General features: G+C 70.8%; 52 protein-coding genes (1 of these 52 cut by a window edge). 26 read left to right on the top strand and 26 right to left on the bottom strand.

Annotation, left to right across the window (positions count from 1 at the left end; all coding sequences use genetic code 11):
- Positions 1–109 precede the first annotated feature (109 nt).
- From ACGFMK_RS19065 to ACGFMK_RS19045, 5 genes are all read right to left on the bottom strand, one after another.
- Positions 110–913, bottom strand: coding sequence for a VOC family protein (locus tag ACGFMK_RS19065; protein WP_392764530.1), 804 nt, complete (start codon positions 911–913; stop codon positions 110–112).
- A gap of 80 nt (positions 914–993) precedes the next feature.
- Positions 994–1,641, bottom strand: a complete 648-nt coding sequence (locus tag ACGFMK_RS19060; protein WP_392764527.1) for a class F sortase — start codon at positions 1,639–1,641, stop codon at positions 994–996.
- Between the two features lie 122 nt (positions 1,642–1,763).
- Positions 1,764–2,327, bottom strand: a complete 564-nt coding sequence (locus ACGFMK_RS19055; RefSeq protein ID WP_392764524.1) for a hypothetical protein — start codon at positions 2,325–2,327, stop codon at positions 1,764–1,766.
- Between the two features lie 219 nt (positions 2,328–2,546).
- Positions 2,547–2,996 (bottom strand): hypothetical protein, encoded by a 450-nt coding sequence (locus ACGFMK_RS19050; protein WP_392764521.1) that lies wholly within the window; start codon positions 2,994–2,996, stop codon positions 2,547–2,549.
- A 72-nt stretch (positions 2,997–3,068) separates the two neighbouring features.
- Positions 3,069–4,472, bottom strand: a complete 1,404-nt coding sequence (locus ACGFMK_RS19045; RefSeq protein WP_328445148.1) for an NAD(P)H-quinone dehydrogenase — start codon at positions 4,470–4,472, stop codon at positions 3,069–3,071.
- A gap of 128 nt (positions 4,473–4,600) precedes the next feature.
- Between ACGFMK_RS19045 and ACGFMK_RS19040 the strand changes: the two genes are divergently transcribed.
- Positions 4,601–5,053 (top strand): gamma-glutamylcyclotransferase, encoded by a 453-nt coding sequence (locus tag ACGFMK_RS19040; protein ID WP_247060826.1) that lies wholly within the window; start codon positions 4,601–4,603, stop codon positions 5,051–5,053.
- Positions 5,054–5,167: 114 nt separating this feature from the next.
- Here the strand turns inward: ACGFMK_RS19040 and ACGFMK_RS19035 are convergent, their stop codons facing one another.
- The 6 genes from ACGFMK_RS19035 to ACGFMK_RS19010 all read right to left on the bottom strand — a co-directional run bounded on the left by ACGFMK_RS19035 (position 5,168) and on the right by ACGFMK_RS19010 (position 13,099).
- The gene (locus ACGFMK_RS19035; RefSeq protein ID WP_392764559.1) at positions 5,168–6,001 is read right to left on the bottom strand and encodes a hypothetical protein; all 834 of its coding nucleotides are present in this window, start codon (positions 5,999–6,001) and stop codon (positions 5,168–5,170) included.
- A 220-nt stretch (positions 6,002–6,221) separates the two neighbouring features.
- Positions 6,222–7,523, bottom strand: coding sequence for an amidohydrolase (locus ACGFMK_RS19030; protein ID WP_392764517.1), 1,302 nt, complete (start codon positions 7,521–7,523; stop codon positions 6,222–6,224).
- A 226-nt stretch (positions 7,524–7,749) separates the two neighbouring features.
- Positions 7,750–8,052 (bottom strand): hypothetical protein, encoded by a 303-nt coding sequence (locus ACGFMK_RS19025; RefSeq protein ID WP_392764514.1) that lies wholly within the window; start codon positions 8,050–8,052, stop codon positions 7,750–7,752.
- A gap of 59 nt (positions 8,053–8,111) precedes the next feature.
- Positions 8,112–9,095, bottom strand: coding sequence for a methylmalonyl Co-A mutase-associated GTPase MeaB (gene meaB / locus ACGFMK_RS19020; protein ID WP_392764512.1), 984 nt, complete (start codon positions 9,093–9,095; stop codon positions 8,112–8,114).
- A 3-nt stretch (positions 9,096–9,098) separates the two neighbouring features.
- Positions 9,099–11,267, bottom strand: a complete 2,169-nt coding sequence (scpA, locus tag ACGFMK_RS19015) for a methylmalonyl-CoA mutase (protein WP_392764511.1) — start codon at positions 11,265–11,267, stop codon at positions 9,099–9,101.
- Positions 11,264–13,099, bottom strand: a complete 1,836-nt coding sequence (locus ACGFMK_RS19010) for a methylmalonyl-CoA mutase family protein (RefSeq protein WP_392764508.1) — start codon at positions 13,097–13,099, stop codon at positions 11,264–11,266. Before ACGFMK_RS19010 ends, scpA begins: the two co-directional genes overlap by 4 nt.
- Before the next feature lie 97 nt (positions 13,100–13,196).
- Here ACGFMK_RS19010 and ACGFMK_RS19005 point away from each other — a divergent pair, with 97 nt between their 5' ends.
- On the top strand, positions 13,197–14,924 hold the full coding sequence (locus tag ACGFMK_RS19005; RefSeq protein WP_392764505.1) for a serine/threonine-protein kinase: 1,728 nt from the start codon (positions 13,197–13,199) through the stop codon (positions 14,922–14,924).
- A 187-nt stretch (positions 14,925–15,111) separates the two neighbouring features.
- Here ACGFMK_RS19005 and ACGFMK_RS19000 read toward each other — a convergent pair whose 3' ends face one another.
- Complete coding sequence (locus ACGFMK_RS19000; RefSeq protein WP_392764502.1) at positions 15,112–15,741, bottom strand: MerR family transcriptional regulator; 630 nt, start codon at positions 15,739–15,741, stop codon at positions 15,112–15,114.
- A 131-nt stretch (positions 15,742–15,872) separates the two neighbouring features.
- Between ACGFMK_RS19000 and ACGFMK_RS18995 the strand changes: the two genes are divergently transcribed.
- Genes ACGFMK_RS18995 through ACGFMK_RS18985 form a run of 3 tightly spaced genes read left to right on the top strand, consistent with a single transcriptional unit; the run spans position 15,873 to position 18,024 of the window.
- A complete protein-coding gene (locus ACGFMK_RS18995; RefSeq protein WP_392764499.1) occupies positions 15,873–16,829 on the top strand; it encodes a hypothetical protein in 957 nt (318 codons plus the stop codon).
- Complete coding sequence (locus ACGFMK_RS18990; protein WP_392764497.1) at positions 16,829–17,248, top strand: ABA4-like family protein; 420 nt, start codon at positions 16,829–16,831, stop codon at positions 17,246–17,248. The genes ACGFMK_RS18995 and ACGFMK_RS18990 overlap by 1 nt, the downstream gene beginning before the upstream one ends.
- Entirely contained in the window at positions 17,245–18,024 is a 780-nt protein-coding gene (locus tag ACGFMK_RS18985) for a purine-nucleoside phosphorylase (RefSeq protein WP_392764494.1), read from the top strand. Before ACGFMK_RS18990 ends, ACGFMK_RS18985 begins: the two co-directional genes overlap by 4 nt.
- A gap of 63 nt (positions 18,025–18,087) precedes the next feature.
- On the opposite strand, the gene ACGFMK_RS18980 is transcribed toward ACGFMK_RS18985, so the two are convergent.
- Positions 18,088–19,248 carry a glycosyltransferase gene (locus tag ACGFMK_RS18980; RefSeq protein ID WP_392764491.1) on the bottom strand — a complete coding sequence of 387 codons (1,161 nt, stop codon included), beginning with the start codon at positions 19,246–19,248 and terminating at the stop codon, positions 18,088–18,090.
- A 30-nt stretch (positions 19,249–19,278) separates the two neighbouring features.
- Between ACGFMK_RS18980 and ACGFMK_RS18975 the strand changes: the two genes are divergently transcribed.
- From ACGFMK_RS18975 to ACGFMK_RS18935, 9 genes are all read left to right on the top strand, one after another.
- Positions 19,279–20,913 carry a phospho-sugar mutase gene (locus ACGFMK_RS18975; protein ID WP_392764488.1) on the top strand — a complete coding sequence of 545 codons (1,635 nt, stop codon included), beginning with the start codon at positions 19,279–19,281 and terminating at the stop codon, positions 20,911–20,913.
- Complete coding sequence (locus tag ACGFMK_RS18970; protein WP_392764486.1) at positions 20,913–21,365, top strand: flavodoxin family protein; 453 nt, start codon at positions 20,913–20,915, stop codon at positions 21,363–21,365. Before ACGFMK_RS18975 ends, ACGFMK_RS18970 begins: the two co-directional genes overlap by 1 nt.
- Positions 21,366–21,668: 303 nt before the next feature.
- Complete coding sequence (locus ACGFMK_RS18965) at positions 21,669–22,076, top strand: XRE family transcriptional regulator (protein WP_392764483.1); 408 nt, start codon at positions 21,669–21,671, stop codon at positions 22,074–22,076.
- On the top strand, positions 22,073–22,594 hold the full coding sequence (locus ACGFMK_RS18960; RefSeq protein WP_392764481.1) for a hypothetical protein: 522 nt from the start codon (positions 22,073–22,075) through the stop codon (positions 22,592–22,594). Before ACGFMK_RS18965 ends, ACGFMK_RS18960 begins: the two co-directional genes overlap by 4 nt.
- Positions 22,591–23,706 carry an MAB_1171c family putative transporter gene (locus tag ACGFMK_RS18955; RefSeq protein ID WP_392764478.1) on the top strand — a complete coding sequence of 372 codons (1,116 nt, stop codon included), beginning with the start codon at positions 22,591–22,593 and terminating at the stop codon, positions 23,704–23,706. Before ACGFMK_RS18960 ends, ACGFMK_RS18955 begins: the two co-directional genes overlap by 4 nt.
- Before the next feature lie 3 nt (positions 23,707–23,709).
- Positions 23,710–24,873, top strand: coding sequence for an amidohydrolase family protein (locus tag ACGFMK_RS18950; protein WP_392764475.1), 1,164 nt, complete (start codon positions 23,710–23,712; stop codon positions 24,871–24,873).
- A 630-nt stretch (positions 24,874–25,503) separates the two neighbouring features.
- The gene (locus ACGFMK_RS18945) at positions 25,504–25,893 is read left to right on the top strand and encodes a hypothetical protein (RefSeq protein WP_392764472.1); all 390 of its coding nucleotides are present in this window, start codon (positions 25,504–25,506) and stop codon (positions 25,891–25,893) included.
- 25 nt (positions 25,894–25,918) lie between these two features.
- Positions 25,919–27,208 carry a histidine--tRNA ligase gene (hisS, locus tag ACGFMK_RS18940; RefSeq protein ID WP_392764469.1) on the top strand — a complete coding sequence of 430 codons (1,290 nt, stop codon included), beginning with the start codon at positions 25,919–25,921 and terminating at the stop codon, positions 27,206–27,208.
- A gap of 61 nt (positions 27,209–27,269) precedes the next feature.
- Positions 27,270–28,553 (top strand): hypothetical protein, encoded by a 1,284-nt coding sequence (locus ACGFMK_RS18935; RefSeq protein WP_392764467.1) that lies wholly within the window; start codon positions 27,270–27,272, stop codon positions 28,551–28,553.
- A gap of 2 nt (positions 28,554–28,555) precedes the next feature.
- Here ACGFMK_RS18935 and ACGFMK_RS18930 read toward each other — a convergent pair whose 3' ends face one another.
- The 8 genes from ACGFMK_RS18930 to ACGFMK_RS18895 form a co-directional block, all read right to left on the bottom strand.
- Positions 28,556–29,755, bottom strand: coding sequence for a sensor histidine kinase (locus ACGFMK_RS18930; RefSeq protein WP_392764464.1), 1,200 nt, complete (start codon positions 29,753–29,755; stop codon positions 28,556–28,558).
- On the bottom strand, positions 29,752–30,399 hold the full coding sequence (locus ACGFMK_RS18925; protein ID WP_392764556.1) for a response regulator transcription factor: 648 nt from the start codon (positions 30,397–30,399) through the stop codon (positions 29,752–29,754). Before ACGFMK_RS18925 ends, ACGFMK_RS18930 begins: the two co-directional genes overlap by 4 nt.
- A 64-nt stretch (positions 30,400–30,463) precedes the next feature.
- Positions 30,464–31,744, bottom strand: coding sequence for a cation:proton antiporter (locus ACGFMK_RS18920; RefSeq protein ID WP_392764462.1), 1,281 nt, complete (start codon positions 31,742–31,744; stop codon positions 30,464–30,466).
- Positions 31,741–33,066 (bottom strand): cytochrome P450, encoded by a 1,326-nt coding sequence (locus ACGFMK_RS18915; RefSeq protein WP_392764459.1) that lies wholly within the window; start codon positions 33,064–33,066, stop codon positions 31,741–31,743. Before ACGFMK_RS18915 ends, ACGFMK_RS18920 begins: the two co-directional genes overlap by 4 nt.
- Positions 33,063–34,133, bottom strand: coding sequence for an alpha-hydroxy acid oxidase (locus ACGFMK_RS18910; protein WP_392764456.1), 1,071 nt, complete (start codon positions 34,131–34,133; stop codon positions 33,063–33,065). Before ACGFMK_RS18910 ends, ACGFMK_RS18915 begins: the two co-directional genes overlap by 4 nt.
- The gene (locus ACGFMK_RS18905) at positions 34,133–35,695 is read right to left on the bottom strand and encodes an NAD(P)-binding domain-containing protein (RefSeq protein WP_392764454.1); all 1,563 of its coding nucleotides are present in this window, start codon (positions 35,693–35,695) and stop codon (positions 34,133–34,135) included. The genes ACGFMK_RS18910 and ACGFMK_RS18905 overlap by 1 nt, the downstream gene beginning before the upstream one ends.
- Before the next feature lie 70 nt (positions 35,696–35,765).
- Positions 35,766–36,689: an aldo/keto reductase gene (locus tag ACGFMK_RS18900; RefSeq protein WP_392764554.1), complete on the bottom strand. Its 924-nt coding sequence runs from the start codon at positions 36,687–36,689 to the stop codon at positions 35,766–35,768.
- A 50-nt stretch (positions 36,690–36,739) separates the two neighbouring features.
- Entirely contained in the window at positions 36,740–37,141 is a 402-nt protein-coding gene (locus ACGFMK_RS18895) for a MerR family transcriptional regulator (protein WP_392764451.1), read from the bottom strand.
- Between the two features lie 83 nt (positions 37,142–37,224).
- Here ACGFMK_RS18895 and ACGFMK_RS18890 point away from each other — a divergent pair, with 83 nt between their 5' ends.
- Positions 37,225–37,818 (top strand): TetR/AcrR family transcriptional regulator, encoded by a 594-nt coding sequence (locus ACGFMK_RS18890; protein ID WP_392764448.1) that lies wholly within the window; start codon positions 37,225–37,227, stop codon positions 37,816–37,818.
- Here the strand turns inward: ACGFMK_RS18890 and ACGFMK_RS18885 are convergent.
- From ACGFMK_RS18885 to ACGFMK_RS18875, 3 genes are read right to left on the bottom strand one after another with little or no spacing between them, the layout of a single operon-like run.
- The gene (locus ACGFMK_RS18885) at positions 37,815–38,804 is read right to left on the bottom strand and encodes a pentapeptide repeat-containing protein (RefSeq protein WP_392764445.1); all 990 of its coding nucleotides are present in this window, start codon (positions 38,802–38,804) and stop codon (positions 37,815–37,817) included. The genes ACGFMK_RS18890 and ACGFMK_RS18885 overlap by 4 nt on opposite strands.
- A 2-nt stretch (positions 38,805–38,806) precedes the next feature.
- On the bottom strand, positions 38,807–39,430 hold the full coding sequence (gene upp / locus ACGFMK_RS18880; protein WP_323329699.1) for a uracil phosphoribosyltransferase: 624 nt from the start codon (positions 39,428–39,430) through the stop codon (positions 38,807–38,809).
- Positions 39,431–39,435: 5 nt separating this feature from the next.
- Positions 39,436–39,870, bottom strand: a complete 435-nt coding sequence (locus tag ACGFMK_RS18875) for a protein-tyrosine phosphatase family protein (protein WP_392764442.1) — start codon at positions 39,868–39,870, stop codon at positions 39,436–39,438.
- Between the two features lie 85 nt (positions 39,871–39,955).
- On the opposite strand from ACGFMK_RS18875, the gene ACGFMK_RS18870 reads away from it, so the two are divergent.
- From ACGFMK_RS18870 to ACGFMK_RS18835, 8 genes are all read left to right on the top strand, one after another.
- The gene (locus tag ACGFMK_RS18870; RefSeq protein ID WP_392764553.1) at positions 39,956–40,570 is read left to right on the top strand and encodes a DUF1707 domain-containing protein; all 615 of its coding nucleotides are present in this window, start codon (positions 39,956–39,958) and stop codon (positions 40,568–40,570) included.
- A gap of 701 nt (positions 40,571–41,271) precedes the next feature.
- Positions 41,272–42,246 carry a deoxyribose-phosphate aldolase gene (gene deoC / locus ACGFMK_RS18865; RefSeq protein ID WP_392764439.1) on the top strand — a complete coding sequence of 325 codons (975 nt, stop codon included), beginning with the start codon at positions 41,272–41,274 and terminating at the stop codon, positions 42,244–42,246.
- Positions 42,246–43,679: an aldehyde dehydrogenase family protein gene (locus tag ACGFMK_RS18860; RefSeq protein ID WP_392764436.1), complete on the top strand. Its 1,434-nt coding sequence runs from the start codon at positions 42,246–42,248 to the stop codon at positions 43,677–43,679. Before deoC ends, ACGFMK_RS18860 begins: the two co-directional genes overlap by 1 nt.
- Positions 43,672–44,538 carry an aldehyde dehydrogenase family protein gene (locus ACGFMK_RS18855; RefSeq protein ID WP_392764433.1) on the top strand — a complete coding sequence of 289 codons (867 nt, stop codon included), beginning with the start codon at positions 43,672–43,674 and terminating at the stop codon, positions 44,536–44,538. The genes ACGFMK_RS18860 and ACGFMK_RS18855 overlap by 8 nt, the downstream gene beginning before the upstream one ends.
- A 151-nt stretch (positions 44,539–44,689) precedes the next feature.
- A complete protein-coding gene (locus tag ACGFMK_RS18850) occupies positions 44,690–45,418 on the top strand; it encodes a hypothetical protein (protein ID WP_392764430.1) in 729 nt (242 codons plus the stop codon).
- Positions 45,418–45,732 carry a hypothetical protein gene (locus ACGFMK_RS18845; RefSeq protein ID WP_392764427.1) on the top strand — a complete coding sequence of 105 codons (315 nt, stop codon included), beginning with the start codon at positions 45,418–45,420 and terminating at the stop codon, positions 45,730–45,732. Before ACGFMK_RS18850 ends, ACGFMK_RS18845 begins: the two co-directional genes overlap by 1 nt.
- Positions 45,733–45,741: 9 nt before the next feature.
- Entirely contained in the window at positions 45,742–46,497 is a 756-nt protein-coding gene (locus ACGFMK_RS18840; RefSeq protein WP_392764424.1) for a hypothetical protein, read from the top strand.
- Between the two features lie 17 nt (positions 46,498–46,514).
- Positions 46,515–47,072: a hypothetical protein gene (locus ACGFMK_RS18835; protein WP_392764422.1), complete on the top strand. Its 558-nt coding sequence runs from the start codon at positions 46,515–46,517 to the stop codon at positions 47,070–47,072.
- On the opposite strand, the gene ACGFMK_RS18830 is transcribed toward ACGFMK_RS18835, so the two are convergent.
- Positions 47,069–47,731 carry a hypothetical protein gene (locus ACGFMK_RS18830; protein WP_392764420.1) on the bottom strand — a complete coding sequence of 221 codons (663 nt, stop codon included), beginning with the start codon at positions 47,729–47,731 and terminating at the stop codon, positions 47,069–47,071. The genes ACGFMK_RS18835 and ACGFMK_RS18830 overlap by 4 nt on opposite strands.
- On the opposite strand from ACGFMK_RS18830, the gene ACGFMK_RS18825 reads away from it, so the two are divergent.
- On the top strand, positions 47,715–47,987 hold the full coding sequence (locus ACGFMK_RS18825; RefSeq protein WP_392764418.1) for a hypothetical protein: 273 nt from the start codon (positions 47,715–47,717) through the stop codon (positions 47,985–47,987). The genes ACGFMK_RS18830 and ACGFMK_RS18825 overlap by 17 nt on opposite strands.
- 16 nt (positions 47,988–48,003) lie before the next feature.
- Here ACGFMK_RS18825 and ACGFMK_RS18820 read toward each other — a convergent pair whose 3' ends face one another.
- Complete coding sequence (locus ACGFMK_RS18820) at positions 48,004–48,648, bottom strand: TetR/AcrR family transcriptional regulator (protein ID WP_392764416.1); 645 nt, start codon at positions 48,646–48,648, stop codon at positions 48,004–48,006.
- Between the two features lie 180 nt (positions 48,649–48,828).
- Between ACGFMK_RS18820 and ACGFMK_RS18815 the strand changes: the two genes are divergently transcribed.
- Both ACGFMK_RS18815 and ACGFMK_RS18810 read left to right on the top strand, forming a co-directional pair.
- The gene (locus ACGFMK_RS18815) at positions 48,829–50,061 is read left to right on the top strand and encodes a cytochrome P450 (protein ID WP_392764413.1); all 1,233 of its coding nucleotides are present in this window, start codon (positions 48,829–48,831) and stop codon (positions 50,059–50,061) included.
- A gap of 13 nt (positions 50,062–50,074) precedes the next feature.
- Positions 50,075–50,746, top strand: the 5' portion of a protein-coding gene (locus ACGFMK_RS18810) for a cytochrome P450 (protein WP_392764411.1). It continues 528 nt past the right edge of the window; the window shows 672 of its 1,200 coding nt (coding positions 1–672); its start codon is at positions 50,075–50,077; the stop codon falls past the right edge of the window.

Genomic DNA, 50,746 nt, shown 5'->3' with positions numbered 1-50,746 from the left:
CCACCGGGACACCCCCCCCACACCCCCCCCGGGGGGGGGGTCTAACCGGGGCCCCCCCCGGGGGGCCCGGGCGGGCGCCCCGCCGGGCCCCCCCGCCCCGCCCGCCGGATCAGTCTTCCCAGCCCTCCGGCTTGCCGGACTGCTCGTTGGGCGACACCACCAGGAAGGTCACCCCCTGGTCGTCGGCGATCCGGACCTGCCTGCCGTACGGCGAATCGAACGGCTCGCCCAGTGCCCGGCCGCCCAGCTCGACCGCCCTGGCCGCGCTCGCGTCGGCGTCCGCCACCGAGAAGTACGTGTCCCAGTGCGACGGCACGTCCGACGGCACGGAGTCCGGCAGGGCGCCGACGCCGCCGACCGGGCGGCCGTCGAGCAGCAGCACCGCGTAGGTGAATTCGTCGGTCGACAGGTCCTGGATGCCGTAGCCGAAGACCTGCTCGTAGAACGCCCTCGCCGCCGGGTAGTCCCGGCTCATGCACTCGTTCCAGGCCATCGTGCCCGGGGCCGCCGTCACCTGCGTGCCCGTGTGGTTGCCGGCCTCCCACAGCCCGAACGCCGCGCCGCCGGGGTCGACCGCGACGGCCATCCGGCCTTCCTCCATCACGTCCATCACCGGCATGACGATCTGGCCGCTGGCCTCGGTGATCGCCGTCGCCGATTTGTCCACATCGGACACCGAGAGGTAGGTCGTCCACACCGCGGGCATCTCCTGGCCGGGCGGCGTCTGGCCGATTCCGGCGACCGGACGGCCGGCCACCGTGGCCATGCCGTAGAAACCGGTCTCCTCACCGCCCGCCTGCACGTCCCAGCCGAACAGGCCGCTGTAGAAGGCCACCGCCTTCGCCTGGTCGGGCACCATCAGGTCCACCCAGCTGGGTGTCCCCTCGGGCCACGGATCGTCGCGGAACAACATTTCGGCTCCCTACCCTCGTCGGCGCCGCCTCGGGTGACGGCCGACACAGTGTTGCACCGGGCACCGACAAAAAGTGGAAATCAGCCCTGGACCAGGCGTGCGTAGACGACGATGTTGTCGACGTAGTTGTGTGCGCCGCGGTCGAAGACACCACCGCAGGTGATCAGCCGCAGCTCGGGATCCGCCGTGTCGTCGTAGACACCTTCGGCTTCGAAGTCCTTTTTGGGTACCTGGTGCACTTTCGTCACCTCGAAGAGCGCCGTGGAGCCGTCCTTGCGGGCGACCGAAACCCGGTCACCGGCGGCCAACTCCTTGAGGTGGAAGAAAATCCCCTTCTGGTGGTTGCCGTCGACGTGCCCGAGCACGACGGCCGGGCCGACCTCGCCGGGCGTCGGCGCGTAGGTGTACCAGCCCGCCTGCAGCGGCGTCGTCACCGGCGGCACCTGGACGGTGTTGTCCGGGTTGAGCCCGAGCGGGACCAGCGACGAGTGCGCGCCGATCTTCGGGATGTCGATCGAGACGGGCTCCGACTTGGGCAGCGCCGCGACGGCGTCCTCGGCCGCGCTCGTGGGTGCCGGGCTCACCGCGACCGGCCGGGCCGGCGGCGGCTGCGCGGTGGACGACTCGGGCCCGCCGCCGAGCGTCAGCGCCAGCACCGCCAACGCGGCCAGCAGCGCGACGACGAGCGCGATCAGGTAACCCCGTCTGTTCGTGATCCTCGTGGTCATGGTCTCCCCCGTACCTGGCTCCTGAAGTTCACACGTCCGGGTGGCCCGTTCGGTTGGGTCCCGACGGTACCGCCGCGGAGGGACCACTCCGAAGCCCCCGCTCCGGAGTGGTTCCGCGAAGATCAGCGACGCCGCGCCCGCCGGGCCAGCACGAGGCCGCTGCCCCCGACCGCGAGCACCCCCATGGCGGCCGCGGCCGCCAGCGGTGCGCCGGAACCGTCGACCGGCCCGTCCGTGCCACCGGTCTGCGGGGCACCCGCGGGCACCTTGGCGACCTGCTTCGGCGCCGGGTTCCCGGCCGGGAGCACCTCGAACGACGTCGTCGAGGTCTCGATGCCGCAGTGCAGGGTGACGGAGTACTTGCCGGGCTTGACGTTCGTGACGGTGCCGAACGCGAAGCCGGGCTTGCCGGGGACGATCGCGGCCGAGCGGATGCTCACCGTCTCGTTCGGCCAGGTCGAGCAGCCGAAGTCGAAGCTGACCCGCGCACCCGGCCGGGCCTTGCTCGGCGACACGGTCAGCTGCTTCTCGACGCGGGTCATCGGGCCGTCCGGGTACTCCGGCGCGGTGGTGGCCGTGGCCGGCGCGGACGGTGTGGTGGCCGGCGTCGCCGCCGCGAACGCGGCGGTGGGCGCGAGCACCAGGAATGCCGCGGCGACACCGGCGACGACAGCAGTGTTCTTCATTCTTTTCTCCCCTGTGGATTACGCTCGGAAATGGGAGACGGATACCGTTCGCAGTTCCCCCTGCATCGGTTTCATCCGCTCACCTACGCACCTGAAGACGTCTCTACCTGCGGTTGGTTCCGCCCGAAGGTCACGAAAACGTCGCGAAATCGAAGGGCGGGAACGCAAGAAAAAACCACCCCGGAGCGTGGCTCCGAGGTGGTTTTCCGAGCTGGTGAATCAGCCGGCCATGCTGCCGTCGCCAGCTTTCGCGGCACCGGAAGGCACCTTCGAGACCTGAGCGGCGGGCACCGAGAACTGCGTGCTGTAGGACTTGCCGCCGCAGGTCACGCTCAGCGGGTACGTCCCGGCCGCGGTGCCCGGCTTGAGAGCGGCGTCGGCGCTGATGTTCGCGTCCGCGCCCATGAACGGGCCCGGCGTGTAGTTGGAGAACGTCAGGACCGGCGAGGAGAAGGCCGGCGAGGCGCCGTCGCACTTCGCCAGCGCGACGTTCGGCGCGTCCCGGACGTACTTGTCCACCAGCGACTGGTTGATCGCGGTGTTGACGTTCAGCTGGACACTGCCGGCGCTCGGCGCGGGGGCCGGACCGGTGCTCTGCGCCGTCGCCGGCGCGGCCAGCCCCGTCGCCCCGATCACCGCTGCCGCAACGAAAACCAACGTCTTGCGCACCTTCGCACCCTTCGCGTCCTTCAGCCTCACAACCGACAAGACGCGACGGGCGCGGCTGGGTTGCGTCCTGGATCAGTCGAGATCGTCGTGCCGCATGAGCTGCCGCCCGGCCTCGGTGATCGAGCCCGAGAGCGACGGGTACACCGAAAATGTCAGTGCCAGGTGGTCCACTGTGAGCTGGTTCTGGACGGCGAGCGCGATGGGAAGGATGAGCTCGCTCGCCTGCGGCGCCACGACGACCCCACCGACGACCACGCCGGTGGCGGGGCGGCAGAACAGCTTGACGAAGCCTCGGCGGAGGCCCTCCATCTTCGCGCGCGCGTTGGTGGCCAGGGGCAGCATGATGGTGCGCGCGGGCACCTCGCCGGAGTCGATCGCGTGCTGGCTGATGCCGACGGTCGCGATCTCCGGGTGGGTGAAGACGTTGGCGGCGACCGTCTTGAGCTTGATCGGTGCGACGCCCTCGCCCAGCGCGTGCCACATCGCGATGCGGCCCTGCATGCTCGCCACCGAGGCGAGCATGAGCACGCCGGTGCAGTCGCCGGCGGCGTAGATCCCGGGAACGGAGGTGCGCGAAACGCGGTCGACGGTGATGAACCCGCCGGGGCCGGGCGAGATGCCGACCTTGTCGAGGCCGAGGTCGGCCGTGTTCGGGATCGACCCGACCGTCATCAGCGCGTGGCTGGCCTCGATCACGCGGCCGTCGGCGAGGTGGATCTCGACGCCCTTTTCGGTGCGCTCGACGCGGTCGGCGCGCGCCTGCTTCGCCACGGTGGTGCCACGCTGCGAGAAGACCTCTTCGAGCACGGCGGCGGCGTCGGCGTCCTCGTGCGGCAGCACGCGGTCGCGGCTGGAGACGACGGTGACCTTGACGCCCATCTCGGTGTAGGCGGACGCGAACTCGGCGCCGGTGACGCCGGAGCCGATCACGGCGAGGTGCTCGGGCAGCTCCTGGAGCTCGTAGAGCTGCCGCCAGTCGAGGATGCGCTCGCCGTCGGGCACCGCGCCCGGCAGCACGCGCGGGGTGGCGCCGGTGGCGATCAGGACGACGTCGGCCGGGAGCTTCTCGGTCTCGCCGTCCTGCTTGGTCACGGAGACCTTGTGCGTGGCCAGGCCGGGCTCTTCGTCGCAGAAGCGCGCCTGGCCGATGATCACGCGGACGCCCTCGCGCTGGACGCGCGCGCGGATGTCGGCGGACTGGGCCAGCGCGAGGCCCTTGACGCGGCCGTGGACGGTCGGCAGGTCGATGCTCGTGTCGGCCATGTCGGTGTTGATGCCGAGCTCGCCGAGGTCGTGCATCTTCGCCAGCGCGCCCGAGCTCGCGATGAACGTCTTCGAGGGGACGCAGTCGTAGAGGACACAGGCGCCGCCCAGGCCGTCCCGCTCGACGATCGTGACGTCGGCCCCGTGCTGGGCTGCGACCAGCGCGGCTTCGTAGCCGGCCGGGCCACCGCCCATGATCACGATCCTGGTCACCTGGGTCCTCCTCGAAGTGCGTGATTGCGGTGGTCTCACCGTACGCGGCGAAGGTGACCGGACACTGAAGTGGGCGAACACGCCGAGCGCGTCCACTCGGGTGAGCGGGGGGTCGCTACGCTGTCGGCGTGCCGTTGTATGCCGCTTACGGATCGAACATGGAGCCCGCCCAGATGCTGGAGCGCGCGCCGCACTCTCCGATGGCCGGCTCCGGCTGGCTGGAGGGGTGGCGCCTGACCTTCGGCGGCGAGGACCTCGGCTGGGAAGGTGCCCTGGCCACGATCGTCGAGGACGCGGGCTCCCGGGTCTTCGTCGTCCTCTACGACGTCACGTCCCTGGACGAGACGGGCCTCGACCGCTGGGAAGGCGGCGAGCTGGGGATGCACAGCAAGATCCGGCTCAGAGTCCAGACCATGGACGGCTCGGTGCTGGCGTGGCTCTACGTCCTGGACGCCTACGAAGGCGGCCTACCTTCGGCCCGCTACCTGGGCGTCCTGGCGGACGCCGCGGAAGCAGCAGGTGCCCCCGCCGACTACGTCGACGACCTCAGAACCCGCCCCTGCTCCGGCATCACCGGCTAACCACCGTGTCGTCCACCCAGGTACGCGTGTCGTCCGGCTGAGTACGCGTGTCGTCCGGCTGAGTACGCGTGTCGTCCGTCTGAGTACGCGTGTCGTCCGTCCGGCTACCGCGGGCTAGCCGGACCGGAGGTGGAACGCGTCTTCCAGCTCCTTCAACAACCGACCTGGATCCCGGAGATCCGCCGCCACCGCGCGGATCGTGATCCAACCGCGTGCCGCCATGCGAGCATCCCGGTCCGCGTCACGGTCTCCTCGCTCTTCGTGCGCGGCATAGCCGTCGTACTCCAGCGCGATCCGCCGGGATGGCCAGGCCATGTCGAGCCGGTAGACGACCCTGCCGTCAACGGCCGTGATCTCGTACTGCGGCTCCGGGACCGGGAATCCGGCCTCCACCACGACCAGCCGAAGAACGCTCTCCGGTGGCGATTCGGCCATGCCTGTGGCCAGGTCCAGCAGGGTGGAGGCCCTGTGGATACCTCGTCGGTCCCTGCGGTCCTCGAGCCGCTCGCGAACGTTCTCCCGGAGCTTGCGGACGTGATCCGGTGGCAGTCCTCGCATCGCCTCGTCCAGTGCCGCGAAGGCTGTTCGCCTATCACCGTCGCAGAGGAAATCAGCCAAGGCGAGGTCGATCGGGAAGGTCGCGAGCCCGTCGATCTCGATCACGTCCATCGGCCGGTAATAACCCTGGTGGACGACGAGCCCGGGTTTCGACTTGATTCTTCGCCCGTACGGCACGGTCACATGGATCTTCGTACTCGCAGCAGCAGAAATTCCATGCACAGCAAGGGAAGTCGGACCGGACAGCACAACCGGGTCACCAATGACGAGCAGCGCCGCCTCGGCCATCGTCACCAGTTTGAGGGCATTTTCGGCGCGCATGACGACACCACGCCACGGTTGCGAAAGCAGGCCACTCGCCAGTGCCTCACGTACCGCGCGCTGGCCCATTTCCTCGACGGCGCGGCGTCGCGTGGCCGCACCGTGTCGTCCTCCCAAGTCCGTCATGAGGTCAAGGATCAGGCCCTTCCGATGATCATCGGAAGGGCCTGATCCAACATCTGTGGATAACTACCCGCCTGTGGATAACCTGGGGATAGTCAGCCCGTACTCAGACGGACGACACGCGTACCTAGGCGGACGACACGCGTACCTGGATGGACGACACGGGTTAGGCGAGGGTGGCTAGGGCCGTGTGGACCAGGGTTCGGACTCCGCAGGCCAGGGCTCGCTCGTCCAGGATGAAGGTCGGGCGGTGGATGTCCGACTGGGGTTCGGGGGCGCCTGGCCAGACGCCCAGGCGGGCGAACGCTCCCTGGACGTGTTCCAGGTACCAGCCGAAGTCTTCGCCGCCCGAGGACTGCTCGGTGCCGGCCACCGCGTTCTCGCCCAGGGCCGCCTCGACGCCTGCGCGCATCAGGGCCGTGGAGTCCGGGTCGGAGACCACCGGAGGGACGCCGCGGCGGTAGTCCAGGTGGAAGCCGACGCCCGTGGGGGCCAGCAGGGACTCCACCGACGAGGCGACCAGCGGCTCCAGGGCCGTCCAGACCTCGTGGTCCGCCGTGCGCAGCGTGCCGCGCAGGAGACCGTCCTGCGGGACGGCGTTGGCCGCCTGGCCCGCGTGGACCGCGCCCCAGACGAGGACCGTGCCGGAGCGGGGGTCGACGCGCCGGGACAGCACCGACGGCAGTGACGTGATCACCGTGCCGAGGGCGTGCACCAGGTCGGCGGTCAGGTGCGGCCGGGACGTGTGCCCGCCCGGCGACGTCAGGCGCAGCTCGATCAGGTCCGCGGCCGACGTCAGGGCGCCGACGCGCATGCCGACCTGGCCGACCTCGAGCCGCGGGTCGACGTGCAGGCCGTAGATCCGGTCGACGCCCTCCAGGGCGCCCGCGGCGATCATGTCCAGCGCTCCGCCGGGCATGACCTCCTCGGCGGCCTGGAAGATCAGCCGCACCTTGCCGGGCAGCTCCGGCGCGCCGGCCAGGGCGCGGGCCGCGCCGAGCAGGATCGCCGTGTGGGCGTCGTGGCCGCACATGTGCGCCGCGCCTTCGACGGTCGACGCGTAGGGCAGGCCGGTCGCCTCGGTGAGCGGCAGCGCATCCATGTCCGCGCGCAGCGCCACGCACTTCTCGCCACTGCCGATGTCGCAGACGACGCCGGTGCCGCCGGGCAGCACCCACGGCTTCAGGCCGACGGCGCGCAGCAGCGTGACGACCAGTTCGGTCGTCGCGAACTCGTGCCGCGACAGCTCCGGGTGCGCGTGGATGTGCCTGCGCCAGGCGAGCACGTCCGTCGCGTTGGCCCGGAGCCAGTCGTCGAGCCAGAACGGGCCGCGGCCCGCACCAAGGTCCTCCACGGGAGCCATGGTTACGCCGGCTTCGGAAATGAGCGCCTCCGGCCCCTCGATAGGGGTGATGATGCGCCCGTGGGGGTCGCCTGGAACGTCCGGTCGTGAGTCGAGCACCGTCACGCCGCACCTCCTCCCGCAACACGGGTAACCCGCGCAGCGGCTGGGGTCACGCAACGTGCCGATCGTTCTGTCGTACGCATTTGCAGACGATCGTGCACCATGCAGGCGGCAAGCCGCGCCTCGAAACGAGGCGTCCTAGACGGCCGGTAGCTGATCTGCGTTGAACGGTGTGCAGTAGTTCGGCCAAGGCGAACGCCGACCGCTGCTCGCCCGTCCGGACGCAGGGTTACGACCCTTTGGCCTTCTTCGACCGGATCCGCCGCCCCCAGACCACGATGCCGAGCAGGACGACCGCGACCAGCCCGGCGACCAGCTTGTTCTTGGTCTTCTCGCTGTTGGCCTTGTCGGTCTGGGCCGGGTCGAGCACCGGTCCGGGCGGCTGGGTCTGCGCGAGCGCGGGCGCCATCCCGGCGTGCGCCACGGTCACGGTGACGGCCACCGGCCGCACCGGCTCGGCCTGCGCCGGCGACGCGGTGAACAGCACCGCACCCAGCAGCCCGACCAGGACCAGACCCCGCAACTTCGCCATGTCATCCCTTCGCCACGACCGGCGGTCAACCGGCATTGTGCCCGCGCGGTGCCCCTCGGTCAGCCACCGAACGCGTCGAGGATCCGCTGTGCACCGAGGGTAGCCGTCAGTTCACCGTCGCGCACCGCCCGCTCGACGTCGGGAACGACCGTTCGCACGTCCGGATGCGCCGCCAGCCGACTGAGCAGTTGTTCACGAACCATCGACCACGTCCAGTCGACCTGCTGCTGCCGCCGCCGGGCGGCCAGCTCGCCGGACGCCGTGAGCGTGTCACGGTGCTGCTCGATCGCGCCCCACACCTCGTCGAGCCGCAGGTTGTGCAGTCCGCTGCAGGTCAGCACGGGTGGCGTCCACGACGCGTCGGGGCCGTAAATCATCCGCAGGGCACCCGAAAGCTCCCGCGCCGCCCGCTTGGCGTCGCGCTCGTGGTCGCCGTCGGCCTTGTTGACGGCGATGACGTCGGCCAGCTCCAGCACGCCCTTCTTGATGCCCTGGAGCTGGTCGCCGGTGCGAGCGAGGGTCAGGAACACGAAGCAGTCGACCATGTTCGCCACGGCCACTTCGGACTGTCCTACCCCGACGGTCTCGACCAGCACGATGTCGAAGCCGGCCGCCTCCATCAGCACGATCGTCTCGCGGGTCGCCCGCGCGACGCCGCCGAGTGTCCCGGACGTCGGCGACGGGCGGATGAACGCCCGGTCGTCGACGGCCAGGCGTGCCATCCGGGTCTTGTCGCCGAGGATCGAGCCGCCGGTGCGCGTCGACGACGGGTCGACCGCCAGCACGGCCACCCGGTGCCCGGACGCCGTCAGGTCGGTGCCCAGCTGGTCGATGAATGTCGACTTGCCGACACCGGGGACACCGGTGATGCCGATCCGCCGCGCGCCACCCGACGAAGGCAGCAGCTCGACGAGCAGCTCCTGCGCCTGCGCCCGGTGGTCCTCGCGCTGGGATTCGACCAGCGTGATCGCCTTCGACAGCGTGCCGCGGTCACCCGCCAGGACGCCCTTGGCGTAGGCGGTGACGTCGATCTTGCGCGGCAACGGTCAGGACTCCTGCGCCGAGAGCTGGCCGAGCAGGTCGATGGCCGCGTCCGCGAGCACCGTGCCGGGACCGAAGATCGCCGCCGCCCCGGCCTCGCGCAGCGCCGGGTAGTCCTGCGGCGGGATCACGCCGCCGACCACGACCATGATGTCCTCGCGGCCCAGCTCGGCGAGCTCGTGCCGCAGCGCCGGCACCAGCGAGAGGTGCCCGGCGGCCAACGAGGACACCCCGACGACGTGGACGTCCGCCTCAATCGCCTGGCGGGCGACCTCGGCCGGGGTGGAGAACAGCGGGCCGACGTCGACGTCGAAGCCGATGTCGGCGAAGCCGGTGGCGATCACCTTCTGGCCGCGGTCGTGGCCGTCCTGGCCCATCTTCGCGACGAGGATCCGCGGCCGGCGTCCCTCTTCCGCGGCGAACTCCTCGACCAGTGAGCGGGCCTTTTCGACGTTCTGCGACTTCCCCACCTCTTCGCGGTAGACGCCCGAGATCGTCCGGATCTGGCCGGAGTGGCGGCCCCAGAGCTTCTCCAGCGCGTCGGAGATCTCGCCGACCGTGGCCTTGGCGCGGGCCGCGCCGATGGCCAGCTCCAGGAGGTTGCCGCCGTTCCCGGCGCCCTCGGTGAGCCGCCGCAACGCGTCCTCGGTCGCGTCGGCGTCGCGTTCGGAGCGCAGCCGCCGCAGCTTCTCGAGCTGCTGCGTCCGGACGCCGGCGTTGTCGACCTTCAGGACTTCGATGTCTTCGTCGCTGGTGACCTGGTACTTGTTGACGCCGATCACCGGCTGCCGTCCCGAGTCGATCCGGGCCTGCGTGCGGGCCGCGGCCTCCTCGATGCGCAGCTTCGGGATGCCCGCGTCGATCGCCTTGGCCATGCCGCCGGCCTGCTCGACCTCGCTGATGTGGCCCCACGCCTTGCGCGCGAGGTCGTAGGTCAGCTTCTCGACGAAGGCGCTGCCGCCCCACGGGTCGATCACCCGCGTGGTGCCGGATTCCTGCTGCAGCAGCAGCTGCGTGTTGCGGGCGATCCGCGCGGAGAAGTCGGTGGGCAGCGCGAGCGCCTCGTCGAGGGCGTTGGTGTGCAACGACTGCGTGTGCCCCTGGGTCGCGGCCATCGCCTCGACGCAAGTGCGCACGACGTTGTTGTAGACGTCCTGGGCGGTCAGCGACCAGCCCGACGTCTGGGAGTGCGTCCGCAGCGAGAGCGACTTCTGCGACTTAGGGTCGAAGCCCTTCACGAGCTTCGCCCAGATCAGCCGGGCCGCGCGCAGTTTCGCGACCTCCATGAAGAAGTTCATGCCGATCGCCCAGAAGAACGACAGCCGCGGCGCGAACTTGTCGACGTCCAGCCCGGCCTCGGTGCCCGCGCGGATGTACTCGACGCCGTCGGCGAGGGTGTAGGCCAGCTCGAGGTCGGCGGTCGCCCCGGCTTCCTGCATGTGGTAGCCGGAGATGGAGATCGAGTTGTACTTCGGCATGTGCTGCGAGGTGTAGGAGAAGATGTCGGAGATGATCCGCATCGACGGCTGCGGCGGGTAGATGTAGGTGTTGCGGACCATGAACTCCTTGAGGATGTCGTTCTGGATGGTCCCCGCGAGCTGCTCCGGCTTCACCCCCTGCTCCTCGGCCGCGACGACGTAGAGCGCGAGCACCGGCAGCACCGCGCCGTTCATCGTCATCGACACGGACATCTTGTCCAGCGGGATGCCGTCGAAGAGCTGTCGCATGTCGTAGATGGAGTCGATGGCGACGCCCGCCATGCCGACGTCGCCGGAGACGCGCGGGTGGTCGGAGTCGTAGCCGCGGTGGGTGGCCAGGTCGAAGGCGACCGACAGGCCCTTCTGCCCGGCCGCGAGGTTGCGGCGGTAGAAGGCGTTGGACTCCTCGGCGGTGGAGAACCCGGCGTACTGGCGGATGGTCCAGGGCTGGTTGACGTACATCGTCGGGTACGGCCCGCGCAGGTAGGGCGCGATGCCGGGGTAGGTGTCGAGGAAGTCCACATCGGACAGGTCCGCGGCGGTGTAGACGGGCTTGACGCCGATGCCCTCGGGGGTCTCCCAGGCCAGCGCGTCCGGGCCCTTGCCGGTGGCTTCCTGCACCGCACGCGCCCAGGCCTCACGGTCGGCGGGCGGCGGGGTGCCGAGGTCGATGCCGGCGAAGTTGGGGATGGTCATCGCGAGACTCCCAGCTCGGTGTGCAGACCGGTGAGGACTTCCAGGGCGTCGCAGCCGGCGAAGACGTTGCCGTCGACGCCGTCGTAGGACCCCTTGCCCGCCAGTAGTACGTGGTCGGCGCCCAACGACGCCGCGACTTCGGCGGCCTGCGCCGCGTAGGCGTCGTCGGTGCCGCACAGGCAGGCGACCTTGGCGCCGGACGCCCGGAACGCGCCGGGCAGGTCGTCGGTCGCGCCCGGGTTGACCGCCTCGATCCCGCCCGCCTGGAACAGGTTGGCGGCGAACCCGGCCCGCGCGGTGTGCGCGGCGACCGGGCCGAGGGTGGCGAGGAAGACCTTCGGCCGCTCGCCGTTCGCGGCCAGGTACGCGTCGGACGCGTCGCGCAGGACCTCGAAGCCCTCGGCGTAGCGGTGCCGCGGCAGGCCACCGTCCACAGGGGACTCCAGTGGTTCCCGCTTCACCGGCTTCTCGTTCAGGTTCGGGAACTCGCTGACGCCGGTGAGCGGGTCGCGCCGGGTGGCGAGCCGCTTCGCGCGCTTCTCCCACGTCGCGGCCAGCCGCTCGGCCAGCGCGCCGGAGGCGAGCTCGGCGACCAGGCCGCCCGCGCCCTCGATCGTGGTGAACTCGTCCCACGCGACGCGGGCGAGGTCTTCGGTGAGCTTCTCGACGTACCAGGAGCCGCCCGCCGGGTCGACCACCCCGGCCAGCTTGGACTCCTCCAGCAGCACGGCGTGGGTGTTGCGGGCGATCCGCGCGGAGAACGCGTCGGCCCGGCCGATGGCGGCGTCGAACGGCAGCACCGTGACGGCGTCCGCGCCGCCGACGCCCGCGCCGAAGCAGGCGACGGTCGTGCGCAGCATGTTCACCCACGGGTCGCGCCGGCTCAGCATCGCCGGCGACGTCACGGCGTGCTGGCGCATCGGCGAGGAGAAGCCGCACACTTCGGCGACGCGCGCCCAGAGGCGGCGGCCCGCGCGCAGCTTGGCGATGGTCGAGAACTGGTCGGCGGTCGCGGCGATCCGGAACTCCAGCTGCCCGGCCGCGGTCTCGGCGTCCAGGCCGGCGTCCGTCAGGGCCCGCAGGTAGGTGACGCCGGCGGCGACCAGCGCACCCAGCTCCTGCGCGTCCGAGCCGCCCGCTTCGTGGAACGGAAGGCCGTCGGCGACGATCGTGCGCACCTTCGGGTACTTCGCGGCGACACGCACGGCCAGCGCGGCGGCCGGTTCCAGCACGACCTCGGCACCGGTCCGGGCCGCGAGGCCGATCGGGTCGGCGCCGAGCACGGCGGTGGCTTCGCTCGCCGGGATCTCCCGCTCGGCGAACAGTTCGAACAGCGCGTCCGCCGCCGCTTCGTACGAAGACCCGGCGTCCAGGACGACCGGCGCCAGGTCGAGGTAGACCTCGTTCAGCGCGTCGGCCAGGTCCGCGGGCGCCACGGTCAGCCAGATGGACGTGACGCCGCCTTCGAGGTCGGCGAGGATGGCCTGGTTGACGGCGCGAGCGTCGGTGCCGGTGAAGCGGGCCCGCACGTCCCAGCCCGTGGTCACCTGCCCCTGCGGCCGCGCGCCGCGCACGAACGGCGGCAGCCCGGGGAAGCCGCTTTCCGCGGGTACGTCGTCCGCCGTGTACAACGGCTGGATCTCGATCCCGTCGTAGGTCCGCGTGACGAGCTTGCTCTCCGGGGCGCCCGTGAAGTCCTCCGGCAGCCTGCCGCTCTTGCGCAGGACGCCGGCGACGAGCTCCTGCCACTGCACCCGTGTCGCCTGGGGAAACTCGGCCGCCAGGTCGAGTTCGGAGATCGGCGCTGACTCCGGACCGGCCAGTTCAGTCATACCCAGTGATGGTAGAGGCACTCGACACGGAGATCCTGTGAGTCTGGTCGCCCCTGGGGGTGGTAGGGGTCGGATCCGGGTACGACACAATTGGCGGGTGCCCCCCTCCAGCGAAGAGACACGACTGGTCGCCGGTCGCTACCGGCTGCGCTCGGTGCTGGGTTCCGGGTCGATGGGCACCGTCTGGTCGGCGTACGACGAGTTCCTGCACCGCCAGGTGGCCGTCAAGGAGATGAAGGTGCCGCCGGGCATCCCCTCTTCGCAGGCCGACGAACTGCGGGAACGCACTCTGCGCGAGGCCCGCGCGATCGCCGTGCTGTCGCACCCGAACGTGATCATCCTGCACGACGTCGCCCGCGAGAACGACCAGCCGTTCGTGGTGATGGAGCTGCTGCCCTCGCGCAGCCTGGCGCACATCCTGCGCGACCACGGGCCGCTGACCGTCGAGCAGGCCGCCGCGATGGGCATCGCCGTCGCCTCCGCGCTGGAGGCCGCGCACGCCGCCGGCATCACCCACCGCGACGTCAAGCCGGGCAACGTCCTCGTGGCCAGCGACGGCCGGATCAAGCTGACCGACTTCGGCATCGCCCGCAACGTCTCCGAAGCGACCATGACCCGCACCGGGATCATGCTCGGCTCCCCCGCCTACATCGCGCCGGAGGTCGCCTCGGGCGGTCCCGTCACACCCGCCGCGGACCTGTGGGGCCTGGGCGCGACGCTGTTCGCCGCGGTCGAGGGCGCACCGCCGTACGACGCCGACGGCGACCCGCTGGAGACCGTCGGCAAGGTCGTCAACGGGAAGGTGCCCAAGCCGAAGGCCGGTCCGCTCGCCGACGTCATCTCGGCGCTGATGCGGAAGGAGCCGGACAAGCGGATCACCCTGCGCGACGTCCGGCACCGGCTGTACCCGCTGCAGACGAAGACCGCGCTCGACCTGTTCGGGCCCGAGCTGTTCCGCACGCCGGACGGCAAGAAGACCTCCGCGCAGCCGGACGCCACCGACACGCAGGTGATCAAGACCGTCCTGCCGGAGAAGGTCGAGAAGAAGGCCGAGAAGAGCGCCGAGCTCGCGACCGACCCGGGCCCGCTGCCGTTCCTGAAGCCGCCGTCGCAGGCGGCCACCGTCTACGTCCCGCCGCCACCACCTCCACCACCCGCGCCGCGGCCGGGCCGGCGCAGCGCCGCGGCCACCGCCGCGCTCGTCGCCGTCGCGGTCCTGCTCTTCCTCGTCGCCGCGGGCGGCGGGTTCGCGCTGGCCAGGACGGTCGGCGGCGAGCCGCTGCTGCCACCGGCCGCCGCGCCGCGGGAGACGTCGAACGGGACCACCGAGCTGCCGCCGCCCGAGCTGGTGCGCCAGACCGGCGATGCGAGCATCGCGACCGGCGCCAAGGGCGGCCAGTTCGGCCTCGACGTGCCGAAGGGCTGGCAGAAGTTCGTCGCCCCGCACGACGCGCGGTTCGGAGCGAGCACGGTCGTCCAGTACGTCTCGGAGGACGGCCGCCGCGCGATCCGGCTGGAACGGCTGGCGAACTACTTCGACGACTACCCCAGTGACCAGGCGTACATCGACCAGCTGAAGCTGCTCTACCCGTCCGACGGGTTCTTCCTCTTCCCGCCGGAACCCGTGCCGAACGGGACCACGCTGACCTTCCGCACGACCGACAAGGGCACCGAGACCAGCGTCACCCGCGTGACGTTCATGAACCTGATCAAGGCGGGCACGAGCCTGTGGGTCTTCTCGGTCACCGCCCCGACCGAGCAGGAGGACGCCACCCGTAAGGACGTCTTCGAGCCCGTCGCCCGGTCGCTGACCATCGACGGCTGATGACCAGGTACGTCTTCGTCGGGGCGATGGCGGCCGGCGCGCTGACGTAGTGGTGCCCGGACGGCACGTCGACGATCCGCGTGCCGGTGTGACCGGGCCCGAGGACGGCGCCGCTTCGAGCGCGTTTTCGGGTGTGCGTGTGGTTCCCGACCGTGCTGGCCGAACCCGGCGAGGTCCTGGGCCTCGGTTAGTCGGGAACGTCGCCGAGCACCTCGCGGGACAGCAGCTCCTGGCCGAGGTGACGCAGGCCGGCGAAGATGCGGTCGCCCAGTACCGTCACGACCAGCCCGGCCTCGATGATCTTGTCGAACGACGTCAGGCCCGTCACTGTGTCGACGTCCAGCTCCGCGACGCGCAACGCCAGGTGCGCGTACTCCTCGAGGTGCTCCGCCAGCTTCTCGTGGCCCAGCTCCTTGGCCGTGGCCAGCGCCGCGACGAGGTTCACGACCCCGGCGTGCTTGCGCTTCAGCTCGCCCCAGCCGTTGCGGCGGACGATCCCGTCGAGCAGCTCCCACGCCCACTCGGCGGCCTCGTCGGACACCTGGGGCGGAGTGCCGGCCAGCTCCTCCTGGACGACGCCCATCGTGCGGTGCGGGGTCTTGTCGCCGTCGATCGCTTCGAGCACCGCGCCGACCGAGGCCAGCGACATCCCACCCACCTCGGTGAGGGCCTTGATCAGCCGCAGCCGCTGGACGTGCGTCGCCGAGTACCGGGCCTGGTTCGGGCTGGTGCGCTCGCCCGGCGGCAGCAGGCCCTCGCGCAGGTAGTACTTGACGGTCGCGACCGGCACCCCCGACTCGGCGCTCAGTTCGGCCATCCGCATGGGTTTCCGCTCCGATTCTGCTTGCGATTCCGGGGTCGGCCTCAGGGGCAACCCTGAAGACTTCTCAGCATGGATAGCTTAACTTCCCATAACGGAGAGCTTGACTATCCATTCTGGGAGGAACCATGACCATCCTTGCCGATCTCCGGACGAGAACCCGCGGGTGGCACCCACCGTCGCGGTACACCGGCTTCGCCTACGGCGTGGTGGCCGTGCTCTGCGTCGCCGCGCTGCTGGTCGACCACCGGACCCTCGAAGGCGCGCCGATCTGGGCCAAGCCGCTCAAGTTCGCGATCTCCGGCAGCCTCTACTTCCTCACGTGGAGCTGGCTGGTCTCGCTGCTGCCGCGGTTCCGCCGCACCGCGGGCCGGCTGACGAACGCGCTCGTGGTGATCTTCACCGGCGAGTACGTCCTGCTGGTGGTCCAGGCCGCCCGCGGCCGGGCGAGCCACTTCAACAACGCGACCCCGCTGGACGCCACGATCTACAGCGTCATGGGCAAGATGATCATCGGCCTCTGGCTGGCGACGTTCGCGCTGACCGTCCTGGTCATGGTCACGAAGGTCGCCGACCGCGCGAGCTTCTGGGCCGTGCGCGCCGGCGCCGTCCTGTCGCTCGTCGGGATCTCGCTCGGCATGCTGATGACGAGCCCGACCGCGCAGCAGCTGGCGCGGTGGAAGTCCGGTGGCACGCCGGACATGGTCGGCGCGCACACGGTCGGCCTGGCCGACGGCGGCCCCGGTCTCCCGATCCTCGGCTGGACCACGGTCGGCGGCGACCTGCGGATCCCGCACTTCGTCGGAATGCACGCCCTGCAGGCGCTGCCGCTGCTGGCCATCGCACTGCTCGCGCTGACCTCACGGTTCCCGCGGCTGCGCGACGACGTCGTCCGCGCACGGCTCGTCCTGATCGGTGCCGCCGGGTACGCGGGCCTGATCGCGCTGGTCACCTGGCAGGCGCTGCGGGCGCAGTCGATCGTGCACCCGGACGGCGTGACGCTGAGCGCGGCCGCGGCGCTCGTGGCCGCCGTCGGGCTGAGCGCGTGGGCCGTCGTGCGGGCCCCGGCCCGGGTGGCGGCGTGATGGCCCTGTTCACCTGGGCGTTCCCGCTGGCGACACCGTTCTGGGCGCTCATGATCCTGCTGCCGAAATGGGGCCGGACGGCCCGGATCATGCGGTCGCCGTGGGTGCCACTGCTGCCGCTGATCTGCTACTTCGGGCTCGTCCTGCCGCACTTCGCGGAGTGGGGGCGGGCGATGCTCCGGCCCGACCTCGGCGTGCTGCAGACGCTGCTGGCCACCCCGTGGGGCGCCGGGCTCGTCTGGGCGCACCTCATCGCGTTCGACCTGTTCATCGCGCGGTGGATGTACTTCGAGGCCCGCTCGCTGGCGATCTCGCCGTGGATCGTCAGCCCGATCCTGCTGCTGACGATCTTTCTTTCGCCGTTCGGGCTGGTGGTGTTCCTGGTCGTCCGGAGCGTCCGGATACGCTCGCGGGCATGAGCGCACAGGAAGCCGCGGCCGTCATCGCCGACCGCACTGGGGTGGACAAGCACGACATCGCCGTCGTGCTCGGTTCGGGCTGGCGCCCGGCCGCGGACGTCATCGGGGAGCCCGAAGCGGAGATCCCGCTGGGCGACCTGCCCGGGTTCGAAGCGCCGAGCGCGGTCGGCCACGGCGGGACGGTGCGCTCGGTGCGCGTCGGCGACCGCCGGGCGCTGATCCTGCTCGGCCGCACGCACTTCTACGAGGGCAAGGGCATCGACCCGGTGGTGCACAACGTGCGCACCGCCGCGGCCGCCGGCGCCCGCACGGTGCTGCTGACCAACGCGGCCGGCGGGCTGCGCCAGGGCTTCCAGGTCGGGCAGCCGGTGCTGATCTCCGACCACCTCAACCTGACCGCGCGCTCCCCGATCGTCGGTGCGAACTTCGTCGACCTGACGGACCTCTACTCGGCGCGGCTGCGGACGATCGCCCGCGAAATCGACCCGTCGCTCGAGGAAGGCGTCTACGCCGGCCTGACCGGGCCGCACTTCGAGACGCCCGCCGAGATCCACATGCTGCGCACCCTGGGCGCGGACCTCGTCGGCATGTCGACGGTCCTGGAGGCCATCGCGGCCCGCGCCGCCGGCGTCGAGGTCTTCGGCCTCTCGCTGGTGACGAACCTGGCCGCGGGCATGACGGGCGAGCCGCTCAACCACGAAGAGGTGCTGGAAGCCGGCCGCGCGGCGGCAACCCGCATGGGCTCACTGCTGCGCGACCTCGTCGCCCGCGCCTGACCACAAGAGCCGTGAAGGCCTCCTTACCGGCGCTTATGGCCGGGAAGGAGGCCTTCACGGCTTTCAGGCGAACGACGGGAGCTGGGCGGCGACTTCGGCCGGGGACGGCATGGCCGCGACCTCCGCGGCCAGGGTGGTAGCCGAGGAGCGGACCGACGGGTCCGTCAGAAGCCGGCGGGCCTTTTCCGCGACGGCGTCCGCGGTGACGTCCTCGCCGAGCAGGCGGTCGCCGACGCCCGCCGCGAGCACCGCGTCGGCGTTGGCGAACTGGTCGGCGCCCTGCGGGAGCAGCAGCTGGCCGACGCCCGCGCCGAACGCGCCCAGCGTCGTGCCGCTGCCGCCGTGGTGCACCACCAGGTCGACGTGCGGCAGCAGCGCCGACTGCGGCACCCACGCCTCGAGCCGTACGTTCGCCGGGACCTCGCCCAGCGCGGCCGGGTCGACGGTCGGGCCGGTGGCGACCAGCACGTCGACGTCCAAACCGGACAGTCCGGCGATCGCCGCGCCCAGCACGCCGGCGTGGCCCATCGCCGTGCCGAGCGTCAGGTAGACGAGCGGGCGCCGCTTGTCCAGCACACCCGCGGGCAGCTCGCCGGGCTCACTCCAGCCGACCGGCCGCAGCGGCACGCGCTGCGCCCGCGCCAGGAAACCGGGCTCCTGCACCGATTCCGGGCAGATGTCGATGACCCGGCCACTGGACGTCAGGTCCTCGTCGAGGGTGATGCCCAGGTCCGCGGCGTTCGCTCGGATCGCGCCGCGGATCTGCGTGACCATCGGGTCGTCGCCGGAGACCCGGCCGAAACCGTGCGTCACCACGGGGATCCCGGCCTTCATCGCCGCGAACACGCCGCCGGAGTTGCCGATCTCGCTCACGACCAGGTCCGGGCGGGCGTGGCCGAACACCGCCAGCAGGTCGGCGACGAACCGCTTCGGCATGAGGTCGCCGAACACCTTCGCGACGATCGGGCCGAGGACCTCCGGCGGGATCTCACCCGGCGGGCGCCGCGGCCCGGCCGGGCCGGCTCCGGCGAACGCCCGGCCGAAGGCGTCCTTGATGGCGAGCCCGGCGGCGGCCGTCTCGAGCCCGGCTTTCCGCAGCTGTGGCAGGAAGTCTTCCGAGGTGGCGAAGACGACGTCGTGGCCCGCGTCGCGCGCGGCGAGCGCCAGCGGGAGGAGCGGGAACGTGTGACCGAAGGACCCCAGAGAGGTGAAGAGCAAGCGCACCCGCCCGACCCTAGCCCGTAGGCTGGCGCGGTGACCTTGACCTCCACGCTGCGGGACGCCGCGTTCCGCTGGATCGCCGACGACCCGGACCCCGCCTCCCGCGACGAGCTGCAGGGGGTCGTCGCCCGCGCGCTGGGCGGCGAACCGGGGGCCGCCGACGAGCTGGCCGACCGGATGGCCGGGCCGCTGGAGTTCGGCACGGCCGGGCTGCGCGGGCCGGTGCGCGCCGGGCCGAACGGGATGAACGTCGCCGTCGTCACCCGCACGACGGCCGGGGTCGCGACCTGGCTGACCGCGCACGGGCACACGGGCGCGCTGGTCGTCGTCGGCCGTGACGCGCGCCACGGCTCGGCGGAGTTCGCCGCGGCCGCCGCCGAGGTGCTGACCGCCGCCGGGTTCACCGTCCAGGTCATGCCCGGCCCGCTGCCGACGCCGCTGCTCGCCTACGCCGTCAAGCACCTCGGCGGGGTGGCCGGGATCCAGATCACGGCGTCGCACAACCCCCCGGCGGACAACGGGTACAAGCTCTACGACGCGACCGGCGGGCAGATCGTGCCGCCGTCCGACGGCGAGATCGAGCGGGCCATCCAGGCCGCGCCGGCCGCGGTGAGCGTGCCGCGCGAACCCGGGGCGACGGTCGCCGACCTGCGTGACGCCTACCTGACCGAGGTCGCGGCGCTGCCCCGCGGGCCGGAGCGGGTGGTGCGTGTGGCCGCGACGGCGCTGCACGGCGTCGGCGCCGACACCCTGCGCGCGGCCTTCGAGCGGGCCGGGTTCACCGACCTGCACCTGGTCGACGCCCAGGCGACGCCGGACCCGGACTTCCCGACCGTGTCGTTCCCCAACCCGGAAGAGCCGGGCGCCACGGACCTCCTGCTGGCGCTGGCGTCCGCAGTGGACGCCGACCTGGCGGTGGCGCTGGACCCGGACGCCGACCGCTGCGCCCTCGGCGTCCGCGAGCGCGACGGCTCCTGGCGAATGCTGCGCGGCGACGAGACGGGTGCGCTGCTCGGCTCGCACATCCTGGCCACGCTGTCCACTGTGGACCAGCCGGACCCGCTGGTGGCGACGACGATCGTGTCGTCCTCGCTGCTGGGCGAGATCGCGAAGGCGGCGGGCGCGCGCTACGCCGAGACGTTGACGGGCTTCAAATGGCTGGTCCGCGCGGGCGACGGCCTGGTGTTCGCCTACGAGGAGGCGCTCGGCCTGTGCGTCAACCCGGGGTTCGTCCGCGACAAGGACGGGATCGCGGCGGCGGTGCTCGCGGCGAGCCTGGCCGCGACGCTGAAGGCCGCGGGCCGGACCCCGCTGGACGTCCTGGACGAGCTGGCCGAGCGGCACGGCGTGCACGTCACGGACCAGGTTTCGCTGCGGGTGACGGACCTTTCGGTGCGCGGCCGCCTGATGGGCAAGCTGCGTGAGGCCCCGCCGGCCGAGGTCGGCGGCGTCGCGGTGACGCTCGAGGACCTACTCCCCGACGCCGACGTCCTGCGCCTGACCGGCGAGGGCGTCCGGATCGTGGTGCGCCCGTCGGGCACCGAACCGAAGCTGAAGGCCTACCTGCAGGTCGTCGAGCCGGTCGCGGGTTCGCTGCCGGAGTCGCGCGCGGCGGCGGGTAAGCGGCTGACGTCGTTGCGGACCGACGTGGAGGCGTTGCTGTCCTGATGCCGAAGCTGCTGATCGTGCACCACACGCCGTCGCCGTCGACGCAGGCGATGTTCGAGGCGGTGCTGGCGGGCGCGGCCCACCCGGACATCGAAGGCGTCGAAGTGGTCCGCCGCGCGGCCCTGGCGGCCACCGTTCCGGACGTCCTGGCGGCCGACGGCTACCTGCTGGGGACGCCGGCGAACCTGGGCAGCATGAGCGGCGCGCTGAAGCACTTCTTCGACACGGTCTACTACCCGTGCCTCGACGAGACGCGCGGCCGTCCGTTCGGGTATTGGATCCACGGCAACAGCGACACGTCGGGGACCGAGCGGCAGCTGCTGTCCATCACCACGGGCCTGGCGTGGGCGAAGGCGGCGGAACCGGTGATCGCGACGGGCGAGCCGGACCGGAAGGTGCTGGAAGCGTGCACCGAACTGGGCGGCACGCTGGCCGCGACGCTGATGTCCTGAGCCCGGAGAAAGTAAGAGGCCTGTCACCGGAAGCCCTGGGGGTCGACCTCCGGCAACAGGCCGTAGCCAAGGGTTCGCCGCGAGGCGATCGACCTTGGTGCCATGAAGCGTACTACAGACGGCCGATCATGACGAGTCGGAGGCAGGTTCGCCTCTCGCCTTGTGGTTCTGTACACCCCCAGGGTACGGACGGCAAGGCGAGAGGCGAGGCCAACTGTAAACCACTGCATACGATAGCTGTCAACATGTGCGTACAGTGGTTTCCCGGCTAGAATTTTCACGGTGGAAACCTAGGGGGCGGCCATGGCACAAGAGCGCACGTTCGCGGAACGCCTGAGCGCCCTGATCGACGCGGCGCGACTGGACGGCAAGGCACCGCACAGCTACCGCGAGATCTCCGCGGCGGTCGAGCGGGCCGGCGGGCCTGCGATGTCGCCCGCCTACCTGCAGCAGCTCGCGACCGGCAAGCGGGTCAACCCCAAGATCCACTACGTCGAGGCGCTGGCCAGGCTGTTCGGCGTGCCCGTCACCTACTTCTTCGACGCCGAGGCCTCGGGGCCGGCGCCGGCGGGCGAGGTCCAGCTGATGGCGATGCGCGCGCAGGAGCTGTCGCCGCAGGGCCGCCGCCAGGTGATGGACCTGCTGGAGCTGGTGGAGCGCTACGAACGCGCCGAACGCGAAGGCCGGAACCCGGAGGACACGTCGCGATGAAGGAACGCGAGCTGCGCCGCCGGTGCCGGAAGCTGCTGAAGGACCTGGACATCGGGCCGCCGCTGGACGTCGAGCAGCTGTGCGCGCGGCTGGGCGAGCAGCGGGGCAAGCCGATCCGGCTGATGGCCTACCCGCTCGAGGTGCCCGGCCCGTTCGGCTGCTGGATCGCGACCGCGGCGGCGGACTACATCTTCTACCAGGCCGAAACGACGAAGTCCCACCAAGATCACATCATCCTGCACGAGCTCGGCCACATGCTCGCCGACCACCACCCGCAGGGTGACGCCGAGCCGGCGGACTTCCTGCGCGGCCCGGCTCCCGATCTTGACCCGGATGCCGTACACCGCGCCCTGCGCCGGACGTCCTACGATGACGCCCACGAGTGGGAAGCCGAGACCGTAGCGACCATCATCCTCGAGTGGGCGTCGGTCCTGAACTACACGATCCCGCGGCGCGCTGCGGACCGGGATCTTCGCCGGATCCAGGGGGCGCTGGGCGATCACCAAGGGTGGTTGTGAGCACACTTTTCAGCCCCGTGAACGTTCTCGCGATGGTGCTGTTCGCCGCGGCTCTGGCGTGGCGGATCTACCAGGTGGTCCGGGCCCCGACCCTGCCTAACTGGTCCGTCACCGCGTGCATCGCCGGCTTCGCCGCCGCGTTCCTGCTGCAGCAGAAGGTGATCTCGGACGCCGTCGACGACGTCTTCGGCCTCGGCGCCGCCCGGGTGGCGAACAACGCGCTGCTCGCCTGCGGTGTCTGCGCGCTGATCCTGTTCTTCCTCGGCTCGGCGCTGGGGCCGGCCCGCCGCTACCGGCGCGTGGTCATCGAGCTGGTGCCGCTGGCCGCGGCGATCGTGCTGATGATCGTCGCGATGGGCATGACGCCCCCGGAGCTGCGGGGGGCCGCGCTCGGGCCGGAAACGATCCACGACAACGGCGTCGCGCTGTTCTACCTGGGCGCCGGGCTCTACCTGATCTACGGCCTGCTCGCCTGCACGGCCTGGATCGTGCGCTACCTGCGCGTCGCCGACCGGAACCTGCGGATCGGGCTGCGGCTGAGCGCGGTCGGCCTCGCGAGCGCGGCCGTCGGCAGCATCTTCCGCGCGCTGTACATCGTCGTGGCGTGGGCGTTCGGCCCGGTGGTGAAGATCCTGCTACTGCTCGGGGTGCCGTTCGTGATCGTCGGCGGCGCGCTGTTCCTGGCCGGCGTGACCTACCCCGGCGTCCGCGCGCGGCTCTCGGCGTTGCGACGGCGACGGCGGCACCGCCGCGAACACCAGGCGCTGGCTCCACTGTGGACGGTTCTGGTCAAGGCGTTCCCCAGCATCGTGCTGCGGACCCCGCCGCGCGACCGGTTCTCGCCGCGCAGCGTGCACCGCGTCTACTACCGCCGGGTGATCGAGATCCGCGACGGCCTGGTGCAGCTTTCGCCGTACCTCGACACGAACTTCGGCGAGGTCGTCGCCAGCGATCCGGGGGCCGCCGCGGCCGCGCTGAAGACGGCGTTGCGGCGGCACGCGGACGGCGAGGAGAGCGACGGCCGCGCCAAGCAGGTCCTGCCCGCCGGCGCGGACGACATCGAGTCCGACGTCCGGCCACTGCTCGCCCTTTCGGCCGCGATGGGGGCGTGAGGCGTGGACACCCTGATCACCGCCGGCCGGGTGCTGCCCCGGCCGTCGGCCCCGGTTCTCGACGGCGCGGTCCTGGTGCGCGACGGTGTGCTCGCCGCGGTGGGCCCGCGCGCGGAGGTGCTGGCGCAGGCGGCGCCCGGCGCGTCGCGGCACGACTTCCCGACCGGCACGGTCATGGCGGGCCTGTTCAACGTCCACGTGCACCTGTCCTTCGACGCGTCGCGCGAGATGCTGGCTCATTTCCTCGACGGCTCCTCGCTGGAGGGGGCTCGCTCCCGGCTCACGTCGATGCTGCGCAGCGGCGTGACGACGGTGCGGGACCTCGGCGACCGCGGCCACCTCGGCGCGGCGGTGCGCCGCTCGCTGGAGGGCGTGGCCGCGCCGCGGCTGCTGGTGTCGGGCCCGCCGATCACCGTCCCGGACGGCCACTGCCACTTCTTCGGCGGCGCGACGACGTCCGACGCGTCGATCCGGGCACTGATCGACGAGAACGCGGCGGCGGGCGCGGACGTGATCAAGGTGATGGCCAGCGGCGGCCAGATCACCGAGGGCGGCGCGGACATGTGGGAGTCCCAGTTCGACGCCCGGCAGCTGGCGGTGATCGTCGCGCACGCGGCTTCCCACGGCTTACCGGTGGCGGCCCACGCCCACGGCGCCGACGCGATCGAAGCGGCGGTCGAGGCAGGGGTGTCGACGATCGAGCACTGCAGCTTCCTGACCGGCCCGCGCTCGTTCGACCGGCGCGATCCGGTGGCTGCTTCCATGGCCGCCCGCGGGATTTCGGCGTGCTCCACGAGCAGCCGCAACTGGCGAACGATCGTCGAGAAGCTGGGCGACGACGTCGCACAGGCGATGTACGGCCGGTTGCCGTGGCTGGAGGAGCACGGCGTCCGGCTGCTGGCGGGGACGGACGCGGGCTTGCCGGGCTCGGTCTTCGACGATCCGGTGGGTGCGCTGGAGCTGTACGAGTGGCTGGGGTTCGGTCGGCGGCGCATCTTGGAGATCGCTACCGAGGACAGCGCGGCTGGGCTTGGGTTGGCTGGCGTGACCGGGCGTCTTGAGCCGGGGTTGGCGGCGGATGTGCTGGTTGTGGAGGGGGATCCGCTGGCTTCGCTGGCGGCTCTGCGGAATCCGTTGTTGGTGTTGGCTCGGGGGTTGGCGGCTTAGGTCGCGAACGGGCCGGTCGCGGCTTTTGCGGCGCGAACGGGCCACTCGCACCACCGCCACGCCCCCACGGGCACGAACGGCCCGCTCGCACCCGCTTCGGCGCGAACGGGCCACTCGCGCTGGTTGACCGAGCGCACGAACGGGCCACTCGCACCCTCAAAGACACGAACGGTCCACCCGCACCGCCACCACGCCCCCACCGGCACGAACGGCCCGTTCGCACCCACTTCGGGCACGAACGGGCCAATCGCGCCCTCAACGGCACGAACGGTCCACTCGCGCCACCGTCACTCGCCCCGAGGGCACGAACGGACCGCTCGCGTCGCAAGCCCACAGCACGAGAGGGCCACTCGCGCGGTTGACCGAGGGCACGAAAGGACCACTCCCGCCGCCACCGCGATGGGTGGACCACTCGCACCCGCCACCGAGCGCGAAAGGGCCACTCGCGCCCTCCCCTCATCACCCACCCGGCTGGAACCGCCCCCAGCCCACGCGTCGTCACCCACCCGAACCCCGCCCCTCCGGCAAAGTCACTCGCGGCAACTTCCCCAATCGGGGAACACCAAGTTCCGTGACGCCGTTTTAAAACAGTGTTATCGTAGGCTTACCCCACCAGGAAACGGAGTCCCGATGCACGGACCCACCCAGCTCTTCACGGTGATCGCCCTGATCTCGCTGCCCACCGTGATGTACGGCGGCTACGCTCTGATGGGCGTCATGCGAGAGCGAAAACTCACCGACCACCAGCGCGCGATGTTCCGCGCCGGGCACGCGCACGCCGGCGTCCTGTTGATCCTCGCCCTGGTCGCCCTGCAGATCCTCAGCCGCACGACGCTCTCCGACACCACGCTGTGGACCGCCGGTTTCCTGTTGCTGTTCGGGATCCTCGCCCAGTCCGGCGGGTTCTTCCTGCACCTGATCCCGAACCGGGGCAGGCTCGGTGGGCGGGTCACGTCCGTCGGGGCCGTGCTGCTCGGTACGGCTACCCTGCTCACCGCGTACGGGGTCGCCTTCGCCTGACAAAACCGGTCGTTAAGCTGGTCACGTGCCTGAATACCTGCCGACCGCGCCCTACAAGGGGACACGGGACTTCCTGCCCGCCGAGATGTCCGTGCGCACGCAGGTGTTCGGTCATCTCTACGACGTCCTCGAGCGCCGCGGTTTCCTCCGCTACGACGGCCCGATCCTCGAGTCGGCCGAGATCTACGAACGGAAGTCGGGGCAGGAGCTCGCGGACAAGCAGCTGTACACGCTCACCGACAAGGGCGGGCGGCGGCTGGCGCTGCGGCCGGAGATGACGCCGTCCGTGGCGCGGATGATCGCCGGGAGCGCGAAGTCGCTGTCGTTCCCGGTGCGCTGGTACAGCCACCCGAACTGCCACCGGTACGAGGCGCCGCAGCGTGGCCGCGTGCGCGAGCACTGGCAGATCAACGCGGACATCTTCGGCTCGGACAGCGCCAACTGCGAGATCGAGATCTTCGAGCTGGTGCACGACATGATGGCCGCGCTGGGCGCGACGCCGGACATGTTCGTGCTGCGCGTCAACGACCGGAACCTGCTGACGTCGGCGCTCACCGACGTCGCCGGCGTCTCCGAAGACCACCTGTCCCAGGTGTTCGCGCTGGTCGACCGCTGGGAGAAGTACCCCCGCGAGAAGCTGGCCGAGGGGGCCGCGGAGATCGGGCTGTCGGACAAGCAGTTCGAGAAGCTGGCCGAGACGCTCGACATGGGCGAGGCGCTGCTCGACGAGCTGCCGGCCGAGGTGCGTGAGCAGTCGAACCTGGTGAAGGTGCTCAACAGCAGCGCCGGCAGCCTGGTGAAGTACGAGCCGATCATCGTGCGCGGGCTGGCGTACTACACGTCGACCGTGTTCGAGGTCTTCGACACCTCGCCGGAGAACCGCCGGGCCCTGTTCGGCGGCGGCCGCTACAGCGACCTCGCGTCGATGTTCACCGCGCAGCAGATCCCGGGCATCGGGTTCGGCATGGGCGACGTCACGCTCATCGACTTCCTCGAGACGCACAACCTCACCCCGGCGCCGCGCAGTGAGGTCGACGTCATGGTCATCCCGGTGACCGAGGACCTCTCGGACGCCGCCCGCTCGGTGGCGCAGTCGCTGCGCCAGGCCGGGCTGCGGACGTCGACGCCGATCGAGCACCGCAAGCTGGGCAAGGAACTCACCCGCGCGGACAAGGCGGGTGCGGTCGCGGTCGTGATCGTCGGCCAGGAGGACTGGGCCGCCGGGAACGTGACCGTCCGCAGCCTCGCCACCCGCGAGCAGAACCCGGTCGCGATCGCGGACGCCCCCGCGGCGGTCACCGCGCTGCTGGGCTGAAATCGGTTCGACTCCCCCTCGGTGCCCGGGCATCCTGGGCGCCGAGGGAGGGAGATCGCCGATGCTGGAACAACCGCTGACCGCCGAGGATCTCGACGCGTTCGCCGCCGGTGACGTCCGGCGCTGGGCGGAGTTCGACCTGGCGTTCCGGCAGTCGTGGTGGACCGGGCGCGAGGCACGGCTGAGCCGCCGCCCCTCGCGGACCGAGCTGGCCGAGGCCGCCTGCCACGGGAACGGGCGCCTGCGCGAAGCCGCCGTCGAGCGGCTCGCGACCCGCACGGATCCCGAAGTGCTGCCCCTGTTGCTGGTCCGCTGCGTCGACTGGGTGCGGCCGATCCGCGACCTCGCGCGGCCGCTGACGCTGTCCAAACTGGACGAACCGGCGTTCCGCGCGATGCTGCCGCTGATCGGCGTGCTGCGACGGCGTCAGGTCGACGACTGGATGACCACCCTGTTCCGCCAGGCGCTCACCCCGCGGCTGCTCGACGACGCGCTGGCGCTGGAAGACCGCGAGAGCCGCCGCTTCGCACACCGTGAGGCGGCCGGATTCCTCCCCGCGGAGCGGCTGCTCGGCATCGCCACCACGGACGACGACTTCCGGATCCGTTCGCGGTGCGGGGAAGAACTCCTCGACCGCGGTGAGGCCGTCGAAGAGCTGCTCGCCGCCGGGACACCCAAGGTCCGGATGCGCGCGCTGACGCTGCTCGGCGAAGACACCGCCCTGGCCCGGCTCGCCGACCGGTCCTCGGCGGTGCGCACGATGGCCCAAGCGCTGGTGCTGAAGGCCGGCGGCGACCCGGCCGCGCACTACCGCGAGCTGCCGGACTCCGCGGGGGTGCTCGCCGGGCTCGGCGAGACCGGGACCTCCGAAGACGCCGGACGGCTGGAGCGGAACCTCACCGACGGGCGGCCCCGGTTCCGGGCGCTGGCCGTCCGCGGCCTGCGCCGGGTCGCGCCGGAGTCGACGGCGGTACGGCCGCTGCTGACGGACCCTTCCCCCGCGGTGACCCGGCAGGTGGTCGAGTTCCTGCGCGGCAAGCCGGCGCTGGTCGACGTGCCCGCATTGCGCGCGCTGCTGAGCCCGGCGAACCCGGTCCACACGCGACGGGCGGCCGCGGCTCTGCTGCGTGACCACGACACCTGGTTGCGGCTGCACACCGACCTCACGCTGCTGCGGGACCCGGACCTCGGCGAAGGCGCCCAGCAGGACCTGTACGCCTGCCTGACCCACATGACGGGCGTCTACACGAAACCGTCGGCGGAACTGCGGGCGGAGATCGAGGCGGCCTGCGTCGACCTCGAGCCGAGGCTGGCCCGCGGGATCCGGCTCAGCCTCGGCGCCTGACCTCACAGGAGGTCGGCGCGCAGCAGGCGAAGCGTGAACGTGGCGCCCGCGCCAGGGCGGGCGACGGCGGCGATCGTGCCGCCGTGGCCCGTCACCACCTCGCGGACCAGCGCCAGGCCGAGGCCGAAGCGGCGGCCGTCGCCGTCCGTGCCGCGGGCGAAGCGCTCGAAGATGCGGTCCGCGTCCGCCGCCGGGAAGCCGACGCCGGTGTCGCGGACGCGCAGCTCGACGTGCTCGTCGTCCGGCGCGCCCAGCGAAACCTCGATCGAGCCGCCCGGCGGGGTGTGGCCCAGCGCGTTGTCCAGCAACGCCGACAGCACGCGCCGCAACGCCGTCGGGACGCCCTGGACGACGTACGGGCCGTGCTCCCGCGTCACGGCGATCCGGATCCGGCCGGCGCCGGCGCGCACCGCCTCCGCCGCGACCACCTCGTCGGCCAGCACCGCCAGCTCCACCGGCACCAGTTCCGGACGGGCGCCGCACGCCTGGGCCGACAGCAGCAGGTCCTCGACGACTTCGCCGAGTTCGCGCGTCCCGCGCACCAGCTGCTGCAGGTCGTCACCGTCCCGGCCGGACGAGCGCCGGGCCAGCAGCTGCGCGCGCGTGTGCAGCCGGGTCAGCGGGGCGCGCAGCTCGTGGGACGCGTCCTCGACGAACGTGCGCTGCCGCCGCAGCGCGTCGGCCAGCGGCCGGATCGCCCGGCACGCCAGCACCCGCCCGCACACCACGGCCGCCAGCAGCGCGAGCAGCTCGGCGACGCCGAGCCCGAACAGCAGCGACGACCGGTCCTGGATCTGGTACCGCTCCTCGAAGTACGCCTGCGAGACGACGCCGCCGTGGTTCTCCACGCGGATCGTGTACGTCATGCCGCCGAGCGACCGGCGTTCCGTGTGGACGGCACCCGGGGACGGCGCGAGCGCGGCCAGCCCGGCGACCGGCACCCCGGCCGGCGACGGCCCGGGCGGCGTGTGCAACGCGGGCGTGAACAGCCAGACGCAGCCCGGCGGCGTCGCGGTGGGACCGAGCTCGATCGTCCGGGCCAGCGTGCGGTCGGCGTCGGCGTGCTGCCCGGACAGCAGCATCCCGTAGGCGATCCCGCCCGCGACGGCGACCAGCAGCGTCACCACCACGGCGATCTGCGCGGTGATCACCCACCGCGCCCGGTGCAGGGCGCGGGCTTCGGGGTCGCCGCGGGGCTTCACACCGCGCCGATCTGGTAGCCGAGCCCGTGCACCGTCCGCACGACGTCCCGGCCGAGCTTGCGCCGCAGGTAGTACACATAGGTGTCCACAATGGACTCACCGGTCGAGTCGGCGAACACGCGGGTGCGCAGCGCGGCCCGCGGGTGGATCGCCTTCGGCCGCTGGGCCAGCGCCCGGAGCAGTTCGAACTCGCGCCCGGACAAGGTGATCCGCTCGCCGCGCGGCAGCACGACCTCGTGGCGCTGCAGGTCGAGCGCGGCGGTGCCGAGCGGGATGCACTCGGCGCCGTCGAGGTCACGTCGGCCCAGCGCGCGCAGCCGGGCGAGCAGCTCCTCGGTCTCGAACGGCTTGACGAGGTAGTCGTCGGCGCCGGCGTCCAGCCCGCTGACGCGGTCGGCGAGCGTGCTCAGCGCCGACAGCACCAGGACGCGCGTGGTCACCGCCCGGGCCCGGAGCCGCGCGAGCAGCTCCAGGCCGTCGAGCACCGGCAGCCTGCGGTCGATGATCATCACGTCGTACCGCCCGGTGAGGCCGAGGTGCAGCCCCCGCTGGCCGTCGTACGCCGCATCGGTTTCGTAGCCTTCGTCCGCGAGCAGTTCGGCGAGCAGGCCCGCGAGTTCGCGGTCGTCCTCGACGAGGAGCACTCTCGGTTTCTCCGCCGCATCGTGCACGACCCCATACTGGCAGTTATTTTCTGGTATTGAACCCTCAACTTTTCCCGGTTACCGGGACCGGCTCCGCCATCAGGACCACTTCGGTGGTCCCTCTGCGGGCATCACGACGGTCGAGCCAGCTGAGCACCGGCGCGGTCATGACGGTGGTCACCAAGGCGACCAGCACCAGCACCGTGAACAAGGCGGGCGAAACGATCCCCGCCGCGAGCCCGACGTTCAGCGCGATCAACTGCATCAGCCCGCGGGCGTTGATCAACGCGCCGACGCGCAGCGCGACCGGCTGCGACTCCCCCACCAGCCGGGCCGCGCCCCAGCACGCGCCGAACTTGCCGATGATCGCCACGGCGACGCACAGCACCGCGAACAGCAGCAGCTTCGGGTCGGCGAGCAGGGCGAACCGGGTGTTCAGGCCGGAATAGGTGAAGAACAGCGGGAGGAACACGATCCGCCCGATCGGCATGATCTTCGCGAGCACGGCGTCCGCGGCGGGCACCCGCGGGAAGACGATGCCGACGCAGAACGCGCCGAACACCGCGTACAGCCCGATGACGTCGGTGAACCAGGCCGCCGCGAAGAGCGTCAACGCCGTGATCAGCATCTTCTGGTCCGCGGAGATCCGTTCACTGCCCATCGCCTTCGCGAGCACCCGGCGGCCGACGAGCACCAGCAGCAACGCGAACAGCAGCCCGCCGCCGACGGCCAGGGCCACCGGCCCGGCCGAATCGGCGTGCATGCCGAGCACGACGGCCAGCAGGACCCACGCCAGGACGTCGTCGAGCGCACCGCAGGCCAGCGCGAGCGAGCCGAACCGGGTGCCGCCGAGGCCGCGTTCGGTGATGATCCGGGCGAGCATCGGGAACGCCGTGATCGCGAGCGCGACGCCGACGAACGCCGCCGACGTCACCAGCGAAACCCCGGGCTTGCCGATCCCGGCCCAGCTCGCGCCGAACACCGCGACCCCGACGCCGAGGGCCAGCGGGACGACCGTGCCGGCGGCCGAAATCGCGCCGACCGACTTCACCGAGCCGCGGATGCTGCGCAGGCTGAACTCGTAGCCCGCGCCGAACATGTAGATGACCAGGCCGATCTGGCCGCCGACGTAGAGCAGCGGGCGGACGCCGTCCGGGAACAACCCCGTCTGCACGGCCGGCAGGATCAGCCCCAGCAGGGACGGGCCGAGCAGCACGCCGGCGATCATCTCGCCGACCACCGGCGGCTGGCCCAGCCGCACCGCGGCCAGGCAGACGACCCGGCAGACCACGAGGATGACCGCGACGGCGAGGAAGAACGCCGGCGCCGCTTCGGTGGGGGTCATGACTTTCCTCCGGCGAAGTAGGTCGAGCAGAGGGCTTGGCGACGAGCGTCGATGACCATGTACGTGCCGAAGACGAGCTGGGCCAGGCTGCGCCAGACGTCTTCCCAGCGGTCGCGCACCGCGAGCCACACCAGCGGCAAGCGCCGGCGCCGGGCGCCGCGGGGCGTCAGCAGGGCGGGCCCGCGGTTGGGGATCGAGCGGGTGTGCCCAGCGGTCGAGGCGAGGCTGAACCGGCGCAGCACCTCCCGCACCACGACGCGCATGGTCAGCGGAGCCAGCCCGCGCGCCGGGCAGGCCCGGTTCTGCGCGATGCCGAACGGGACGAAGTTGACGTCCTTCTTGGCCTGGACGGCGTGCGAGCACCAGCGTTCCGGGTCGAACACCTCCGGGTGCTCGAACCCCGCGTGGTGGAAGTCCGGGTAGCTGAAGCAGAGCACGGTGCCGGCCGGGATGGTCAGGTCCGCCAGCTCGATGTCCGCCGTCGAGATCCGGTGGGCGATGCCGAAGAGCGGGTAGGTCCGCAGGCCCTCGTCGATGACGCGGTCCAGGTAGGCGTCGTCGTCGGGGTACTCGGCCAGCCGGCGCTGGACCTCCGGGTGCTGCGCGACGATCATCAGCAGGTGGGCCATCGCCTCGGACATCTGCACGACGGCGGTGTTGAAGAACGTGCCCTGCAGGTAGTAGACCTGCTCTTGCGGGGTCAACGCCTCCGGCAGCGGGTGCGGGACGTCGTCCAGGCGCTTTCGCAGGTACTTCGTGAGCCTCGCGCGGCGGCGCATGTTCCGCGGCCGCACGCACTTCAGGGCCGAGACGACGTCGTCGGCGTTCGCGACGATGAGGTCGCGTGCCTCCGGCGGACACGGCTCGTCGAAGACCAGCTCGTAGTACAGCTCGGCCCAGATCGGCATCATCTCGTCGCGCAGCCGGATCAGGCCGCCGTCCAGCTGGTCGAGCACGTGCGTGGCGACACGGCGGGTCAGCTCATCGGAGTCCTTTTTGGACTTGACCAGGATGTGCCGGGTGCACTTGGCGACCTCGTCGTAGCGCGGGCCCGGTTCGAGGTGCTCCTGGTGCACCTCCGGGCCCGGCGCGAGCCAGTACCAGAACAGGTCCGACAGCGCGGCACCCTGGCTGCGGCCGTTCGCCGCGGGGTCGGCGTACACGCGCCGGAAGTCCTCGACGCCGACCTGCTCACCCGGGATCGTCACCGTGTCCTCGCCGTTGACCAGCGAGAAGATCTTCATCCGCAGCGCGACGACGCGGCCGGGCAGCCACGCGGGGGCCGTCGCCACCGCGGCGGCCGCAAGCGCTTTCCCGATCATCGCCGCACCTGGTCCGGCGTCAGGTCGCCCGGGTGCCGGCCACCGCACATCGCCAGGGCCTGGTCGAAGTCCTCCCGCAGCAGTTCGAGCACCTGGGAGACGCCTTCGCGCCCGCCGGCGGCCAGCCCCCACACCACGGGACGGCCGACGCCGACCGCGTCCGCGCCGAGCGCCAGGGCCTTGACGACGTCGGTGCCGCGGCGGATCCCGCCGTCGAGCAGTACCGGCATCGCCCCGCCGACCGCCGCCGCGATCTCCGGGAGCACGTCGATCGTGGCGGGGACGGTGTCGAGCTGGCGGCCGCCGTGGTTGGACACGACGATCCCGGCGACGCCGTGGTGCACCGCCAGTCGTGCGTCTTCGGGGTGCAGGACGCCCTTGATCAGCACCGGGAGCTTCGTCTTCGAGCGCAGCCAGGCGATGTGCTCCCAGTTCAGCCCGGCCGACATGACGATGTCGCGGACGTGGCTGGCGTTGCCGCCACTGCGGTTCTCGCCGATGTCGCGCAGGTTCTCGACGGCGAATCCCGACGGCAGGTCGTGGAAATCGTTGCGGTCGTCGCGCTCGCGACGGCCGAGCACCGGGGAGTCCACGGTGACGACGAAGGCCTTGACCCCGGCGGCCTCGGCCCGGCGCACGATCGCCTCGGTGAACTCGAGGTCCGGCTGCAGGTAGAGCTGGAACCACAGCGCCGGGTCGGGCGCGACCTCGCGCGCCGCGGCGGCGATGTCCTCGATGGCGGTGGTCGAGGCCATGCTGACGATCATGATCGTGCCCGCGCGCGCCGCGGCCCGGGCGGTGGCGAGCTCGCCGTCGCCGTGGGCGAGCCGGTGGAACGCCGTCGGCGCGACGAGGATCGGCATGGAGGCCGGCGAGCCGAGCAGCTCGACGCTCAGGTCGCGCTTGTCGCTGCCACGCAGCACGCGGGGCAGCAGCCGCAGCCGTTTGAACGCGGCTTCGTTCTCCGCCAGGGTGATCTCGTCCTGCGCGCCGCCCGCGTAGTAGTCGTAGTGGACCGGGTCGAGCCGTTGCCGCGCCGCCGCTTCGAACTCCGCGATCGTGCGCATCACAGCTCCTTCGTGAAGAAGGCGGCCAGCGGTCCGATGTGGACTTCCCGGTCCCACTCGTTCTCGAGGTTCTCGGTCACGTGGTGGGTGGCGACCAGCTCGCCGTGGCGGTAGTGCCGGACGATCGGGTGCAGGTAGTGGCCCTCGCCGTGGTCGTTGGCCTCGTCCTGGCTGGCGCGGGCGACGAAGTCGAACGGGTCGATCTTGTCGTGGTCCGGGCCGTAGTCGAGGGTGACGACGAAGGCGTTCTCCGGCGGGTCGTCCAGCAGCCGCGCCACCGGCACCTCTTCGAGGTAACTCGCGGTGTCTCCGTCGATGATCAGGACGTCGCCGAGGAAGCCGAACTGCTGGTACAGCGCGGAAGTCCGGTTGATCCGGGTGATCACGGCTTCGGTCAGCGCGTCCGGTTTCGCGGGCAGCTCGGTGCTCGGCCACGGCGTCTCGTGGTAGCGCTCGCCGAGGACCTTGGCCAGCGCGCGGACCCCATAGCGGAAGCCGTGGATGAACGCGCTGGTGGCCTTCTTGAAGTCGCGGACCTGCGTGATCGTGCCGGCGAAGTAGAGGCCGGGCACGTTGACCGACTCCCAGCTGGACGTCTGCGCGGGGAAGCGGTCGTTGATGGTGAGCTGCGGGCGGCAGTCGTCGTCGAAGACGTCGGCGTCGAACCGGAAGCCGGTGCAGATGATCACCCGGTCGTAGCGGATCTCCTTGACGACCTCGTCGACGCGGGCGAAGGCGTATTTGACGTGGTATCCGTCGGCGTCCTTGCGGATCTCGCGGACGTCGCCGTCGAGGATCGCGTGCTGCAGCTTGAGCTGGTACATGTCGAGGATGCCCGCGTTGTACGCGCGCAGGTGGCCGACGAAGTGCGTGCGCCAGGCCAGTTTCACCGGCCGTGGGCCGCCGACGTGCACGATCGCCGCCGTCTCGATCAGGTTGTCCGCCGTCTCGAAGGCGGAGTTCCCCTTGCCGAGCACCAGGACCCGCTGGTTCTTGAACTCCTGCGGGTCGACGGAGACGTCCGAGTACGGGTCGGCCAGCTCGATGCCGGGGATGTCCGGGACGTAGGACCTGCTGACGCCGGTGGCCATGATCAGCCGCCGGGCGCGGAACTCGGTGTCACCGGCGGTGACCACGAAGAGAGCGCTTTCCGGCTCGCGGCGCACCCGCGTCACCCGGGTGTCGTAGCGGACGTCGATCCGGTGCTTCGCCGTGTAGTCGGCGAGGTAGCGGAGCAGGTCTTCGGCGTCCGGGAAGAGCTTTTCGCTGTAGTCGGTGAAGAGCACCGGGTCGTCGTCACCGTCGGCCAGGATCGAGTTCCAGTCCATCCGGAGGTTCAGCTCCGGGTCGGTCCAGCCGGTGTACTTCTTGTTGATCGAGATGAGCGTCCGGTGGCGCGGGTAGGTGGCGAAGAACGTGCCGGGCGCGGATCCCGCCTCCAGCACGAGGTACCGGCGCCCGGCGTGGCCGAGGAACTGCCCCAGCTGCAACCCGGCCGGCCCCGCGCCGACGACCAGATAATCGAGCACTTCCTCCGACACGACGACCTCCAGGCTCGGCACCGATCACATGATCGGCACCGAGCCTTCCCCGGAGATCTCAGAAAACCTTCAGAAGCAACTCGCTACGTGCTTACTTGCCGGCCGCGCGGGCCAGCCGCTCCGGGTACCGCGCCCCCGCGATCGCCTCGGCGGGAGCCGCCGCTTCGATGGCCTCGACGTCGGCCGCCGTCAGCTCCAGCGAGGCCGCCGCGACGTTCTCCTCCAGGTACTTGCGCCGCTTGGTGCCCGGGATCGGCACGACGTCGTCGCCGTGGGACTGCACCCACGCCAGCGCGAGCTGCCCGGCGGTGACGCCCTTCTCCTCGGCGAGCTTGCGCAGCGCGTCGACGATCGCCATGTTGCGCTCGAAGTTGCCCTCGGCGAACCGCGGCAGGCCGCGGCGCATGTCGCCCTCCGGCAGGTCCTTCATCGACGTCACCGCGCCGGTCAGGAAACCGCGGCCCAGCGGCGAGAACGGCACGACGCCGATGCCCAGCTCACGGCACGTGTCGAGGATTTCCCCTTCGATGCCGCGCGTCCACAGGGACCACTCGCTCTGCAGCGCCGTCACCGGGTGCACGGCGTGCGCGGCCCGGATCGTGGCGGCGCTCGCCTCCGAGATGCCCGCGTACCGGATCTTGCCCGCTTCGACGAGGGAAGCCAGCGCGCCCCAGGTCTCCTCGATCGGCGTGTCCGGGTCGACGCGGTGCTGGTAGTAGAGGTCGATGTGGTCGACCCCGAGGCGCCGCAGCGACTCGTCGCAGGACTGCTTGACGTACTCGGCGTCCCCCCGGGCGCCCATCGAGCCGTCGGTCCAGACGATGCCGAACTTCGTGGCGAGCACGACCTCGTCGCGGCGGCCGGCGATCGCGCGGCCGACCAGCTCTTCGTTGGCGCCCTGTCCGTAGACGTTCGCCGTGTCCAGCAGGGTGACGCCGAGGTCGAGCGCCCGGTGGACCGTGGCGATCGACTCGTCTTCGTTGTCGAAGACGCCGTAGGCCTGGCTCATCCCCATGCAGCCCAGCCCCTGGGCACCGACTTCCAGTTCGCCGAGCTTCCTGGTCTTCACGCGGAGATTCCCTCCATGTCGGGTTCCACGCCGAACGCCTTGCGCTCGACCTGGGCGTAGTTGTCGATCTTGTAGTCGAGGACGTCGAGGCAGCCCTGCAGCTCGGCGATCCGCTCGGCGACCGACCGGCGCTGCTCCACCAGGAGGGCCTTGCGGCGGCCCGCGCTGGCGACGCCGTGGCGGCGCAGCGACGCGTACTCGCGCATGCTCTTGATGGGCATCCCGGTCGTGCGGAGCTTGGTCAGGAACCCCAGCCAGCTGAGGTCGTCGTCGGAGTACGCCCGGCGGCCCGCGGTATCACGGGCGGGCGGGTCGAGCAGTTTGATGCGCTCGTAGTACCGGAGGGTGTCGATGGACAGCCCGCTACGTCGAGCGGCTTCCGCTATCGAGTAGCTCATGACCTCGACACTACGACCTGGAGTGCACTCCAGGTCAAATGCGGGCCTGGCCATTCATAACAGCGTTCCGATACGCTGCGTAGATGGCTCGACCCCGCACGCACGACGAAGCCCTCCGGCTGAAGCTCCTGGACCGCGCCGGCGAGCTCATCGCCGCCGACGGGCCGAAGGCGCTTTCCCTGCGGAAGCTGGCCGCCGACGCCGGGACGTCGACCACCGCCGTGTACTCCCTGTTCGGCAGCAAACCCGATCTGGTGAACGCGCTCTACACCGAAGGCTTCCGCCGGTTCGGCGCCCGGATGGCCGCGACGTCGTTGACCGGCGACGCGGTCGAGGACCTCGTCACGCTCGGCAGCGCATACCGCGCGAGCGCCCTGGCCGACCCGAACCTCTACGGGATCATGTTCACCAGGTCCGTCCCCGGGTTCGAGCCCAACGAGGACGCCGAGCACCTCGCCCGCGAGACGCTCAAGCCGCTGGAGCGCATCATCCGCCAGGCCATCACCGACGGCGTCTTCGTCGACGTCCCCCCGGAGACGGTCGCGGTCGCCTGCTGGGCGTTCGTGCACGGGCTCGTCTCGCTGGAACTGACCGGCAACCTGCCGGAGGAGTTCGACGTCACGAGCACGTACGAGACCGCCCTGCGCGCGAACGCCTCCGGCTGGCTGAAGACCTAGGCACCCGCCGAGCCGCGACGCACGTTCAGGCCGGTGAGCTCGGGCTCGACCGCGAACCGCGCCTCCGACACGTCGATCACCTCGTGCTCACCGCCGTCGAAGAGCACCTCGGCGTCGAAACCCGTGTGGGAGAACAGGAACCGGCCGCCCGAGCGCGTTCGGGTGAAGCGGACCTCCCCGGCGAAGTGCGCCCAGGAGAAGAACGCGCCTTCCGCGAAGACCGTCCGGTCGAAGTTCGCGGTCGAAGTGAACTCCGTGCCGAAGAACGCGGCCTCGCGTGTGAAGTTCGTGCCGCGGATGTGGACCGCGCCGAGGAACCGGGCCCGGCTGAAGTCCGCGGCCGTCACCGTGCAGCCGCTGAGCCGGAAGTCCACGAGGACGGCCCGCTGCAGGTCGATCGCCAGCCCCGGCCAGTAACCCGGTTCGTCGTGGCCCAGGTGCGTCTTGAGCAGTTCCTGGGCGGCCAGCCGGACCTGCAGCTCGGCGTCGTCGTACCCGGGTGCCTTGCCCAGTTCCGCGGCGGACCGGCCGCGCAGCCCGTGCGGCGGGCCGGCGAACGGCATCCGCAGGTAGGCGCACAGCACGTTGACGATCGTCTGGCGCTGCTTCGGGTTGTCCTGGCCGAGCCGCTCCAGCGCGTACAGCCCGCCGAGCCGGACCGGTGCCTTGTCGTTGCCGAGCTGCTCCACGGCCTTCGTGTACAGCTCGGTGACGCGCCGCTCTTCGAGGTCCCGCTCGGTCACGCCCGCGACGCGGGTCGTCTCGGCCAGCTGCAGCTCCAGCGTGCGCTGGCGGCGCGTGGCCAGCCACAGCGCGAACACCCCGCCCGCGCCCGCGCCGACGCCGAACGCCGTCTTCACCGCGTCGATCCGCACCGGCGCGTCGGGCCGTCCGGACCAGGCCAGGAAGAGCCAGAGCAGCGCGCCGGTGACGACCGCGACGGCGGCCGCGACCACCGCGATCCACCGCCACCTCAGTACCGGCAAGGCTAAACGGCGCCGTACTGGCGGTCACCCGCGTCGCCGAGGCCCGGGACGATGAAGCCCGAGTCGTTGAGCCGCTCGTCGATGCTGGCCGTGACCACGCGGACCGGCAGGCCGGTCTTCTCCAGGTGGGCGAGGCCCTCGGGCGCGGCCAGCGCGCAGATCGCCGTGACGTCGTCGGCGCCGCGGTCGGTCAGCAGCCGGATCGTGTACTCCATCGAGCCGCCGGTGGCGAGCATCGGGTCGAGCACCAGCACCGGCCGGTTCGCGAGCGACTCCGGCAGCGACTCGAGGTACGGCGTCGGCTTGAGGGTTTCCTCGTCGCGTGCCAAGCCGACGAAGCCCATCTGCGCGTCCGGGATCAGCTTGTGGGCCTGGTCGGCCATGCCCAGCCCGGCCCGCAGCACCGGGACGAGCAGCGGCGGGCTGGCCAGCTTGTAGCCCTCGGTGCGCGCGACCGGCGTGTGGATCCGCTCGGTCTTCACCGGCACGTCGCGCGTGGCTTCGTAGACCAGCATGACGGTCAGTTCGTGCAGCGCGGCCCGGAACGCGGCGCTGTCCGTGCGCGCGTCGCGCATGGTGGAGAGCCGGGCCTTCGCGAGGGGGTGGTCGACGACGTGCACATCCATGCAGGTCAACTTAGCCGGTCGGCGAACCTTTTCACCCAGCCGCGCTGCCAGGGTGTTTCGGCGGCGCGTTCGTCGTAGTGCTCGCGCACCCACGCGACGGCGTCGCCGGCCGGGACGCCCGAAAGGATCGCCAGGCAGGCCAGCACCGTGCCGGTCCGGCCGACACCGCCGTAGCAGGCGACTTCGACGGTTTCGATCTTGGCGCGCGCGTGTAGGGCCTTGATCTGGCGGCGTGCCTCCGCGGGTTTGGCCGGCAGCAGGAAATCGGGCCAGGTGACCCATTCGTGCGGCCAGGTGATCCCGCCGCCGTGCTTGCGCCGCAACCGGCTCGTCCCCAGGTAGAGCCCGAAGTCCGGCTCCGGCCCGGTCGGCGCGGGCCGGGCGAGGCCGCGGCCGCGGACCCGGGTGCCGTCCGGGAATTCGACTGTCGGTGATCCCATCGGCCCAGTGTCCTTCGGAAGATGGACACTGTGGGTGGTTTTCGCCACTAGGCTGCCCCGGGTGAGCGAACTGACGCCCGACCAGATGCGGGCCTCCGACGCCGACCGTGAGCGCGTCGCCCAGGTGCTGCACAACGCCCTCTCGGAAGGGCGGATCACGGTGAACGAACTCGAAGAGCGGCTCACCACCGTCTACGCCGCCAAAACCCTCGGAGACCTCAAGCCGGTGACGGTGGACCTCCCGTCGTCCGGCGCGGCGGTCGAGCAGGCGACGTCGCGCGCGCTGGGTTTCCCGGACCAGCGCATCGGCGGCCACCCAGGCTCCCCGGTCTCGATCGGCGTCATGTCCGGCGCGATCCGCAAGGGCAGCTGGGTCCTGCCCCCGCAGCACAACAGCTTCGCCTTCTGGGGCGGCGCGGAGATCGACCTGCGCCAGGCCCGCTTCGCGGAGAAGCACTGCACGATCACGGCGGTCGCCATCATGGGCGGCATCCAGATCACGGTCCCGGACGACATCAACGTGGACGTCACGGGCATCGGCTTCATGGGCGGCTTCGTCCTGGAGGACAAGTCGGGAGCGCCCCCGGCGCCGCCGACGGCCCCGACGGTGAAGATCAACGGCCTCGGTTTCTGGGGCGGGGTGGTCGTGTACCGGAAGCCGGCGCAGCGGACCGAACCGCCGCGCATCGAAGGCGCCTGACTCACGCTGCGTTGGGCCGCCGCAGTTCGCAGCCCTCTGGCGCCTGCTCGGCCGGCGTGAACTCTGTTGTGCGCGCGAACGGTCCACTCGCGCCGCCCCCACGTCACGAACGGTCCACTCGCACTTCACCAACTGGGCGCGAACGGCCCACTCGCGCCTCACCAGCGTCACGAGCGGCCCTCTCGCGCCTCACCAGCGGGGCGCGAACGGCCCACTCGCGCCTCACCAGCGTCGCGAACGGCCCTCTCGCGCCTCACCAGCGGGGCGCGAACGGGCCACTCGCGCACCCACCCGACGTCACGAACGGGCCACTCGCACCGCCCCCGCTGCACGAACGGTCCGTTCGCACCGACGCTGCCGCCGCAATTGGCACCGGGTCGCCGGGCGCCCGTTGGCCAGCTGCCGACCGGCGTCGTCCACGCCCCGCGGCGAAGAGCAACAGCCCCGGCTTCCGCGACTGCGTGAACGCCCCATTCGTGTGCTCCCACCGACGCGAACGGTCCTTTCGCGCCCTCCCGCCGGGCGCGAACGGCCCACTCGCGCACCCACCCCACGTCACGAACGGTCCGTTCGCACCCCACCGGCGTCACGAACGGCCCGTTCGCACCGACTTACGTGACACTTGTCGACCGAAGCGTCACACCGGGTGACCCTCCGCCGGACGCCGCGCGGTGTCGGACCCGCCGCCTAGACTCAGGCCCATGACAGCCACGACCAGCACGTCAGCGGCGCCGGCCACCCCGGCACCGCTGGCGGACGCGACTCGCGACGAAGCGAGCCTGCGCCGCTTCCTGCTCGGGCTGCCCGGTGTCGACCAGGTCGGCGTCGAGCAGCGCGCGGCGGGCCTCGGCACGCGCAGCATCAAGAAGGACGCCAAGCGGTGGGCCATCGACACCGCCATCTCCATGGTCGACCTGACCACGCTGGAGGGCGCCGACACCCGCGGCAAGGTCCGGGCGCTCGCCGCGAAGGCGGTCCGCCCCGACCCCGAGCGGCAGGACGCCCCGCGCGTCGCCGCCGTGTGCGTGTACCCGGACATGGTCCAGACGGCCGTCGAGGCGCTGAAGGGCAGCGGTGTGCACGTCGCGAGCGTCGCGACCGGCTTCCCCGCGGGCCGCACCAGCCGTGAGATCAAGCTGGCCGACACGAAGATCGCCGTCGACGCGGGCGCGCACGAGGTCGACATGGTGATCGACCGCGGCGCCTTCCTCGAAGGCCGCTACATGGACGTCTTCGAGGAGATCCAGGCCATCAAGGCCGCCTGCGGTGACGCCCACCTGAAGGTCATCCTCGAAACCGGCGAGCTGGCGACCTACGACAACGTGCGGCGCGCGTCGTGGCTGGCGCTGCTGGCCGGCGGCGACTTCATCAAGACGTCCACCGGCAAGGTCTCCCCCGCCGCGACGCTGCCGGTCACGCACATCATGCTGCAGGCCGTCCACGACTGGCACGTGACGACCGGCGAGCTGCGCGGCGTCAAGCCCGCGGGCGGCATCCGGACCACGAAGGACGCCATCAAGTACCTGGTCGCGGTGCACGAGGTCGCCGGCGAGCAGTGGCTGACCCCGGACCTGTTCCGCTTCGGCGCGTCCAGCCTGCTCAACGACCTGCTGCTGCAGCGCCGCACCCAGGTGGACGGCCACTACAGCGGCCCCGACTACGTGACGGTGGACTGATGCCTGTTTTCGAGTACGCACCGGCGCCGGAGTCGCGCGCCATCGCGAACCTGAAGGACCACTACAAGCCGTTCGTCAACGGCGAATTCGTCGACGGCTCGGGTGAGCCGCTCAAGACGATCAACCCGGCCACCGAAGAGGTCCTGGCCGAGGTCGGCACCGCGTCGAAGTCCGATGTGGACACCGCGGTCAAGGCCGCCCGCAAGGCGTACAACAACGTCTGGTCGAAGATGCCGGGCACCGAGCGCGCGAAGTACCTCTTCCGCATCGCGCGGCTGATCCAGGAGCGCTCGCGCGAGCTGGCCGTGCTGGAGAGCCTCGACAACGGCAAGCCGATCAAGGAGTCGCGCGACTCCGACGTCCCGACCGCGGCGGCGCACTTCTTCTACCACGCGGGCTGGGCCGACAAGCTGGAGTACGCCGGCTACGGGCCGAACCCGCAGCCCCTGGGCGTTGCCGGGCAGATCATTCCCTGGAACTTCCCGCTGCTGATGCTGGCCTGGAAGATCGCGCCCGCGCTGGCCACCGGCAACACCGTGGTGCTGAAGCCGGCGGAGACGACGCCGCTGACCGCGCTGGTGTTCGCCGAGATCTGCCAGCAGGCCGAGCTGCCGCCGGGCGTGGTGAACATCCTGCCCGGCGCCGGCGACATCGGTGCGTCCATTGTGGAGCACGCCGACGTCGACAAGATCGCCTTCACCGGCTCCACCGAGGTCGGCAAGGCGATCCAGCGCGAAGTCGCGGGCACGGCGAAGAAGCTGACGCTGGAGCTGGGCGGCAAGGCGGCGAACATCGTCTTCGAGGACGCGCCGCTGGACCAGGCGATCGAGGGCATCGTCAACGGCATCTTCTTCAACCAGGGCCACGTCTGCTGCGCGGGTTCGCGGTTGCTGGTGCAGGAATCCATCGCCGAGGAGGTGCTGGAGAAGCTCCGCTACCGCGTCTCGACGCTGCGCCTGGGCGACCCGCTGGACAAGAACACCGACATCGGCGCGATCAATTCGGCCGAGCAGCTGGCGAAGATCCGCGGGCTCGTCGAAGCCGGTGACGCCGAGGGCGCGCAGCGCTGGACCAGCCCGTGCCCGGTGCCGGACCGCGGGTTCTTCTTCGCCCCCACGGTGTTCGCGAACGTCCACCAGTCGATGCGGATCGCACGCGAGGAGATCTTCGGCCCGGTGCTGTCGGTGCTGACGTTCCGCACGCCGGACGAGGCCGTCGCGAAGGCGAACAACACGCCGTACGGGCTTTCGGCCGGGATCTGGACCGAGAAGGGCTCGCGCATCCTGTGGATGGCGAACCAGCTGCGGGCCGGCGTCGTCTGGGCCAACACCTTCAACCGCTTCGACCCCGCCGCGCCGTTCGGCGGCTACCAGGAATCCGGTTTCGGGCGCGAAGGCGGCCGCACCGGGCTGGAGGCGTACCTGAATGTCTGACCGAATCTCCGTCGCCAAGACGTACAAGCTGTACGTCGGCGGCAAGTTCCCGCGCTCGGAGTCCGGCCGGGTCTACCCGGTGACCGACGCGAAGGGCAAGTTCCTGGCCAACGCGGCCCACGCGTCCCGCAAGGACGTCCGCGACGCGGTGGTCGCGGCCCGCAAGGCCTTCCCGGGCTGGGCGGGCGCGACGGCGTACAACCGCGGCCAGGTCCTGTACCGGGTGGCCGAGGTGCTGGAAGGCCGTCGCGACCAGTTCATCGCCGAAGTGTCCACTTCGGAGGGTCTGGCGGCGAAGAAGGCCGAGTCCCTTGTGGACGCCGCGATCGACCGCTGGGTCTGGTACGCGGGCTGGACGGACAAGATCGCCACGGTCCTCGGCGCGGCCAACCCGGTGGCGGGCCCGTACTTCTCGTTCACCGTCCCGGAGCCGACGGGCGTGGTGGGCATCCTCGCGCCGCAGCAGTCGTCGTTGCTGGGCCTGGTCAGCGTCCTGGCCCCGGTCCTGGCCACGGGCTCGACGGCGGTGGTCGTCTCGAGCGCGGAACGCCCCCTGCCGGCGATCACGCTGTCCGAGGTCCTGGCGACGTCGGACGTCCCGGGCGGAGTGGCGAACATCCTGACGGGCCGCGCGTCGGAGCTGGGCTCATGGCTGGCTTCCCACGGCGACGTCAACGCCCTGGACCCCACGGGCGCCCTCCCCGCGGACCGCCCGGAGCTGGCGCGCGAGGCGGCGAACACGGTGAAGCGGGTCCTGACGGTCCCGGACACCGAGCCGGACTGGACGGTCGCACCGGACCTCTCCCGGCTGCGCCGCTACCTGGAGGCCAAGACGGTCTGGCACCCGCTGGGCGTCTGAGTTTTCGCTGGTGAAGGCCACCACCCGGGGCTGCCGGGTGGTGGCCTTCACCGCATTCCCGGCCCCGGATCTTCGATTCGGATGACGCCGACCTCGATCACGACTACTGTCCTGGCCAGGTACGCAGAGTGACGCATCGGGGAGGGTGCAGGTGCCGGACGACGAAGACTGGGCGTTCGAGGCGGAAATCGACCTCTGGGACGACGGTGAGCGACCTGCGCCTCCGTCCGACGACGAACCGGAACCGACGGACCCCTCAGGGCAGGACGCGGACTCGGTGGTGACTGTCGTCGTGTCTCCCGGAGGAGCAGTCGAACGGGTCCGGCTTGCCCAGGACTGGAAGAGCCGAGTGGATCCCCGCGGGCTCCACACGAGTGTGTTGTCCGCGGCCAACGCGGCGGTGCTCGACGCGGTGGTCCGGCAAGCCCGGGAGGTACAGACGGCCCCACCGTCCCGGCCACGAGCCGACGCGGACGAAACGCCGCTCACCGCCGAGGACGTGCTGCGGCTGGACGACGCGGTCCATGCGGAATTGGAGGAGTTTTCCGCGCAGATGGCCTCCGTCAACGTCGGCATCGCCTCTGCGGAAAGCGGCGGAGGACATGTCCGCGGCACCTCGCAGGGCGGCCGTTACCTCACCCTCGACCTCGATCCGACGTGGGCGACGATCGCCCGCAACGCAGAGGTCGAAGGCGAACTGCTGGACGTACTCCGCGCCCTCCACGACCAATCGACGCCTGCGGGACTCGCGCCCCAACCACAAGGCCAGGCCTACACCGAACTGATGGGTCTGTTGTTCGATCCCGCCCGGCTCCTCCGCCGAGTCGGCTTGACCCCGCCACCCGGCCTCTTCGTCAACCAGGAAGGACGTGACCGCTGATGAGCGACATGGAAGTGGCCCTGGAGGCCCTGCGCTCGGACGCCAAGACCTGGGACCTCGCAGCGGACAACCTCAACCAGGCACGAGGCATCGTCTCGCCGCTGGATCTGACGCCCGGCGACGTAATGAGCTATGCGGCATCCAGGGGTTTCAATCGCCGCTACAACGACATGCGCGCCAAGCTGGACCGCCTGCTGGCCCAAGGAGCGGCGAACTTCCGCGGGATCTCCGGCAGCCTGCTCACCGGCGCCGCCATCTACGAGCAAGCCGAGGGCGAGCACGCGAGCCGCCTCGGCAAGCTGGACGGGCACTGAGGGGCGCACATGACCGCGGCAGCCGGAAATCCCATCATCGACCGGGCTCTCGAGGACATGCGCGCCATCGAGGAGAAGTACCGGGAGTTCATGGACAAGGTGCGTGACCTGCTCGACTGGGTGCCGAGCGCACTCGAATCCCTGGTCCGGCCGATCATCGACCTGGTGGACTACGTCAACGGAAAGTTCGCGGAGTGCCAGAACCACCTCCGGCTGTTCTGGACCGACCGGGGCGATCCCGAAAAGCTGAAGCAAGTCGGCAAGCAGTGGATCGAGGAGTTTTCACACACGATCGACGAAATCGCCGGGACGCTGGGCTTGGACAAGCTCAAGGCCAACATCTACTGGCAGGGCCGAGCAGCGGAGACCTACAAGGCCGCCGTGCCCGCCCAGATCGATCATCTGAACTCGATGAAGGATCTCGGCGAGCAGATGCGCGATTCGCTCAGCAACCTCGCCAACGGCATCGATTCCTTCTGGCTGGCCATGAAAATCATCCTCGGTGGACTGGTCGCCGCTGTCGTTTCCGCCATCCTCAGCGCGGCCACGGTCGCGGGCCTGCCCCTGGCGCTGGGGATCCTCTCCGCCGCCATCGCCGCGGCACTGCCTGCGATCACCGGAACGATCGTTGCGATCGAGTCGCTGCTCGACGTGATCGAAACCGAGCAAGGCTCCATCCAGGCGAAGGTCGACAGTCTCGGTGACCTGTGGGAACGGACCAACACCTCCACGATGTCGCACCCCGGCGACTGGCGAGTCAACTGATCATGAACGACTTCCCGATGGATCCACAGGCTTACGCCTGGATCCCGCCCCGGCTGGTCACGAGGCTCCGGCGCACCCTGCCGCTCCTCGGTGCCCTCACCACCGTCGTCGCGGTCGCGATGTGCGTTGCCGTGCCCGTCCTGGGTTACAGCCTGCCGACCAGCCACGACGCCGCCAACGGCATCCCCGTGATGCTCGGCGTTTTCAGTGCCGTGCTGCTGCTCATGACCGGCCTCGCGCTGTTGTTCGCCCCGACCTGGGTCGAGGTCGGCTATCACCGCGCCGGTACCGGTCACATCCTGCGGCTCCGCCCCGCCGCCATCTCCGTCGGGCCACTGTGCGGCGGGTGCGTTTCGGTCGTGATCCTGCCGCTCTTCTACCTCGTCTACGGCAGCAAGCTGACCTGGTCCGACCCCGGCCCGGACAACCCCCACGGGTACACGCAGATCAGCTTCGGGATCTTCGTCTTCCTGGTCATGCCGCTGGTCGCGTTCGTCGTCGGCTGCGTCGACGTCGCGATCGGGTTGCCCGTGCTGCGGCCCTCGACACGCACCATCCAGCGGTACGCGCGCTAACTCATCGTCACCGAGAAGTCCGTCAGCGTGAACCTCGCCTTACCGCCGCCCGTGGAGCAGAACTCGATGCCGTAGCCGATCTGGTTGACCGTGGGGTTCGGCGGGATGAAGCCCTTGCCGATGCCCCACGCGATCATCGCCTTCAGGTCGACCGCGCCCGAGTACTGCGTCGTCTGGGAGACGAACGCGATGTAGCCGTCGTCGTCCGCCCAGACGTCGTACGAGTGGCCGCCCGCGGAGTACGTCGCCACCTTGTCGCCCGAGGGCTGCTGCTTGAGGTTCTCCGTCCAGACCATCACCTCGGTCACGCCCTTGCCGTCGCCGACGCCGTTGAGCCAGAGGTCGTACGCGACGTCGTAGATGCCCGTGCCCGGGCCGCGGCCGGCGAACGTCGACCGGATCACCGAATAGTCGTTGAACGGTTTTCCGTTCTGGTCATTGATGTCCTTGTGGACGTTCGGATAGGTTTTCACCGACGTCGTCGACGGCTGGGTGGAATCCACGTACCAATTGTCGTACGCGCACGCCCGCAATGTTTCCAGGCCCGCTTCGTCCGAATTCCACATGTTGTTGTGGACGTAGTAGCCGCCGTCCGACCAGCCGCCGTCGGCGTCGCTCGTGGTGAACTCCGGGCTGCCGCAGTTGCGCGACGGCGTCACCGAAGGCGGACTTGGCGCAGGTCGGGACGTGCTCGGCGGCGCCGAGGCGGGCGGCGCACTGGACGTCGGCGGAGCCGAAGACGTCGAAGCGGCCGACGGTGGCGGCACGAACGAGGACACCGCGGCCGGAGCCGCCGAACCGTCGTCCTGCCCGCACGCGGCGAGCGCGAAGAAGGGAAAGACCAACAAAGCAGCAAGGGTTCTTCGTCGCATTTTCCCGCCTCGTCAACAATGGCAGAACGAGGCGGAACCCTAACACGCGAAAATGACGATCAGTGTTCTTCGGGTTCCAGGTCGTGGGACGTGATCGGGCGGCCCGGCAGCGGGGTTCCCGGACGCGCGCTCAGCCCGTCGATCATGATGCCGACGCAGCGGCTCGCGGCCATCGCCGCGACCTCGTCCGTCTTCGCGCGCATCTGGCGCAGCAGCGTCGCGAACAGGATCGCGATGTCCCCCGCGCCGACGTCCATCCGGAGCTTGCCCTCCGCCTGGGCGCCGCGGACGAAGTCGTCGAGCACCACGAGGATCTCGTCACGGAGCCGGCGGACCTCCGGGTCGCCCTTCAGGATCACCAGGGCCCGGTGCGACACCATCGCCAGCTGGACGACCAGCTGCAGCTCGACCGACTGCCGCAGCAGCCGCTCGAGCCCGTTCCACGGGGACGTCTCCTCCGCGGCGATCCGGCGCGCGTCGATCAGCACCCGCTCGAAGTTGTCCATCGCGACCGCCCTGACCAGGGCGTCCCGGTCCGGGAAGCGGCGGTACAGCGTGCCGACACCGACGCCGGCCGCGCGGGCGATCTCCTCCATCGGCACTTCGGCTCCGGACGCGGCGAAGATGCTCTTCGCGGCGGCCAGGATCTGGTCGCGGTTACGCCGCGCATCCGCCCGCAGGCTGGTCTCGGGGTCTGCCGTCATGCCGTTCGCCTCTCGCTGAATCTGGCGCGGGGTGATTCTCGCATGGTCAGGCAGCCACATGGTGCATCCGCAAGATGTCACCCGTTAGCTAGTGGACGACTTCCCTCCACTTCGGTACGTTGGGGACTAGAACCGGAATGTAATCCTCCACATACTTTCCGTCCGATTTGGGGGTCCGAAATGACCGAAGTCGCCGAAACCGCCACGACCGCGACCGGGGAAGAGGTCTTCCCGCTGGTGCGCAGCTGCCCGTTCGCGCCGCCGCCGGCGTACGGCAAGCTGCGCGAAGCGGGCCCCGTGCACCGCGTCGAGCTGCAGTCCGGCCAGGAGGCCTGGGCGATCACCCGGCTCGAGGACGTCCGGCAGATGCTGACCGACCCGCGGTTCAGCTCCGACCGGTTCAACCCGGGCTTCCCGTTCCTGACCAAGCAGGGCCGCCCGGCACGGCGGACCAACTTCACCGCGTCGCTGATCAACATGGACCCGCCGCAGCACGGCGCGGCCCGGCGCGAGGTCGTCGGCGAGTTCACGGTGAAGCGGATGAAGGCGCTCCAGCCGCGCATCCAGCAGATCGTCGACGAGCACATCGACGCGATCCTGGCCGGCCCGAAGCCCGCGGACCTCGTCACCGCGCTGTCGCTGCCGGTGCCGTCCCTGGTCATCTGCGAGCTGCTCGGTGTGCCGTACGCCGACCACGAGTTCTTCCAGGTCCGCAGCTCGACGCTGCTCAACCGGGACGTCGAGCAGGACGACCGGATCAAGGCCGTCGACGAGCTGCAGAACTACCTCGACCAGCTGGTCACCCAGAAGGAGACCGAGCCGGCCGACGACCTGCTCAGCCGCCAGATCGCCAAGCAGCGCGAGGACCACGGCGACGTCGACCACGACTCGCTCGTCTCGCTGGCGTTCCTGCTGCTCATCGCCGGGCACGAGACGACGGCGAACATGATCTCGCTCGGCACCGTCGCGCTGCTGGAGAACCCGGACCAGCTCGAGCTCATCAAGAACGACCCGGGCAAGACGCTCGACGCCGTCGAGGAGCTGCTCCGGTACTTCACGATCGCCGAGTTCGCGACGTCGCGCGTCGCCACCGAGGACGTCGAGATCGGCGGCCAGCTGATCCGCGAGGGTGAGGGCGTGCTCGGCCTGAGCTACTCCGGCAACCGCGACGAGGAGGCGTTCGAAGACGCCGACAAGCTCGACCTCGAGCGTGGCGCCCGCCACCACGTCGCGTTCGGCTTCGGCCCGCACCAGTGCCTCGGCCAGAACCTCGCCCGGATGGAGCTGCAGATCGTGTTCGACACGCTCTTCCGCCGCCTCCCGGAGCTGAAGCTGGCCGCGCCGGTGGAGCAGCTGCCGTTCAAGCACGACTCGTCGATCTTCGGTTTGTACTGCCTGCCCGTGACCTGGTGAAGAGGGGGAAGTCATGACGACTGTCGAGCAGCACGAATTCCCGATGACCCGCACGTGCCCGTTCTCGCCGCCGCCGGCGTACGAGGAGATCCGCGAGGAGGACGCCGTCGCGAAGGTGCGGCTGCCCGACGGCGGCCAGGCCTGGGCGGTCACCCGGCTGGCGGACGTCCGGACCGTGCTGAACGACCGGCGGTTCAGCGCCGACCGGCAGCACCCGGACTTCCCGCAGCTGGTCAAGGGCGGTTTCCGGCGGCAGGGTGACGAGCGCACCATGATCACCATGGACGCGCCCGAGCACGGGCCGGCCCGCAAGGCCGTGCTCGGCGAGTTCACCGTGCGCCGGATGGAGGCGCTGCGGCCGCGGATCCAGGAGATCGTCGACACCCAGATCGACGCGCTGCTGGCCGGCCCGAAGCCCGGCGACCTGGTCGAGAAGCTGTCGCTGGCCGTCCCGTCACTGGTGATCTGCGAGATGCTCGGCGTGCCCTACGCCGACCACGACTTCTTCCAGACCCACACGGCGAAGCTGATCAAGCGCTCGACGTCGCCGGAGGAGCGGCGGGCGGCGTTCGACACCATCCGCGGGTACATGGCCGACCTCATCGCGAAGAAGGAGGCGAACCCGCCGGACGACCTGCTCGGGCGGCAGATCGTCAAGCTCCGCGAGGACGGCACCTACCGGCGG

This window comes from Amycolatopsis sp. NPDC049252, assembly GCF_043197175.1.
GTDB lineage: Bacteria > Actinomycetota > Actinomycetes > Mycobacteriales > Pseudonocardiaceae > Amycolatopsis.
Note: the sequence above shows the minus strand (reverse complement) of the source record. Positions and strands in the feature narration are given on the sequence as shown.

Excerpts from the sequence above, each read along its gene's own strand:
- ACGFMK_RS19035 (WP_392764559.1), bottom strand. The coding sequence starts at position 6,001 with ATGGGCCAGCGCGCGGTACGTGAGGCACTGGCGAGTGGCCTGCTTTCG.
- ACGFMK_RS18895 (WP_392764451.1), bottom strand. The coding sequence starts at position 37,141 with ATGAGCTACTCGATAGCGGAAGCCGCTCGACGTAGCGGGCTGTCCATC.
- ACGFMK_RS18995 (WP_392764499.1), top strand. The coding sequence starts at position 15,873 with ATGACCATCCTTGCCGATCTCCGGACGAGAACCCGCGGGTGGCACCCA.
- ACGFMK_RS18875 (WP_392764442.1), bottom strand. The coding sequence starts at position 39,870 with ATGGGATCACCGACAGTCGAATTCCCGGACGGCACCCGGGTCCGCGGC.
- ACGFMK_RS18960 (WP_392764481.1), top strand. The coding sequence starts at position 22,073 with ATGAAGGAACGCGAGCTGCGCCGCCGGTGCCGGAAGCTGCTGAAGGAC.
- ACGFMK_RS18970 (WP_392764486.1), top strand. The coding sequence starts at position 20,913 with ATGCCGAAGCTGCTGATCGTGCACCACACGCCGTCGCCGTCGACGCAG.
- ACGFMK_RS19010 (WP_392764508.1), bottom strand. The coding sequence starts at position 13,099 with ATGACTGAACTGGCCGGTCCGGAGTCAGCGCCGATCTCCGAACTCGAC.
- ACGFMK_RS18990 (WP_392764497.1), top strand. The coding sequence starts at position 16,829 with ATGGCCCTGTTCACCTGGGCGTTCCCGCTGGCGACACCGTTCTGGGCG.
- ACGFMK_RS19000 (WP_392764502.1), bottom strand. The coding sequence starts at position 15,741 with ATGGCCGAACTGAGCGCCGAGTCGGGGGTGCCGGTCGCGACCGTCAAG.
- ACGFMK_RS18890 (WP_392764448.1), top strand. The coding sequence starts at position 37,225 with ATGGCTCGACCCCGCACGCACGACGAAGCCCTCCGGCTGAAGCTCCTG.
- ACGFMK_RS18985 (WP_392764494.1), top strand. The coding sequence starts at position 17,245 with ATGAGCGCACAGGAAGCCGCGGCCGTCATCGCCGACCGCACTGGGGTG.
- ACGFMK_RS18840 (WP_392764424.1), top strand. The coding sequence starts at position 45,742 with ATGACCGCGGCAGCCGGAAATCCCATCATCGACCGGGCTCTCGAGGAC.
- ACGFMK_RS18835 (WP_392764422.1), top strand. The coding sequence starts at position 46,515 with ATGGATCCACAGGCTTACGCCTGGATCCCGCCCCGGCTGGTCACGAGG.
- ACGFMK_RS18900 (WP_392764554.1), bottom strand. The coding sequence starts at position 36,689 with ATGGGGATGAGCCAGGCCTACGGCGTCTTCGACAACGAAGACGAGTCG.
- ACGFMK_RS18870 (WP_392764553.1), top strand. The coding sequence starts at position 39,956 with ATGCGGGCCTCCGACGCCGACCGTGAGCGCGTCGCCCAGGTGCTGCAC.
- ACGFMK_RS18910 (WP_392764456.1), bottom strand. The coding sequence starts at position 34,133 with ATGCGCACGATCGCGGAGTTCGAAGCGGCGGCGCGGCAACGGCTCGAC.
- ACGFMK_RS18860 (WP_392764436.1), top strand. The coding sequence starts at position 42,246 with ATGCCTGTTTTCGAGTACGCACCGGCGCCGGAGTCGCGCGCCATCGCG.
- ACGFMK_RS19060 (WP_392764527.1), bottom strand. The coding sequence starts at position 1,641 with ATGACCACGAGGATCACGAACAGACGGGGTTACCTGATCGCGCTCGTC.
- ACGFMK_RS18845 (WP_392764427.1), top strand. The coding sequence starts at position 45,418 with ATGAGCGACATGGAAGTGGCCCTGGAGGCCCTGCGCTCGGACGCCAAG.
- ACGFMK_RS19025 (WP_392764514.1), bottom strand. The coding sequence starts at position 8,052 with ATGGCGAAGTTGCGGGGTCTGGTCCTGGTCGGGCTGCTGGGTGCGGTG.
- ACGFMK_RS18855 (WP_392764433.1), top strand. The coding sequence starts at position 43,672 with ATGTCTGACCGAATCTCCGTCGCCAAGACGTACAAGCTGTACGTCGGC.
- ACGFMK_RS18935 (WP_392764467.1), top strand. The coding sequence starts at position 27,270 with ATGCTGGAACAACCGCTGACCGCCGAGGATCTCGACGCGTTCGCCGCC.
- ACGFMK_RS18915 (WP_392764459.1), bottom strand. The coding sequence starts at position 33,066 with ATGATCGGGAAAGCGCTTGCGGCCGCCGCGGTGGCGACGGCCCCCGCG.
- ACGFMK_RS19065 (WP_392764530.1), bottom strand. The coding sequence starts at position 913 with ATGTTGTTCCGCGACGATCCGTGGCCCGAGGGGACACCCAGCTGGGTG.
- ACGFMK_RS19055 (WP_392764524.1), bottom strand. The coding sequence starts at position 2,327 with ATGAAGAACACTGCTGTCGTCGCCGGTGTCGCCGCGGCATTCCTGGTG.
- ACGFMK_RS18965 (WP_392764483.1), top strand. The coding sequence starts at position 21,669 with ATGGCACAAGAGCGCACGTTCGCGGAACGCCTGAGCGCCCTGATCGAC.
- upp (WP_323329699.1), bottom strand. The coding sequence starts at position 39,430 with ATGGATGTGCACGTCGTCGACCACCCCCTCGCGAAGGCCCGGCTCTCC.
- ACGFMK_RS18945 (WP_392764472.1), top strand. The coding sequence starts at position 25,504 with ATGCACGGACCCACCCAGCTCTTCACGGTGATCGCCCTGATCTCGCTG.
- ACGFMK_RS18815 (WP_392764413.1), top strand. The coding sequence starts at position 48,829 with ATGACCGAAGTCGCCGAAACCGCCACGACCGCGACCGGGGAAGAGGTC.
- scpA (WP_392764511.1), bottom strand. The coding sequence starts at position 11,267 with ATGACCATCCCCAACTTCGCCGGCATCGACCTCGGCACCCCGCCGCCC.
- ACGFMK_RS18820 (WP_392764416.1), bottom strand. The coding sequence starts at position 48,648 with ATGACGGCAGACCCCGAGACCAGCCTGCGGGCGGATGCGCGGCGTAAC.
- ACGFMK_RS18920 (WP_392764462.1), bottom strand. The coding sequence starts at position 31,744 with ATGACCCCCACCGAAGCGGCGCCGGCGTTCTTCCTCGCCGTCGCGGTC.
- deoC (WP_392764439.1), top strand. The coding sequence starts at position 41,272 with ATGACAGCCACGACCAGCACGTCAGCGGCGCCGGCCACCCCGGCACCG.